The 53,648-nt window shown below is 50.3% G+C and carries 69 protein-coding genes; 10 read left to right on the forward strand and 59 right to left on the reverse strand.

Annotated elements, in window-relative coordinates; all coding sequences use genetic code 11:
- From ABD892_RS01930 to ABD892_RS01940, 3 genes are all read left to right on the forward strand, one after another.
- Nucleotides 1–311: hypothetical protein (locus tag ABD892_RS01930; RefSeq protein ID WP_345193254.1), on the forward strand; the 311-nt coding region annotated here is incomplete at its 5' end.
- Nucleotides 312–701: 390 nt separating this feature from the next.
- A complete protein-coding gene (locus ABD892_RS01935; RefSeq protein WP_345193256.1) occupies nt 702–1,529 on the forward strand; it encodes a hypothetical protein in 828 nt (275 codons plus the stop codon).
- Between the two features lie 2 nt (nt 1,530–1,531).
- Complete coding sequence (locus ABD892_RS01940; protein ID WP_345193258.1) at nt 1,532–2,392, forward strand: hypothetical protein; 861 nt, start codon at nt 1,532–1,534, stop codon at nt 2,390–2,392.
- 9 nt (nt 2,393–2,401) lie between these two features.
- On the opposite strand, the gene ABD892_RS01945 is transcribed toward ABD892_RS01940, so the two are convergent.
- From ABD892_RS01945 to ABD892_RS02090, 30 genes are all read right to left on the reverse strand, one after another.
- A complete protein-coding gene (locus ABD892_RS01945; RefSeq protein WP_345193260.1) occupies nt 2,402–2,590 on the reverse strand; it encodes a hypothetical protein in 189 nt (62 codons plus the stop codon).
- 26 nt (nt 2,591–2,616) lie between these two features.
- The gene (locus ABD892_RS01950; RefSeq protein WP_345193262.1) at nt 2,617–2,808 is read right to left on the reverse strand and encodes a hypothetical protein; all 192 of its coding nucleotides are present in this window, start codon (nt 2,806–2,808) and stop codon (nt 2,617–2,619) included.
- 80 nt (nt 2,809–2,888) lie between these two features.
- Complete coding sequence (locus ABD892_RS01955; protein WP_345193264.1) at nt 2,889–3,188, reverse strand: hypothetical protein; 300 nt, start codon at nt 3,186–3,188, stop codon at nt 2,889–2,891.
- A 547-nt stretch (nt 3,189–3,735) separates the two neighbouring features.
- The gene (locus tag ABD892_RS01960; RefSeq protein ID WP_345193266.1) at nt 3,736–4,038 is read right to left on the reverse strand and encodes a hypothetical protein; all 303 of its coding nucleotides are present in this window, start codon (nt 4,036–4,038) and stop codon (nt 3,736–3,738) included.
- A gap of 42 nt (nt 4,039–4,080) precedes the next feature.
- Complete coding sequence (locus tag ABD892_RS01965; protein WP_345193268.1) at nt 4,081–4,407, reverse strand: hypothetical protein; 327 nt, start codon at nt 4,405–4,407, stop codon at nt 4,081–4,083.
- Nucleotides 4,404–4,778, reverse strand: coding sequence for a hypothetical protein (locus tag ABD892_RS01970; RefSeq protein ID WP_345193270.1), 375 nt, complete (start codon nt 4,776–4,778; stop codon nt 4,404–4,406). Before ABD892_RS01970 ends, ABD892_RS01965 begins: the two co-directional genes overlap by 4 nt.
- Nucleotides 4,779–4,923: 145 nt before the next feature.
- Nucleotides 4,924–5,184, reverse strand: a complete 261-nt coding sequence (locus tag ABD892_RS01975; protein WP_345193272.1) for a hypothetical protein — start codon at nt 5,182–5,184, stop codon at nt 4,924–4,926.
- A 75-nt stretch (nt 5,185–5,259) separates the two neighbouring features.
- Nucleotides 5,260–5,886, reverse strand: coding sequence for a hypothetical protein (locus tag ABD892_RS01980; protein WP_345193274.1), 627 nt, complete (start codon nt 5,884–5,886; stop codon nt 5,260–5,262).
- A gap of 186 nt (nt 5,887–6,072) precedes the next feature.
- The gene (locus ABD892_RS01985; protein ID WP_345193276.1) at nt 6,073–6,969 is read right to left on the reverse strand and encodes a DUF1186 domain-containing protein; all 897 of its coding nucleotides are present in this window, start codon (nt 6,967–6,969) and stop codon (nt 6,073–6,075) included.
- Between the two features lie 95 nt (nt 6,970–7,064).
- A complete protein-coding gene (locus ABD892_RS01990; protein ID WP_345193278.1) occupies nt 7,065–7,538 on the reverse strand; it encodes a hypothetical protein in 474 nt (157 codons plus the stop codon).
- Nucleotides 7,539–7,585: 47 nt separating this feature from the next.
- A complete protein-coding gene (locus ABD892_RS01995; protein ID WP_345193280.1) occupies nt 7,586–7,897 on the reverse strand; it encodes a hypothetical protein in 312 nt (103 codons plus the stop codon).
- A 56-nt stretch (nt 7,898–7,953) separates the two neighbouring features.
- A complete protein-coding gene (locus ABD892_RS02000) occupies nt 7,954–11,109 on the reverse strand; it encodes a type I restriction endonuclease subunit R (RefSeq protein WP_345193282.1) in 3,156 nt (1,051 codons plus the stop codon).
- A gap of 70 nt (nt 11,110–11,179) precedes the next feature.
- Complete coding sequence (locus ABD892_RS02005; protein WP_345193284.1) at nt 11,180–12,871, reverse strand: AIPR family protein; 1,692 nt, start codon at nt 12,869–12,871, stop codon at nt 11,180–11,182.
- Nucleotides 12,872–13,009: 138 nt separating this feature from the next.
- Nucleotides 13,010–14,365 carry a restriction endonuclease subunit S gene (locus tag ABD892_RS02010; RefSeq protein WP_345193286.1) on the reverse strand — a complete coding sequence of 452 codons (1,356 nt, stop codon included), beginning with the start codon at nt 14,363–14,365 and terminating at the stop codon, nt 13,010–13,012.
- Nucleotides 14,349–16,058 carry a type I restriction-modification system subunit M gene (locus tag ABD892_RS02015; RefSeq protein ID WP_345193288.1) on the reverse strand — a complete coding sequence of 570 codons (1,710 nt, stop codon included), beginning with the start codon at nt 16,056–16,058 and terminating at the stop codon, nt 14,349–14,351. Before ABD892_RS02015 ends, ABD892_RS02010 begins: the two co-directional genes overlap by 17 nt.
- Nucleotides 16,059–16,158: 100 nt before the next feature.
- Nucleotides 16,159–16,818 (reverse strand): 3'-5' exonuclease, encoded by a 660-nt coding sequence (locus ABD892_RS02020; protein ID WP_345193290.1) that lies wholly within the window; start codon nt 16,816–16,818, stop codon nt 16,159–16,161.
- Between the two features lie 251 nt (nt 16,819–17,069).
- Nucleotides 17,070–17,861 (reverse strand): phage head morphogenesis protein, encoded by a 792-nt coding sequence (locus ABD892_RS02025; protein WP_345193292.1) that lies wholly within the window; start codon nt 17,859–17,861, stop codon nt 17,070–17,072.
- Between the two features lie 3 nt (nt 17,862–17,864).
- A complete protein-coding gene (locus ABD892_RS02030; RefSeq protein WP_345193294.1) occupies nt 17,865–19,352 on the reverse strand; it encodes a DUF935 domain-containing protein in 1,488 nt (495 codons plus the stop codon).
- Nucleotides 19,353–19,396: 44 nt separating this feature from the next.
- Nucleotides 19,397–20,767, reverse strand: a complete 1,371-nt coding sequence (gene terL / locus ABD892_RS02035; protein WP_345193296.1) for a phage terminase large subunit — start codon at nt 20,765–20,767, stop codon at nt 19,397–19,399.
- Entirely contained in the window at nt 20,764–21,234 is a 471-nt protein-coding gene (locus tag ABD892_RS02040) for a sigma factor-like helix-turn-helix DNA-binding protein (RefSeq protein ID WP_345193298.1), read from the reverse strand. The genes terL and ABD892_RS02040 overlap by 4 nt, the downstream gene beginning before the upstream one ends.
- Nucleotides 21,235–21,288: 54 nt before the next feature.
- On the reverse strand, nt 21,289–22,065 hold the full coding sequence (locus ABD892_RS02045) for a C2H2-type zinc finger protein (RefSeq protein ID WP_345193300.1): 777 nt from the start codon (nt 22,063–22,065) through the stop codon (nt 21,289–21,291).
- A 100-nt stretch (nt 22,066–22,165) separates the two neighbouring features.
- Entirely contained in the window at nt 22,166–23,479 is a 1,314-nt protein-coding gene (locus ABD892_RS02050; protein ID WP_345193302.1) for a DNA modification methylase, read from the reverse strand.
- Nucleotides 23,480–23,512: 33 nt separating this feature from the next.
- Nucleotides 23,513–23,992: a hypothetical protein gene (locus ABD892_RS02055; RefSeq protein WP_345193304.1), complete on the reverse strand. Its 480-nt coding sequence runs from the start codon at nt 23,990–23,992 to the stop codon at nt 23,513–23,515.
- Nucleotides 23,989–24,468, reverse strand: a complete 480-nt coding sequence (locus ABD892_RS02060) for a structural protein (protein ID WP_345193306.1) — start codon at nt 24,466–24,468, stop codon at nt 23,989–23,991. The genes ABD892_RS02055 and ABD892_RS02060 overlap by 4 nt, the downstream gene beginning before the upstream one ends.
- Nucleotides 24,386–24,646 carry a hypothetical protein gene (locus ABD892_RS02065; protein WP_345193308.1) on the reverse strand — a complete coding sequence of 87 codons (261 nt, stop codon included), beginning with the start codon at nt 24,644–24,646 and terminating at the stop codon, nt 24,386–24,388. Before ABD892_RS02065 ends, ABD892_RS02060 begins: the two co-directional genes overlap by 83 nt.
- Nucleotides 24,606–25,139 carry a Mor transcription activator family protein gene (locus tag ABD892_RS02070; protein ID WP_345193311.1) on the reverse strand — a complete coding sequence of 178 codons (534 nt, stop codon included), beginning with the start codon at nt 25,137–25,139 and terminating at the stop codon, nt 24,606–24,608. Before ABD892_RS02070 ends, ABD892_RS02065 begins: the two co-directional genes overlap by 41 nt.
- On the reverse strand, nt 25,136–25,378 hold the full coding sequence (locus tag ABD892_RS02075) for a hypothetical protein (RefSeq protein WP_345193313.1): 243 nt from the start codon (nt 25,376–25,378) through the stop codon (nt 25,136–25,138). The genes ABD892_RS02070 and ABD892_RS02075 overlap by 4 nt, the downstream gene beginning before the upstream one ends.
- An 85-nt stretch (nt 25,379–25,463) precedes the next feature.
- Complete coding sequence (gene ssb, locus ABD892_RS02080) at nt 25,464–25,928, reverse strand: single-stranded DNA-binding protein (protein WP_345193315.1); 465 nt, start codon at nt 25,926–25,928, stop codon at nt 25,464–25,466.
- Complete coding sequence (locus tag ABD892_RS02085) at nt 25,901–26,311, reverse strand: hypothetical protein (RefSeq protein ID WP_345193317.1); 411 nt, start codon at nt 26,309–26,311, stop codon at nt 25,901–25,903. The genes ssb and ABD892_RS02085 overlap by 28 nt, the downstream gene beginning before the upstream one ends.
- A 16-nt stretch (nt 26,312–26,327) precedes the next feature.
- A complete protein-coding gene (locus ABD892_RS02090) occupies nt 26,328–27,299 on the reverse strand; it encodes a hypothetical protein (RefSeq protein WP_345193319.1) in 972 nt (323 codons plus the stop codon).
- 139 nt (nt 27,300–27,438) lie between these two features.
- On the opposite strand from ABD892_RS02090, the gene ABD892_RS02095 reads away from it, so the two are divergent.
- The 6 genes from ABD892_RS02095 (at nt 27,439) to ABD892_RS02120 (ending at nt 31,766) form a co-directional block, all read left to right on the forward strand.
- Nucleotides 27,439–28,131 (forward strand): helix-turn-helix domain-containing protein, encoded by a 693-nt coding sequence (locus ABD892_RS02095; RefSeq protein ID WP_345193321.1) that lies wholly within the window; start codon nt 27,439–27,441, stop codon nt 28,129–28,131.
- Nucleotides 28,132–28,201: 70 nt separating this feature from the next.
- Nucleotides 28,202–28,447, forward strand: a complete 246-nt coding sequence (locus tag ABD892_RS02100) for a hypothetical protein (protein WP_345193323.1) — start codon at nt 28,202–28,204, stop codon at nt 28,445–28,447.
- A 100-nt stretch (nt 28,448–28,547) separates the two neighbouring features.
- Nucleotides 28,548–29,465, forward strand: a complete 918-nt coding sequence (locus ABD892_RS02105) for a PD-(D/E)XK nuclease-like domain-containing protein (protein WP_345193325.1) — start codon at nt 28,548–28,550, stop codon at nt 29,463–29,465.
- Nucleotides 29,466–29,486: 21 nt separating this feature from the next.
- Nucleotides 29,487–30,305, forward strand: coding sequence for a recombinase RecT (locus ABD892_RS02110; RefSeq protein WP_345193327.1), 819 nt, complete (start codon nt 29,487–29,489; stop codon nt 30,303–30,305).
- 34 nt (nt 30,306–30,339) lie between these two features.
- Nucleotides 30,340–30,522, forward strand: coding sequence for a hypothetical protein (locus ABD892_RS02115; protein ID WP_345193329.1), 183 nt, complete (start codon nt 30,340–30,342; stop codon nt 30,520–30,522).
- Nucleotides 30,498–31,766, forward strand: a complete 1,269-nt coding sequence (locus tag ABD892_RS02120; RefSeq protein WP_345193332.1) for a tyrosine-type recombinase/integrase — start codon at nt 30,498–30,500, stop codon at nt 31,764–31,766. Before ABD892_RS02115 ends, ABD892_RS02120 begins: the two co-directional genes overlap by 25 nt.
- Nucleotides 31,767–31,915: 149 nt before the next feature.
- Here the strand turns inward: ABD892_RS02120 and ABD892_RS02125 are convergent, their stop codons facing one another.
- The 6 genes from ABD892_RS02125 to ABD892_RS27010 all read right to left on the reverse strand — a co-directional run bounded on the left by ABD892_RS02125 (nt 31,916) and on the right by ABD892_RS27010 (nt 36,162).
- Entirely contained in the window at nt 31,916–32,842 is a 927-nt protein-coding gene (locus ABD892_RS02125) for a branched-chain amino acid transaminase (RefSeq protein ID WP_345193334.1), read from the reverse strand.
- A 256-nt stretch (nt 32,843–33,098) separates the two neighbouring features.
- Nucleotides 33,099–34,217 carry a tyrosine-type recombinase/integrase gene (locus ABD892_RS02130; protein WP_345193336.1) on the reverse strand — a complete coding sequence of 373 codons (1,119 nt, stop codon included), beginning with the start codon at nt 34,215–34,217 and terminating at the stop codon, nt 33,099–33,101.
- A 22-nt stretch (nt 34,218–34,239) separates the two neighbouring features.
- Nucleotides 34,240–34,437, reverse strand: a complete 198-nt coding sequence (locus ABD892_RS02135) for a helix-turn-helix domain-containing protein (protein WP_345193338.1) — start codon at nt 34,435–34,437, stop codon at nt 34,240–34,242.
- A 78-nt stretch (nt 34,438–34,515) separates the two neighbouring features.
- On the reverse strand, nt 34,516–35,136 hold the full coding sequence (locus ABD892_RS02140; RefSeq protein WP_345193340.1) for a helix-turn-helix domain-containing protein: 621 nt from the start codon (nt 35,134–35,136) through the stop codon (nt 34,516–34,518).
- A 244-nt stretch (nt 35,137–35,380) separates the two neighbouring features.
- Nucleotides 35,381–35,791 carry a hypothetical protein gene (locus tag ABD892_RS02145; RefSeq protein WP_345193342.1) on the reverse strand — a complete coding sequence of 137 codons (411 nt, stop codon included), beginning with the start codon at nt 35,789–35,791 and terminating at the stop codon, nt 35,381–35,383.
- Nucleotides 35,792–35,970: 179 nt separating this feature from the next.
- Nucleotides 35,971–36,162 carry a helix-turn-helix domain-containing protein gene (locus ABD892_RS27010; protein ID WP_425559150.1) on the reverse strand — a complete coding sequence of 64 codons (192 nt, stop codon included), beginning with the start codon at nt 36,160–36,162 and terminating at the stop codon, nt 35,971–35,973.
- A gap of 168 nt (nt 36,163–36,330) precedes the next feature.
- Between ABD892_RS27010 and ABD892_RS02150 the strand changes: the two genes are divergently transcribed.
- Nucleotides 36,331–37,539 carry an ankyrin repeat domain-containing protein gene (locus ABD892_RS02150; protein ID WP_345193345.1) on the forward strand — a complete coding sequence of 403 codons (1,209 nt, stop codon included), beginning with the start codon at nt 36,331–36,333 and terminating at the stop codon, nt 37,537–37,539.
- Nucleotides 37,540–37,632: 93 nt separating this feature from the next.
- On the opposite strand, the gene ABD892_RS02155 is transcribed toward ABD892_RS02150, so the two are convergent.
- From ABD892_RS02155 to ABD892_RS02265, 23 genes are all read right to left on the reverse strand, one after another.
- Entirely contained in the window at nt 37,633–38,211 is a 579-nt protein-coding gene (locus ABD892_RS02155; RefSeq protein ID WP_345193347.1) for a 3'-5' exonuclease, read from the reverse strand.
- A gap of 62 nt (nt 38,212–38,273) precedes the next feature.
- Nucleotides 38,274–38,990: a hypothetical protein gene (locus tag ABD892_RS02160; protein WP_345193349.1), complete on the reverse strand. Its 717-nt coding sequence runs from the start codon at nt 38,988–38,990 to the stop codon at nt 38,274–38,276.
- Nucleotides 38,991–39,049: 59 nt separating this feature from the next.
- Nucleotides 39,050–39,418 (reverse strand): gp33 family protein, encoded by a 369-nt coding sequence (locus tag ABD892_RS02165; protein WP_345193351.1) that lies wholly within the window; start codon nt 39,416–39,418, stop codon nt 39,050–39,052.
- Entirely contained in the window at nt 39,415–39,696 is a 282-nt protein-coding gene (locus ABD892_RS02170) for a hypothetical protein (protein ID WP_345193353.1), read from the reverse strand. The genes ABD892_RS02165 and ABD892_RS02170 overlap by 4 nt, the downstream gene beginning before the upstream one ends.
- The gene (locus tag ABD892_RS02175) at nt 39,693–41,045 is read right to left on the reverse strand and encodes an SNF2-related protein (protein ID WP_345193355.1); all 1,353 of its coding nucleotides are present in this window, start codon (nt 41,043–41,045) and stop codon (nt 39,693–39,695) included. Before ABD892_RS02175 ends, ABD892_RS02170 begins: the two co-directional genes overlap by 4 nt.
- 197 nt (nt 41,046–41,242) lie before the next feature.
- Nucleotides 41,243–41,422, reverse strand: a complete 180-nt coding sequence (locus ABD892_RS02180) for a hypothetical protein (protein WP_345193357.1) — start codon at nt 41,420–41,422, stop codon at nt 41,243–41,245.
- Complete coding sequence (locus tag ABD892_RS02185; RefSeq protein ID WP_345193359.1) at nt 41,400–41,624, reverse strand: hypothetical protein; 225 nt, start codon at nt 41,622–41,624, stop codon at nt 41,400–41,402. Before ABD892_RS02185 ends, ABD892_RS02180 begins: the two co-directional genes overlap by 23 nt.
- The gene (locus ABD892_RS02190; protein ID WP_345193361.1) at nt 41,611–41,874 is read right to left on the reverse strand and encodes a hypothetical protein; all 264 of its coding nucleotides are present in this window, start codon (nt 41,872–41,874) and stop codon (nt 41,611–41,613) included. Before ABD892_RS02190 ends, ABD892_RS02185 begins: the two co-directional genes overlap by 14 nt.
- A complete protein-coding gene (locus tag ABD892_RS02195; protein ID WP_345193363.1) occupies nt 41,867–42,076 on the reverse strand; it encodes a hypothetical protein in 210 nt (69 codons plus the stop codon). The genes ABD892_RS02190 and ABD892_RS02195 overlap by 8 nt, the downstream gene beginning before the upstream one ends.
- 11 nt (nt 42,077–42,087) lie before the next feature.
- The gene (locus tag ABD892_RS02200) at nt 42,088–42,954 is read right to left on the reverse strand and encodes a PD-(D/E)XK nuclease family protein (RefSeq protein ID WP_345193365.1); all 867 of its coding nucleotides are present in this window, start codon (nt 42,952–42,954) and stop codon (nt 42,088–42,090) included.
- An 88-nt stretch (nt 42,955–43,042) separates the two neighbouring features.
- The gene (locus ABD892_RS02205; protein WP_345193367.1) at nt 43,043–45,562 is read right to left on the reverse strand and encodes a DUF5906 domain-containing protein; all 2,520 of its coding nucleotides are present in this window, start codon (nt 45,560–45,562) and stop codon (nt 43,043–43,045) included.
- A 16-nt stretch (nt 45,563–45,578) separates the two neighbouring features.
- The gene (locus tag ABD892_RS02210; RefSeq protein ID WP_345193369.1) at nt 45,579–47,516 is read right to left on the reverse strand and encodes a bifunctional 3'-5' exonuclease/DNA polymerase family protein; all 1,938 of its coding nucleotides are present in this window, start codon (nt 47,514–47,516) and stop codon (nt 45,579–45,581) included.
- Nucleotides 47,517–47,592: 76 nt separating this feature from the next.
- Nucleotides 47,593–48,624, reverse strand: coding sequence for a hypothetical protein (locus tag ABD892_RS02215; RefSeq protein ID WP_345193372.1), 1,032 nt, complete (start codon nt 48,622–48,624; stop codon nt 47,593–47,595).
- Entirely contained in the window at nt 48,621–48,944 is a 324-nt protein-coding gene (locus ABD892_RS02220) for a hypothetical protein (protein WP_345193374.1), read from the reverse strand. The genes ABD892_RS02215 and ABD892_RS02220 overlap by 4 nt, the downstream gene beginning before the upstream one ends.
- 19 nt (nt 48,945–48,963) lie before the next feature.
- A complete protein-coding gene (locus ABD892_RS02225) occupies nt 48,964–49,506 on the reverse strand; it encodes a hypothetical protein (protein WP_345193376.1) in 543 nt (180 codons plus the stop codon).
- Entirely contained in the window at nt 49,493–49,783 is a 291-nt protein-coding gene (locus ABD892_RS02230; RefSeq protein ID WP_345193379.1) for a hypothetical protein, read from the reverse strand. Before ABD892_RS02230 ends, ABD892_RS02225 begins: the two co-directional genes overlap by 14 nt.
- A complete protein-coding gene (locus ABD892_RS02235) occupies nt 49,776–50,258 on the reverse strand; it encodes a hypothetical protein (RefSeq protein WP_345193381.1) in 483 nt (160 codons plus the stop codon). Before ABD892_RS02235 ends, ABD892_RS02230 begins: the two co-directional genes overlap by 8 nt.
- Entirely contained in the window at nt 50,255–50,620 is a 366-nt protein-coding gene (locus tag ABD892_RS02240) for a hypothetical protein (protein WP_345193383.1), read from the reverse strand. The genes ABD892_RS02235 and ABD892_RS02240 overlap by 4 nt, the downstream gene beginning before the upstream one ends.
- A 1-nt stretch (nt 50,621) precedes the next feature.
- Nucleotides 50,622–51,215, reverse strand: a complete 594-nt coding sequence (locus ABD892_RS02245; protein ID WP_345193385.1) for a hypothetical protein — start codon at nt 51,213–51,215, stop codon at nt 50,622–50,624.
- Nucleotides 51,212–52,132 (reverse strand): hypothetical protein, encoded by a 921-nt coding sequence (locus ABD892_RS02250; protein ID WP_345193388.1) that lies wholly within the window; start codon nt 52,130–52,132, stop codon nt 51,212–51,214. Before ABD892_RS02250 ends, ABD892_RS02245 begins: the two co-directional genes overlap by 4 nt.
- Nucleotides 52,129–52,524 (reverse strand): hypothetical protein, encoded by a 396-nt coding sequence (locus ABD892_RS02255; RefSeq protein ID WP_345193390.1) that lies wholly within the window; start codon nt 52,522–52,524, stop codon nt 52,129–52,131. Before ABD892_RS02255 ends, ABD892_RS02250 begins: the two co-directional genes overlap by 4 nt.
- 138 nt (nt 52,525–52,662) lie before the next feature.
- Nucleotides 52,663–53,028: a hypothetical protein gene (locus ABD892_RS02260; RefSeq protein ID WP_345193393.1), complete on the reverse strand. Its 366-nt coding sequence runs from the start codon at nt 53,026–53,028 to the stop codon at nt 52,663–52,665.
- 53 nt (nt 53,029–53,081) lie between these two features.
- Nucleotides 53,082–53,648, reverse strand: a 567-nt coding sequence (locus ABD892_RS02265) for an SPFH domain-containing protein (protein WP_345193395.1), incomplete at its 5' end; no start/stop codon positions are given.

The following is a 53,648-nucleotide window of genomic DNA, read 5'->3' on the forward strand; positions in this document are numbered from 1 at the left end:
TTTTTGTAGCGGCCTTCTTTCACCAGCGTTTCAAAGTCGGTGTCCACCTGTTGCGGTTCGGCCTGCAGACCGTTATCGCTGAACGCAAGTTGCCCGATCCAGCCATAGGCCGGGGCATTATCCGAGGGGTGTCCAACAACAATGGGAGCTTCGTGCAGGGAGGGATCGTAGGCATCGGCACAGGCGCGCACTTGCGCCTCGCTGAAGTCGGTGGTTTGACCAGCGGCATCCGTATGGGTGCCGGGCCGAAAGATGTGGATGGCTTGCATGGCAGCGTTTGTCGGGTGGACTTACCCGCATTCAAGCCATAATCCGGCAGGAGAATAATACGGAATATTGCCGGTCGTCAGACAATCACAGCCCACGCACAAGGGAAGAACAGGTTATAACCAGCTTATCCACAGGGGAGGGTGATTGTTTATGGATTCAGTCAAATAACCCACAGTATCTGTGTATAAGCGTGTGATTAATGGCAGGATGAGTTGCGAGTTACCGACGCCATCCATTGACGCAGAAAGGCTCGTCAATGTTGGTCAAAATATAGCCAGTAAAAGTCAGGCAGGGGGTTATCAACAGGTAAAGAAAGTATTTTCTCCATGACATATAGAACGATGGTCTTATAATGAGCCTCGAAAAACAGACAGGCACTGTCTTATAACAATATCTATGCTGGAGATAGTCCACGGTCCACAGGAGTGTGTATGGCCTCTGAGATCATCCCGTTGCTTTACTCGCGTCACTACCTCAATGCGTATAACCAGGTGCCGGAAGGACTGAGCGCACTGACCCACATTGCCCGGCTGCGCTGGCAGGATAACCAGGTGGGGCGTTACTTTGTAAAAATCTATCCCCGCGACTACGCGCCCCTTGGCCTGGTGAATGAAATTACCGGTTATCTGCTGGCGCTGGCTTGTGGTATTCCCCAGCCGCCACGGGCCGCCGTCGTGCATGTACCCTCGGCAGTGTTTGGCCAGTTGTACCCTCAATTTGAAGTGCCCGATGACATGATGCTGCTGGGGTGGGCCACGGAAGAATACGGTGGCAAAACCCTCAAAACCTACCTGGGCCGCAATATGCAATCTTACCGTCGTATATTGCACCAGCTGGCCAAGTGGAGCCATCTGCCGGCATTACTGGCCTTTGATGACTGGCTGGCCAATCAGGATCGTAATACCGGCAATGTGGTGGTGCGCAGCGACAAGGATTTCGGTGTGATTGACCATGGCGGTTGTCCGGTCAAACATGACTGGACCGCCGAAGACCTGGATCCCAACGGACGGTATGAAAGCAAGTTGCTGGATGAGGTGTTCAGTGCCGGGAATCCATTACAGCTGGCCAGCGGCATGGTCGATGCGTCACAACAGCATTCAGAGGCGTATACTAAGGTTGTCACAGAACTGCAATATTGGTGGCGTATTTTCAGGGAGATGACGGAACATAACCGTCAGGCGCTGGAGAACTTCCTGACAAAACGGGCGGCCAATGGTCCGGACCGAATAACAGCAACAACAGGACTTCTGAGGCTCTAGAGATGGAAACGCTGTCGCAACTACTGCAGGCGAACCCTTCCAGTGCATCGGTCACCGGGGAGTGGTTCTGTATCAGCTGGCTGCCGGACCTGGCGACCGGTGAGCGTCTTAACATCGGTGTGGCGTTCCAGACCGAAGGGCGTTTGTATTGCAAGATGCTGGATTATTTCGAGCGGCTGAAGTGTCTTTATGGTGAGGGAGCCATCTACCATGTGCAGCTCATCAGTGATGTGATTAACGAGATGGTGGGCTGTAACCAGACCGACTCACTGTTTCCCCAGGTGATGATTGAGCGAAAAGGCTTTGCCCAGGGAGAGGCGGTCACCGAAATTCTCAGCGGGCTTTATGATGACACGGTCACCCTGGCTGCCAGGGTGCGGAAGAAGCGGGAGCGCGTGTTCAACAGCATTTCGAACGCAACGCTTTACACCAGCCTGGTGGATGAGCTAAAGCAGCGCGCCGGTCTGGAGTTCGATCGCTTTGTGCCGCCAACACCGACCATTGCCATTGATGATGATACCGGTCGTCATTCCCTCTATGTACCGTTTCGCACCGAATCCAATTGCATCGGCGGGCTGGCCTCGGCGGTATACGCCAGTTCAACCACCGTGGAGCTGAACCTGCTCAAGGCGGCGCGGGATGTGGAGACGGCGCAGCGGATACGGGGCGGTGACAACCCGTCGGTGTTTATTCTCAAACCCGGCGATGAGCTCAAGCATCTCCCCCGTGAGCAGGCTGACCAGATTGAAGACAAGCTCGACAAGTTTGACTGGTACATGAGCCAGCAAGGCATCTACCTGGGTAGCCATGTGGAAGTGGGTGGTCTGGCCGAGGAAATACAGCACTGGGCCAATGCGGCCTGACCTGTGGTATTAGCGGTTCCCCAGCAAGCCTTTGATGATCCGGATTTCATGCTGGATCATCTTCATGGCCTGTTCGTAGTCGGGCTCTGACTGTTTTTCCAGCTTGAGCAGATAACGGTCAATGTTCAGCACAATCATCTCGACGGCGTTGATGCAATCGTCCTGCTGCTGGAGTTTCTGCCGCAAAATGGGATCCATGATGTCTCTGTTCCTAACTTTGGGTGTTAATGTCGTCGTTTATTCAAAACGTCCTGTCTGACCTGTTGTTCCACAAAGTCCCAGAATGACTCGCACTCCTTCTCCAGAAAAACTGCAAGTAGTGGATGCGCCTCCCGGGCCAGCCTTTCCAGCTCTCCGGTAAACCTGTCTGTTTCGCGTATTATCCGCTCGTATGTGTCATCATCCGGGTACTGCATGGTGAGCCCTCCGTGGCCACTTTGATACACCCAGTTTCTGCACCTGACACCTGGTTGTTGATACGAATTTTTGCCGCATCTTATAAGTGACGAGGGATCTCTTTTTTCATGGTGTAGAACGCGATCTGGTAGTGCTGTTCATTCTTATCCTTGTCTTTTTCGCTGAGCAGGAAATCGCCTTTTTCAAAAGTCATCCGGCCTAAAGCCTTATCGTCAATGGTCAGCGTGTTGCCGTTGTCCAGCGTGAGCGTCAGCTTCCAACCGCCAATACACTCGACACTACCATTGACGACCCGATGATTGTTCACTCGCATTTCTGCCGTTTTGGATACCAGATTCTTGAAAGCATCCGCCAATTTGGTCTGTGTTGTTTTTGCCATAGGGAACTCCTCCGTGTGTGGCCAGAAAGCCGGGAATACGTGGGCTGCGGGGCAGTGGGTACGCTATTCCCGCAGGTCATCACACATTAGACAGTGTGGGGCGACAGGCAAGGGGCATTAAGGCTTCTGATAGCGGCACTATCGGGATGGATAGTCAAATTCATGGACAGGGGAGGAAGTCAACGAAAGGAAGGGCAAAGAACAGAATGGCGGGCGTTACCCGACGTTTCAGGAAGTATCGCACTGTCGTTCAGACTCAGGCCGAAATACCCGGCGCGACGGTAACAGCAAACAGGAGGAATTGGCTTGAGCCCTTGCCTGGCGCGGGATCACCAATTTTGGTACAAAGCCTGATATAAAAAGGGCAAGGATGTGGGAAAGCGGACGGCTTCTGGATAAGCCTGGTCAGGGATGACAGCCGAGGGGCGAATAACAATACTGCCCTCGCAACCGGTGGCTGAGGCCATGGAGTGGGAATGGTTTCAGGGAGGAATCCCCGGGGCAAGGATGCCCCATCCGTTACCGGGGTAACCAGACACAAACATCCTCATGCTGATAGTTCATTGCAGGCATCTTCAAAGCACACCCTCACGTCTTTCAGCCAGAAGGTCACATCCTCATGAACATCTGTTTGATGGGCGATGTTCTCAACCAGCAACAGCGTCTGCTTCATTTTGTCAAAATCACGAACGGACTCCCAGCTCATCCCTTCGTCAATATGAAAAAGAAGCCGTCCCAGATCGGGCGGGCGGCAATGCTGTACAACGGCATTGCGAAGATTAATCCATGCCCCCTGTAGATCGGAGAGTATTGTCTTTTCGTACCCTGTTGGTTCCTGTTGAAAACTCATGAGATCAATCCCCACTCTCTGCACGGTCGCCAGCCGGAAACATTACAGCATTTTCTGTAGTCCCAGGCATATTGTGAATGCCTGAATGAGCGGCTCCGATGTTTCAATGATCATCGACATTCCCTTGTTGTAGACCTCAAATTCAGTGTTTCCGGTGTCTGACTCGATAACCACATGGTCATATTCTGTTGGGATTGCCCCTTCCCGCATGCCGTAGGTGCCTTTAAGGGCCAGAGTGGATGGCTGGGATAGTAAGTCCGCCAGATCGTCGGACAGTGAATCGGGACAAATATGATGAGTGACCAGCCGCTCCAGTTCATGGCTATTATGGATCATACCGACCTTGTATTTGATGGTTATCAGGGTCAAGTTTCAGGTTTCTCCATGATTAGGGTTAAGGCGGGAAGTTTTGTTGGCTCAATACCGTCTTCCATAACCTGATCACACACATTGCTGATATACAGTTCACGGGTGTTGACTGTGTTTGGCAGGCCCGCCATTTTACGCCATTGGTGGTAGGTGTTAGGCCTGATTCTTACCTTGATGTAGTTAAGCCCTGTTCGATGGTACAAAGCAATGTCATCAAGTGTCTGCATTTTCCACTCATCATAACTCAGTACGTCACCTGCCTTGTTGGCGTCAGGGTGAACCACAGCGTCATAGTCTTTTTTGGATGTAAACCATGCATATGTGATTAGCGGTTCGGATTTACGGCAATCGGGATATATCAGTTTGGCCAACAGCCATACCGGCAGGAACAATAAACGGATAAAAATCATCAGGTAGCGCACGTGAAACTCTACATTATGCGAGCCAGCAGAAACGGCAGACTGCCTGTTAGTGGTACACGACAGGCAGCCGGTTAGAGGCCGAAACCCTGTGGGGTTAATGAACGAATTTTCGATCTTCCGGCTTACAGATTAATGCACCGATACCTTCTTCATCGAGTGTTTTGAAGAACTCCTGAAGCGCCTCCTGCTCGGTGTTGAAAGTGTCGTCCCATACGGTTGAGTTTCCATATTCATCCTCTACTTCCAGAATCCATTTACCGTGACCGTCCGCCAGAATAATAACCTTAACGGAGGAGCCATCACGCTCAACGGCCTGGGAAAGGCTGGATTTGATTACTTCGATATCATCAGTCATGGCAGTGTTCGCTGTTCAGAGAAAATTAATAGACAAGCCATCATGGCGCAAGCGGTCTTTATTATACGAAGGCTTTTACTCTACGACGGTTCCCTCGATGGTTTTCATTGAGGCATTGGTCGCAGATGGTGATGCGTCACCGCTGAGCATTAGATCACCGGCATCCGATCCTGCTTCACCTTCCAGCACACGGTAGAGCATGGAATAGGCAACCCGCCACTGTTCATCCCGAGGATGACGGCATTGAAGTGTGACCGTCTTGTCATTCAGACGCACCACCTTGCCATGATGTTCAATGCCCCGTTTATCCCTGAAGCCAACAACATCACCGGTAGACAGGGTGTGCCTGCTAAGCCCCCGGTCAACCTCATGATGAATCTTGCTGTCCGCACCATCAAGGTTGAGCATACAGAAGTCAACATTCCAGGTTTTACCATCTGACAAATCGCGAATCGTTGCTTTTTTCTGCTTCAGCTTCAGCACCTCGCAGGGACGTACACTGTTACTGGTGCAATCAAAATAACTAAGCTGCTGACCAATGGTTAACGACCGTTTGACACGCATCATCCGTGCAGGTGAACTCAGTTCGTTGCGAATGATGTTTTCCAGACGATACAGGTCAAAGGCGCTGGCATGTTCCAAAGCTTCCAGTATCTGGCCAAAATCCAGTGAAGGCTTTGCTGGTGATGTTTGATTACTCATGGTTGAACCTTAACAGGTTGAAGACAGTGACACGCTGTGTAATCCGACTTTCCGATGATCATCAAATGACATTCTTCTGTATTACCTTGGCACCTCAAGACCCACTGGAGTCCTGCCAACGGGTATGATCAGGAAGAAACAACAATAAGGTCGGCAACTCTCAGCCAGTAACATCCGCTATCGCTATTAACGTCCACAACATTTCTTGAATTTCTTACCGCTGCCGCAGGGACACGGCTCGTTACGACCGGTCTTGGCATCCGTTCTCACGGCTGTGTGGCCATCATAGGAATAAACGCCTTCAGCATGTTGATATCGCTGTACCGGTGTGTGCGAGACCGGAACCCTGGGCATAAATGCCGCCCAGTGCTGAAGCTCGGCGACGGTATCTGTGATGTAGTACTTGTCATAGCCGATATCAGCCAGATCGTCATATTCTGACTGAATCATCTCCTCAATGTCACTCAAAGCAGCAAAGCCGGGGCTGGCCAGTCCGTCTTGATAGGCCTGTCGGATGTCCGGCAGTAACTCGGTCAATCGAAGTGATGCAGAGCACAGCACAAGGGTATTCCATATCTGGGTTGGTTCACGAACCGGGTGCTGTCGAAACAGGTTTTTGTAATAAGCCAGGATATCATCGCGGCTGAGCACCTGCTCGCTGTACAGTGTCATCAGACTATGAAGTGCCGAACTGCGAACATACTCATCTACCTGGTTGTCTTCCACCAGCTTTTTGATGGGGCCGGTATCTCCGTGGCAGACCGAGGCCAGAATACGACCCAGCCCTTCTGTTATCGCATCGCCAAGGTGATATTCAGCGCACCCCTCCCAGTCAGACACCAGCCTGACGATTAACGGGTAAGCGTTTGCCTCACGGAACTGGGCCAGCAAAAACAGCGCTGGCAAGGTCATGCGATCATTAAAATCTCTGTCAATCGCTTCCCCCATGTCGACCAGTTCCTGAAGGTAGGCCAGAAGATGTGGGGTGATGGCCTCCTTTTGTTCAATAGCAGCCTCTATCGCTGCCTTTGGGAAATAGCCGTCGTATCCGGACAGTTCGGACAGTATTTCATCAATCGTCACAGGATCATTACCTTTTAATCGCAGAGGCTAAAGGGGCGGTTCATCAAAAACCTGCCAGAGAACGCGCTGATCGTCTGCTTCACGTGCAGAACGGGTTAATGAAGTTCGCCAGCAGGCTTGTTCACCAGTATCAGGTTTTCAATTCCGTGCTCGGAAAACTCGTCGTGATAGAGCTCTCTGAGTTCATTTATTTTCAAATAGACGTCATCATTACTCATAGTTTTGGCAACTGCTTCCGGGGTCTGCTGAACAAAATCCCGATCAGCCATCCGTTCAATCAGTTCTTCCCAGAAACTGTCTTCTTCAAAAGCGTTGACGAACTTCATGTATTCCCCGTCCATCTCGGAATCTAGGGTCTCATAATATTGCTGACGTTCCTCGTTAAAGACAATGCGGTCCTCACAGCCCATCTCCCTTGCATAAGACATGATCTTCTGTCGAAGCACCTTGTAATGCGCCGTTGCTTCAAATTCCTCCTTCCCGACAGAGTGCGCATCCAGCACCCAGCCGGCTATTGAGATCATATCCAGCAGTAGCCGGTACTCTTTTTTGGTGAAATGGATTTTCATGGGTTCCTTCTCCGGCTCAGTAGAATCTGTCAAAAAGGGGGCGGTGGTTAGTCCGGCCAGCGTCCGATGTCATAGAGTGACTCAAAGGTGTCCAGGGCCTCTTCCAGATCCGGCTGGTCACCATCATCATCGATATCAAACCACATCTGAACGTAGAGTTCGCGGGCATAGTCGTAAAGCGCCTGTTGTGCCTGGCGGCGGCTCAGCGGGTCCGGCGCTGTGGAGACCATCCCCTGAATCACCGTTTTCAGGCAGGCAATATAGACGGAGTCATCCTCCGATTCCTCTTCGTTGCGCCGGTGAAACTGAAGAATCACCGCCTTGCCAAAGGTTATCGCCTGTTCTGCCCATGGGGTCATGGTGTTTACTCCTTATACTGCACTTGTTACGCCCTGCATCGGTATCAACTTGTTATTTACCCACTCCACTCACAAGCCAAAGACTCCGCCTGCTTCAAAACCAACTCAACCGCAGCCGCCGCCCCATCCGGTGGATACTTGTACTTCTGCAACGTCCGCCGAACCAGAATCTTCAACCGAGCTCGCACACTGTCCCGAACCTGCCAGTCAATAGTGGTGGATTTACGTAACTTATCGGTAATCTCAACGGCAATCTTTTTGAGAATCTCATCACCCAGTTCTAGAACGGCGCTCTCGTTATTGGCCAGCGCATCATAAAAGGCTACTTCATCCGGGTTCAGGCCAAGCTCCGCTTCCCGGCTCATTTCCGCCTGGAAGTCTTTGGCCATCTGGATCAGTTCTTCAATCACCTGCGCTGTTTCAATGGCGCGGTTATTGTATTTTCGTAGCGTGGCCTGCAACCGTTCGGAGAACTTCTTCTCCTGCACCACGTTATTACGAGTCTTGGCGCGGATATCGTCTTTCAGCAGCTTTTCCAGCAGCTCCACGGCCAGATTCCTGTGAGGCATTCGCCGCACATCATCCAGAAACTCATCGGACAACAGACCGATATTAGGTTTCTCCAGCCCACACAGGGCAAACACATCCGCCACGCCTTCCGCCACAATGGCATTATCCAGAATCTGCTTCAGGGCAGACTGCTGCTCCTCCCGGCTGCGTTTTTTATCCACCGTGGTGAATTTATTAATGGCCGCCTTCACTGCCGAGAAAAACGCCAGCTCAAGTCGCAGCTCTTTTGCTTCATCCAGAGTGCTGCACAGGGAGTATGCCTTGTTAGCCGCCAGCACCAAATCCATCAGCCGCTTCTTGCCATCTTTCAAACCCAGCACATAGTTGGCCGCAGGCACCAGCAACTCTCTGGCTCGGGTTTCAAAACCGCTGATATCCAGCCCTTCACCCTGGGGCGTTTTAGCGAATAGCCCACGCAGCGCATCCATTTTTTCGGCCAGAACGGCATAGGCTTCTTCGGATCGTAAGGTCGGCTCACCCTTGCCACGGGCATCGGTGTAATCTTTCAGCGCCACCTTCAGTTCATTGGCAATGCCGATGTAATCCACCACCAGCCCACCGGGCTTGTTTTTAAACACCCGGTTCACCCGGGCAATGGCCTGCATCAGGTTGTGGCCCTTCATGGGCTTGTCCACATACATGGTGTGGCAGCAGGGCGCATCAAAACCGGTCAGCCACATATCCCGCACAATCACCAGCTTCATCGGATCGTTCACATCCTTAAAGCGTTTCTCCAGCCGTTTCTTGGTCTTCTTGCTGTAGATATGGGGCTGCAACAGGGGCTTATCGGATGCGGAACCGGTCATCACAATCTTGATCACGCCTTTTTCCGGATCAGGGTCGTGCCATTCCGGGCGCAACTCAACAATCTCGTTATAAAGATGGGCACAGATATCCCGGCTCATGCCGACGATCATCGCCTTGCCATCCATGCTCTCATTGCGGGATTCAAAGTGCGCCACCAGATCAGCCGCCACCTGTTTCAGCCGGGGCGTAGCACCCACCAGCTTCTCTAACCGGCTCCACTCGCCCTTGGTTTTTTCCCGGAGGCTGATATCTTCCTCATCTTCCACCACCTCATCCACCTGCTCAGAAAGCTGCTGGATTTCAGCGTGGTTCAAATCCAGTTTGGCCAGGCGGGATTCATAATAGATGGGCACCGTCGCACCATCCTCAACGGCATCCTGAATATCATAAATGGAGACATACTCCCCAAACACCGAGCGGGTATCCTTGTCCTCCTGGGAGATGGGCGTACCAGTAAAGCCAATAAACGACGCATTCTTTAAAGCGTCCCGCATATGCTTGGCATAGCCAAACTTGTACTGGCCTTCTTTGGTTAATACTGCCTTCAACCCATACTGGCTGCGGTGCGCCTCATCGGAAATCACCACAATATTATGGCGACCATTCAACAGCGGATGGTGGCTCTCACCGTCCTGCAGGGCAAACTTCTGCACCGTGGTAAAGATAATGCCGCCGGATTCCCTTTCCGCCAGTAACTGACGCAACGCCTCCCGATCATTGGCCTGCACCGGTGTCTGCTTTAACAGTTCCTGGGCACCGCTGAAGGTAGTAAACAGCTGACCATCCAGATCATTCCGATCCGTCACCACCACCAGTGTCGGGTTATTCATGGCTGGTTGTTGCAGCAACATACCGGCATAGCAGCACATGGAGATACTCTTGCCCGAACCCTGGGTATGCCAGACCACACCCGCCTTTTTACTGCCGGGCAATATACGACCACCCCGACACGTCTCCGAGGCCGCTTCCCCCAGCTGTTCCTGTGCTGCCAGCACCGTTGCCCGAACCGCTTCCCGCACCGCATGGAACTGGTGATAACCGGCAATCTTCTTGATGGTGCGTTCGCCATCACTTTCAAACAGCACAAAGTAGCGAATGTAATCCAAAAACAGCGACCGGTCGAAAAAGCCCCGCACCAGCGTTTCCAGCTGCCACTCCAGCACCGGCCGGTCTTCTTCGTTCCGGATGGTGCGCCAGGGCATAAACCGTTCCTGGTCAGCGGTCAGGGAACCCACCCGGGCGGTATAACCATCACTGATCACCAGCGCCTCATTAAAAATAAACAGGTCGCTGATTTCATCCTTATAGGTTTGCAGCTGATTAAAGGCATCCCAGATATCAACATTCTCATCACCGGGGCTTTTCAGCTCCAGCACCGCAAAGGGGATGCCATTAATAAAGCAGACAATATCCGGGCGGCGAGGGTTCTTGGTGCCGGTCAGTGTGAACTGGTTTACCGCCACAAAGCGGTTATTGGCGACCGATTCAAAATCCACCAGAAAGGCATGGTCGTTTACCCACTGCTCATCTTCGCCTTTGTAATCAACCGGCACACCCTCCAGCAGCAGCTTGTGAAAGTGGCGGTTATTGGTGATCAGGTCCAGGCTCTCGGGCTTGGTCAGCGTTGCCCAAACCTGCTCAAAGCAACCTGAAGGGAGATGAGGGTTTAATTGGGTAAAGGCTTTTTCCAGGTCTGGTTTCAGCAATGCGTCCTGATAATTGCTGCGCATGGGGTTTGAGCCATCAGGAGCAATATCGGGGCCGTGGAGGACTTCCCAGCCAGCCGTGCGTAACCACTCCAAACAGAGTTGTTCAAGTTGATCTTCAGTAATCATATCCTTGACTGCATTAAAAGAATGAATAAGCGGGGTTGTGGCATGATCAGCCACAACCAGAGGGGTACGCTTACTGAATAGCCTCCCTTAGTTGGTTAGTGAAATCTCTACTACGGACTTTATCCTTATCGCTTAGTGATGATTCTTTTGAGGACGCAGCAATTATTTTACATGATTTTATAAACAATGGAATTAAATCATCTATTTTACTTACAGTTACAAGTATTTCATGGTTATTCTTTGATTGTTTCTTTATCTGAAGATAAGTTAAATAGGCAATATGGTAACGAAACTTTCTATAACTCTTGTAGATTTTATTTCTATTGAATGCACTTTCCAATCTATTGACAAGGAGGGATGAAATATAATAATTATCTAGGTTTCCACCTATATTAAATAACTTTTCTTTATTGCTTTCTAGCAACTCTCCAAAATATCGGTGTGTACTTTGAGGTTGCGCTAATATTATTGATACATATGATTTTATTTGAGCCGCAAGAGTGATAATTTGTGAAGGCTTTATACTTGGGTTTCCAAGAAACTCCTTTGACCTTCGTTCGTAGAAGATCGGAAAAGGTAGCAGTTTACTTTTAGCTTTATAGAACTCTTGCAAGTCTTTGTGGAAGGGTTTTAATGACTCAAATGCTTCATCTGTTACTTCAGTCTGCCTATTGGTGGCTCTGATAATTCTATTAATTACTTCTTGATCAGTAGTATCAATTATCTTCAGAATGATATGTGTATCTTCAGATACCAATTTTTTGTTTTCAAATAATACGTGACTTGATTGACAACCATTAACAACTTGATAGTCTGTTAGCTTAAGCTTTGATCCAATTTTATCTACTTTTTTGGCAATAATTGTAATCCCGTTGTTTAGAAGTGGGAGAAGGCATTGGCTTTTTAAAGATTTTAGTGTTTCTTGAATTTCCTTATTTACTTTATTTGTGCCTTGATAATCCCTTACGTTATCATAAAAAAGTTCTTTTGATAGTTTTCCATCACTATCAGAAATAAGTTCTAAGTACGATTTGGCGGAAACACTTCCTATAAATGATTGCCTTATATTTAGATCACCTGGAATGTCAGGCAGTGCAACATGATTATTGAAATGTATTTCCTTTACAGATTTTCTACTGATCTCTCTATACGTGTTTTTTAACCTCTCAGCATCGTAAAACTCTATACTGGCTTTATTGGAGAACAAGTGTTTATCATCAAGATCTTTCAGCTCTCTCCGTACTCTACCTTCTATTTGTTCAGGATCTTTCCATTCTCCTGTAGTTACAAAAAAAAGATTTAGCTCTGGTGCTTCCTCAAAATCAATTGAATGCTGGTATATTTTATCCTTTATTTCTCTGATTTGTTTTATTTTTTCATTCTCTTCCACCGAAGCTTCTTTATCAAAGAGGCTTTTGATGCCAAAGATAAAACTGCCTATCTTATCACCCGCAAACTTTGATGATGTTTTTGATTGAATTAATGCAAAGGAAACATCAAGCGTACCATTCTTTTGTAGGAAGTAATCAATTTCTTCAGGTGCCTTAACTATGTTTCCATTGACAATAATAGCTGCACCATCAATAGCAAGATCCTTGGTGCCGCCTGTAGATAAATCCTCAAAATCAATTTCTCTTGGATAAAGCTTTGATACAATATTTAGATTAACAAATCTTTCAAAAGCTTTATCATAATCCATTTCTGACAAATCATTTTGTTCAATGAATGTAGATACATAACTCTTAAGGATTTCGTCTCTCATTTTTTTCCTCTTTAAAAAAAATAGTTAAGCTCTGCTGATAAAAATTGGCTGCGATTGTTATTCGATAGATTCAATGAGCGTTCGATTTTTTAGAATGCCACTTCGTGTTTCGCTTTCATTGGTCGAAATTTCAATGGTTTAGGTCAGCTCTCCGGAAAGAAGTTTGGGAAGTAAGCAATCTCTCAGTGATTCCAACAGTGACACTTCTTTTCTCAGTTCTGTAATTTTATGAAAGTAGGTTTTCATTGTGGCTTTAAAAGCCATGTTAAGTTCGGGTGTAGCGATCAAGATATCCTGATCTTCCATGATCGATTTGGTGAGATGTGTAAATATTGAGCCTGTAGCACCATTCTTCATTTGCTCGGTTTTTCTGAACATGCTCAGGTATAGAAAATAGCGGCTGACAATATCTTCGTTCACATCCATTTTCCAGATGTGGTAGTGATAAATGCTTTTGGGTCCTCTCCAGATATGTGGGCCGAAGGTGGCCGACCAAGCATAAATAAAGTCTTCTTTATCGATAAGCTTATCTTTTGGCAGGTCTAAATCTGAATAAACTGTTTTGCCACCATTTGATAAATTCTGGATTCTAACAATAGGTGTGCCATGATCTTTAAATTCAGTGTTTTTATAAGCCCTGCCATTAAGCACTCGGCAAATATCCTTAAGCTTTTTGAATTCCCAGTTATGTGGAATTTCACCAAATGCTGACGATTGCATAGCAGAAGGAAACAGTGCCGCAGTTCGGGCAAGCTCGGCGTAGGCTTCGGGCTGTTCGGTTTGCAGGGTGTTCAGGCTTACCTCGTCTCGGGCGGAGATGGCGCACATGGCTGCCCGTTCGGCTTCTTCGGCACTGCCGCCTGCTGCCAATACCGATAGTTTGGCTTTTACCGGATCGAAATCGACAAACCAGCTTTTGAAGAGGGTTTGGGCAATGGCTTCGAGGGTTTGGTTTGCCTTTCTATTGTTGATTATTTTATTACTTATCGAATCCAATATTTCTACAACAATATTTTGGTAATCTATAGAAGGCAGAGCCATTTCTAATGATTTCAATGCAACAATAGTGAGTGCTTTTTGAGTCGAGCCAATAGAAATCTCATCAATTTTTTTCTTTGCAATCGGTGATGTAAGCCAGTAATACAAATACTTTGAATTCACTCTATCGCTAAACTGACGAAACCAAGTAAGGTTTCCATCTTTAAAATAAAAGTTATCACCTCTCTGTACTCTATAGGGAACACCCAGAGTACCTACAGATGTTAATAAAATATCTCCTTCTACAGGCGCACCAAATTTCCTCTGTATTTGATTAAATTGATCGACAGAGATGAATAGCTCAGTAGAAATATCATTCCCTTTATGAAGATCAATTATTTCTTTTGATCTAAAGAATGGTATCCCTTCTTTTACGTAGTCAGCTCTTTTTACTCGCTTACTTGAAGTAATATCTAAAACTTCGCCTAGCTTAGTATTGTCAAAATTTAAGTTCATAACCGAGCCCTGCAAAGTTCTTCTTAATCTCTCCTTCGAGTCGATCACTTTCTGAAAACTGCTCTTGAAGCAGCCCAGTTAATCGCATCATTTTGTCAGCAAACGGCTCACCATCATCATCCTGCTCAGCAGCACCCACATAACGCCCTGGTGTGAGGACAAAGTCGTGTTTCTGAATATCTTCAAGAGGAGCTGCAAAACAAAAGCCGGGCTTATCCTCATAACCCTTGCCTTGCTGCCATACATGGAACATATCAGCAATTTCGGCAATATCTTCCCGGGTGAAATCCCGCAGTACCCGATCTTTCATAAAGCCCATATTACGAGCATCAATAAACAGCGTCTCGCCCCGACGATCCACCTTGCCATTGCCACTCTGCTTGTTCTTCGTGAGGAACCAGATACAGGCAGGAATCTGGGTATTGGTAAACAGCTGCCCCGGCAGTGCCACCATGCACTCCACCAGATCAGCCTCAATCAGCTTACGGCGAATCACCCCTTCATTATTGGTATTGGAACTCATGGAACCATTGGCCAGCAGTAGCGCCATAGAACCGTTGTCGTTCAAATGGTGGAGCATATGCTGCATCCAGCCAAAGTTGGCATTGCCTTTGGGTGGTGTGCCGTATTGCCAGCGCACATCCTCTTCCAGCCGGGCATGCCACCAGTCCTTGATATTGAACGGCGGGTTGGCCATAACAAAATCGGCGCGCAGGTCCGGATGCTGGTCATCCAGAAAACTGTCGGCGTTCTTTTTGCCAAAGTTAAAGTCGATGCCCCGAATGGCCATATTCATGGCCGCCAGCTTCCAGGTGGTGGGGTTGCTCTCCTGACCATACACGCAGATATGCTTTTTCTGCTCGCTGGCGTCGTAATGGCGCTCTTTGGCGTGCTCCTCAATAAACTTCTCACTGGAGACAAAGAAACCACCGGAGCCCATGGCCGGGTCATACACCCGCCCCTGAAAGGGTTGCAGCATTTCCACAATCAGGGTGACGATGCTTTTCGGCGTGTAGTACTGGCCACCCTGTTTGCCTTCCGCCAGGGCGAACTGGCCGAGGAAGTATTCATAAACGTGGCCAAGGATATCCTTGCTGTGCAGCTCCAGCTTTTCGCCCTGGTATTCCGGGTTGCGGAAGCTGGTATCCGAGAAGCTGTTAATCAGGCCGATCAGTTTTTCGTTATCCAACTGATAGTTGCTGATGCGGTTCAGAATGCCTTTCAGTTTGCTGTTGGCTTTTTCAATTTCATCCAGGGCATTGTCGATCAGCCAGGAGATGGAGCGCAGCTTAACGTCTTCCCCCTGTTCGTTCTGCCAGATCACAGAACCGATGGGCAGTGTGGCGGACTCTTTCAGTGTGCTCCAGCGGGCATGCTTCGGCACCCAGAAGATGTTTTTCTCCTGATAGTAGTCGAGAATTTCCAGCTCATCGGCTATGGCCTGCTGGTACTCTTCGTCGGAATCGAAATCGTCCCGGGGCAGGTAGTAGATATTGTCATCGTCGTTTTTCTGAAAGAGCGCTTTCAGTTCTTCCTGACGCTCTCCAAAAGCATCCGACACATATTTCAGAAAGATCAAACCCAGCACAATGTGCTTGTAGTTGGCGGCATCAAGGTTACTGCGCAGTTTGTCCGCAGCTTTCCATAGCTTATCGTCCAGCGCCTTAAGGAACTGCTGTTCAGTCGTATTCATGGGTTAACCGTTGTTAGGTTCAGATTGGGATAGGGTGTAATGTAAGGCGGTTTTCTGTGGCATAGTCACAAGAAAACAGTCAGCCTGATGGTTTTAAATGTCAGCACATCTTTTTGCAGGCGCGTATCACATCAATGACCGCATAACAGTCTGCCAACGCCCGATGGCTTTCCCGGACCTCACTGCCCAGGCATCCCTTGAGAAACGACAAACTGTGGGATTCCATATGGGGTAGTACCTGTCGTGCCAGTGCCAGACTGCAGATGACAGGGTTGGGCAGGGGCATATGCACTTTCAAAAACCGGGTATCAAACGGTGCGTTGTGGATGATCAGGGTTTCATTTTGGATAAACGCACTGAGGCTGGTTATTGCCGTGGAGATATCCACACCGTCGGTTTCCAGCATGTGGTCCGTTATGCCTGTCAGCTCCTGAATGAAGGGAGGAACCTGTTCATTATCCGGTAATCGGACCAGATGGCTCATGTGGTCTACCGGCTTAAGGTTTCTGACCTTGATTGCTGCCACTTCAATGATTTTGTTCTTGTGATGGCTGAAACCGGTGGTTTCCAGATCAAGTACCACAAAAGCATGCGGTATGGTGGGTGGCTGGTAGTCTACCGTAAAGCCGGTGGTGGCTTTCCTGTTCTCCGAGCTTTCGGCTCTGCGGGTTACTGGCCGCTTATTCCCTCTTGTGTTTTGACTTTCGAACTCCCTCATCCATTTTTGATAGAGTTCAGTTCTGCCTTGCTTTGTGAGCATGTGGACAACCTGAATCGATAGCCTGGCTTGCCGGAATCGTGTCTTTGTAACCGGGCTGATTATAAGCGGTCCCGGCCAGCGGTGTGATGAACAAATCGCACCCACGCTACCGCCCGAAGGAGTCGCACGATCGTTTCACGACCGGCGGAGCGTGGGCCTCGGTAGCTCGATGTTGAATGAATGTTTAGAAATGAAGCGTCGTATGTAATCACATTTGGAGAGGGGAAACTATTGCAGTTATGGCATAAAGATTACGGTTTTTGCTGCTGACTCTCTGACCGTTTCTCACGCTCAAGTTGTCGCAGGATGGCAAAGCGTGTCTGCCCCGGGTTGTGGTCCCAGCCGGGATCGAGGTCTTCCGGCACTGTGCGGGCCTTGCCGGTGCGAGGGTTTTCCCAGAGACGGGTTTTGATCCTGGGCTCTGGTGAGGGTTTCAGACCGTAGGCTTTCAACTCTTTGCGGTCCAGCTGGATAGCACCGCAGCGGCAGTTCCAGCCGTTCGGGGGGAAGTGGGTTGTCCAGAAGGTATGGTTTACCGGATACACCCTGCCATCCCATTGTTGGTGCTCGGGGCGTACCCGGTGGTCTTCCACTGCGTCGTACATCAGGTAGGGTGCGGTAGCTGCGTTGGCCCGAATGCTTTGCCAGTGCCCCACGCTGTAGGCGCTTTGCAGGTTAGTGCGGAAAATAGTTGCCAGCCTTGATGCACTGCCCAGTTGTGCTTTGACGATTTGTCCGCTATCCGGATCCACAACATCCTGTTTGCCCCACCATCCGGCCTTTTGCAGGGTAGGTATGAGTTGCTGTGTGAACTCTGTCAGTGTCTGCCCGTCGTCTATGGCCTGCTGTGTTTTTTTGGCTATGAAGGCCAATAGATCCCGGTTCATCATCTTGGCCACGGTAAAGGCGGCATCATGTTCCTCTGCGAGCATATCCTCCCAGCGAAATGACAGCTTCAGCCCTTTGCGTTCAAAAAACCGGATAGCCTGGGCGGGTTTCAGGGTAAAAACCGCGGTGATCTCAAAGAAGTTGAGCGTAGGCATGGATCACCGCTGGCCCCGTAACAGCCCCATCAGGCGACTATAAAATGTCGCGTTTTCCACAGTGGTGGTGGCGGACTCCGGAGGTGGTTCCTCCATCAATGTCTCAACTCTTTGCCGGAAGGTTTCCAGATCGCCGGTCTCCTCTGCATAGTTCAGCAGCGACATGATCTGCTCGCCGTAAAGGTCACGGTACTTTGTGGATAAATAGTCGGCTGCGTCTGCCAGCGCCTGTTGATCCTTACGTCGGTCGGCCTTTTTCTTTGCGAGCTTTGGATGAACGGCGTCTTGCTCAGCAAAAGCAGGGTCAAGGTTATCCGTTGCAATGGGATGGGACATTGGCGCCGGTTTTTTCCGCCAGCCCGGCCCGTAAACCTCCTCAATATACTCCTCGGTGGGCTCGTATCCCAGGGAGCTGATTTTGTTATCACGCTCCGCCCGCTGGAGCAGGTCTTCCTCCGGCTCGGTATTGCGCCAGACTCTCGGTGGTTGGGCATTGGGAAAGTTCCACTCCGTTAACCAGCGCACCACCTGGTTGTTGAAACTCTCGCAGATCAGGTCCGCATCGCTTTTGATCACCGACTGCTTTACCGCCTCGTGCACCTGCGCCTGGGAGAGTGAGCTGCCGTCATCGGTGGTCATGGTTTGGCTTAGCACCACCTTGCTGATGGCCCGGTCCATGCGCTCTGCCAGCGCTTCATAGTCAGCGGTGCCATGGCGGGCGGCCTCCAGCAGCTCTACCAGAATGTTGTCCGGAACCACAATGCCGCTGTCTACCTGGATGGCGTCCAGCACCTGCAGGGCCTTTTCACGCTCGCGAGGGTCTTCCGCCTGTCCCGGTGGCAGTTTTGCCATGGCGGTGGGCTGGCCGAACTTCTCCAGAAAAATCAGCCAGAACTTGATGTCGTTGCGTTTGAAAAAGGTGGGCCAGTACAGATAGTGGCCCAGTCCCAGCCCGTAGGGGTTGTCGCTGTGGTTAGCGCCAGTGCTGAACACCCAGAACTTCTGGTCAGGGAGTTTCACCGGATGGGGTTCACCGGCCTTGATCAACCGCAGATTGCCGTCCACATCAAACACAAACCGGCTGCGGTCGCGGACTTTGATATCGTCCAGCACTATTTGGCTGCCATCGTAGCCCCACAGGCACTCGCCCACGGCATAGCCGTAAAAAAGACCGTAGAGCATTTTGTCGGTGATGCCGTCAAAGCGGATATGGGTCAGCTGCTCCTTGATGAACTCCGCAGCCGCTTTATCTTGCGCCGACTCGCTGGCAGGCTCCACCGTCCACTCACTCTGGATAACCGCCAGGCGTCGTTGCTGAAAGGTAGGTTTGACCTGATCGTCCCGCAGGATTTCGTCGTAGATCTTCATATCCCGACCGCGCTCCCGGAGCACGCTGTCGGGGTTGTCCATCAGGGTGGCGGTGTAGGCTGACGCCAGCCGGACGCCGTGATCCGCCTTTGCCAGCTCTCCCAGTTTTGGCTTGCCTGCCATGGTGTTGTCCTGTCTAGTCCCTGTGTCGGTTAAAATATGAGCACTCAATAACCCCTGAAATCATTGCGGCCCTTTACCACACCATAACCCTTATTCTCATCAATACTGTGCGGGTTTTCGCCGTAGGCCTCGACGCCGGCTCTTGTGTTCCCTGTGGATGCAAAGCTGAAATTGGCCCGGTGCTCATGCGCCCATTTCAGAAACTGGCTGGTGGAGTCCACCTGGTCATCGTTACCCGCCAGCGGGAAAATGGTCAGCTCCAGCTCGTAGTCGATCAGCCAGGGAGCCGCCTCCGGTAGATGCACCAGCCCGGCCTCAAACAGGCTGCTGACCTCCACTAACCGGTCTATCTTGTTCACGCCCTTGGGGTCGCAGGGGATCACCGGCACATGAATCTTTTTATTGCCAGCGTTCACGCCTTCACGTAGCTCCTGAATCAGTGAGGTACCGCTACCCTTGTCCTCGATCAGGACCGCCTGCGGGTTCCAGGCCAGATACAGGCTGGCAGCCGCACGTTTCAGTCGTGGGTACTCCAGCTTGTCACGGAACACATCCAGCAGGTACCAACCCCGTCGGGTTTCGCCCCATGTGGTGCAGACGCTGGGATCGTTGATCTCCTCCGGTTTATAGGCGGTATCCCAGCTCTGGATAATGCGTAAAAACTCCGCCGGTGGCGTGCTGTAGCGCTGGAACCAGCGGGCCTTGATAAGTCCGCCCTCCGGCGTGGCGTTCCAGTCCCCCATCAGCCATGCCTGCACCAGCCACGGTGGCCCGGACTTTTTCAGCCGGTTGATGTACTTGGGATCGTTGCTGAGCAGGAGCTCGTTGTCCTCAAGCCGGCTGGGAATATAGATTCGCTCGTCACCGGTGTTGGCATCGCAGATCAGCTGCATGCCTTTAGGGGCGGCATCGATGTAGCGCTTCTTGATCCACTCATGTCCCGGCCCGCCCGGGTTAGCAGAGAGGTTAAAGCTGGCAGGAATCCCATAGGGGTTTCGCAGGGTGGCCTGGAGCTTGTCGATGGGGTCAGGGGTGGGAAAGTTACCCGCCTCGTCAATGTACACATCGGTGTAAGAGTGGCCCTGATATTTGCCGGCGTCAGCGTCCCGCTCAAGGCTTCGAAGCCGAAGCAGCGCGCCGTTGGGCATAATCCAGGTACTTTTCTGGGCTCGGTAGAGCGCGCCAATAGGGAGATAAATCTCATGAGAGCGGGCAATCACCTCATCCAGCTCCGGCATGCTGCGCCGAACGAATAAACCTTTGCTGTGGCCACCGTACTTGGTGCTGCGCTGCAGCCATTTACCCAGAAACCCATCGGTCTTGCCGCCACCCCGGGCACCGCCGTAAAGGATATCCTCCACCGGACAGGTGACCAGCGCTGTTTGCGGTCCCGGTTGGGGAGACCAGGTGATCATGGGCTGTCGGTGTCATCCCGACCGTATTGTTTCAGCCACTCCTCACGGCTCATCGGCTCGGGGATCAATACCACGCCTGTAGGTGGTGCGACCTCAGTACCGTCCGGTGTGGTGTGCGCTACCTTCTGCGGCGCATTGAAGCCGTAAATACGTGCACGACGGTCGATAGCCTTCATAATCCTGTCCATAGCCTGCAGATCCCCTTTAAGGCTTTGCTTCATGGCCTCGCGGATAATCCAGTCCAGCCGCTCAAGATCCAGACGACGGTTCACCTTGGCATCCTCGCGGCTGTCGTTTTCCAGGGTTTCGATGGCCTTGACGACATGGCGGTAGGCAGCGGTCTTGCTGATGCCCAGCTGGTCGGCAATCTGCCGGTAGGACAGCCCCAGGGTACGAAGCTCCAGCGCCTTTTTGCGTAACTCTGCCGTTTTGGCCCGCTGGGTACGTCCCGGATTCTGGATAGCCATCGTTCACCCCTTATGCGTTCACCTTTTGCCGGGTAAAGGTGGGTTAAACAGCGGTTATTCGGTCTTTGGTTTTTTTGCGGGTGGTTGGTCGTCCTTGGGTGTCGTTGGTTGTGATGGATGCTTGGTTCTCATGTGATAGTTAAGGCCGTTTAGCTGTGTAGCAGCATAGTTGCAAAGCTTGCATTTATAGGGCTTCTCGCCGGTGTGGGTACGCTCATGTGCAACCTTTGCTGGTTTTTGACTAAAAGATTTTGGGCAGTGCTGGCACTTAAAGGGCTTCTCGCCGGTGTGGGTACGCTCATGTGCAACCTTTGCTGGTTTTTGACTAAAAGATTTTGGGCAGTGCTGGCACTTAAAGGGCTTCTCGCCGGTGTGTGTGCGTAGATGAAACACCATGTGCTGTTTGGTTTTTGTCAACTGTTGACATGTGTTGCACTGGAATCGCTTATCTTCCAGCCGACTGTATCCCGATTGAACGCCCGAGGTTCCAACTACAGCGACGGATTGAGGGACTGGCGATGTAGATTGTTGTGTTGAGCTTGAGGCTGTTGGTTGTGTTGAAGTGCTAGCTACAGATTCTGGCTGAGAGACTTGTGTTGGTGCTTGTGGTGTCGAAATCGTTGATCCGGATTGTAATATAGGTGTAGAGGTAGTTGTTGAAACAGCCCTCGAATGATGTTGTGTTTCAGCAACGCACCTATTGAGTTGATGAGTGGGTGAGTTCATAGAAAGATCAAGAGGTTTTTCCTCACCATCAGGAGGGGTTGCATTTGGTGGCAGGGCTGACGATGAAGTATGTAATGGTGATATAGGAGGACTGGCACGTTCCATCAGATTTAATCCTTGTTTTGCGAAATATGCTTTTATAGACAGACAGACAGACAGACGGTTCCTTGATGTTTGTCCAGTAGACAAGTCTGTTAGCCATTCTCTACAGCCCGAAGGTTTGACCGCTACTCTCGAGTACTACGTCCTGACCTGTGAATTTCTGCCAACGCCGGATAATGACATCGCAGTAGTGCGGGTCCAGCTCCATAACCCGGCTGTAACGTCCCAGCTTTTCACAGGCAATCAAGGTGCTGCCGCTACCGCCACAGAGATCCAGCACACTATCACTTCGTTTGCTGCTGTTTCGCACCATGGAAACAATCAGCTCCACCGGTTTCATAGTGGGATGCTCTCGGGAGGCATTGGGCTTGTCCTCGCGGATAACCGTCCCGCACAGGCGGTTACGCAGCTCTTTCACCTCTTTGGCCAGCGCGTTCTTGTCGAGGTCTTTGGTTTTGGGTTCCTCGTCGATAACGGTCTTTTTGTTGCGCTCGCCATACCAGGCATGAGCGGCGCCGGGTTTCCAGCCGTAGAGGATGGGCTCGTGCTGCCAGTGGTAGTCCTGCCGCCCCATAACGCTGGAGCTCTTTACCCAGATCAGCACCTGCTTCAGGTAAAAGCCTGCCTCCTGCAATGCCAGCCGGAAGTTCACGCCCTCGGTGTCAGCGTGTGCCACATAGATCGGACCGCCTTCTTTGGTGACTGTGAAGGCCGAGGTAAACAGATCCCGCAGGAATTGCCGGAACTGGCTGTCGCCCATGCTGTCGTTATCAATTTTGAGTGAGTCTTTGGTTTTGCCTGCGTAGTCCACGTTGTAGGGCGGATCGGTCCAGACCATATCGACAAGCTGGTTATCCACAAGACGCTCGACGTGTTCCAGGTTGGTGCTGTCGCCACACATGAGGCGGTGGTCGCCTAACAGCCAGATATCCCCCTCACGGCTAACAGTTTCGTTTTGCACGTCCGGCACATCGTCATCATCGGTGAGGCCTTCTGTAGGCTCATCCAGCAACTCAAGGGTGGACAGGCTGTTGAGCAGTTCGTTGAGCTGCTCGTTATCGGTATCAATATCCGCAATCAGCTGATCCAGCATGGCCTGATCGGTTTCCGCCAGCGCAGACAATGGATCGATGGTAGCCAGCGCCAGCTTTTCCTCTTCCTCGGTGAGATCCACATAGATTACCGGTACCTCGGTTTCCCCCTCACGCTGGGACAGCTCCACCCGAAGATGCCCGTCGATCAGGTGGCCGGTAGTCTGGTTGACGATCACCTGCTGTATCCAGCCGATGTCCTCCAATACACCCTTGAGCGCTTCCTGTTGATGTTTCGGATGCTTGCGCCAGTTGTTGGGGTTAGCCAGCAGTTGATCCGGGGACTCTTTACCCTGTCCGGTGATGCGGTCTTTCCAGTGACTCACGATGCTTTCCCTGTCTGTGGTGTTCCGTGGCGGTCAGGACTTTCTGAACAGCTGGCTGATCAGCGGGGTCAGGTTCCGGATAGCCCGTTCGCCAAACAGGAAACCCAGCACCAGAACATTCACTACGATCAGCGCAGCCTGTTGTTTTTCGGACAGCGTCCACTCGGAGAACCAGCACCAGTCCAGGTACATGGTGAAGAACCCCCACACCGGTCGCTGGCAGCCACGGGCAAACAGCATCAGTCGTCCCACGACAGGCAGGCTTTTGAGATCCGATGCGGTACCCTCCAGCTTGCTGATCCGCTCGGTCAGCATCTGCTCGGCCTCCAGCAACGCGTTGTCGGTCTGCTGTCGCTTGTCCTGCTCAATACGCTCCAGCTCAAGCCTTAGTCTGGCCTGCTGCTCCGGTGTCATATCCGGCGGGAAGTAGGTCTTGATACCGTCGAAGATGGTCTGGGCCAGATTGCCGGTGAGCAGGTTACCCAGGCCGGTGGCAAAGGACTCAAAGCTCATAGGGTGTTCCCCGGTATGCCGTCGCGATCCCAGCGGATACCCTCGTCGATCAGCCACTCACTGTAGGGCTGGCAACCCAGTTCGTGGTGGATGATGGCGCGGATCAGCCCGGGCAGGCAGAGCTCAATGCCGTTGTCGATACTGAAGTCCGGCGGCAGGCCAAGACGGGCGGCGACAGCCTCCACATAGGCTTCGGTATTGTTTTCATTGGGCGGTGCCCAGCGGTTGATGAACTCGCGAACCGTACGCAGCTCATGGCGGTGGTAGTAGGTGCGAAGCGTCCGGCTCATGGCGCGGATGCCGAACTCGTGGCTGATGAACTGGCAGAAGTCAGGGTCGGCCTGAACATCGGCCAGCCCCAGCCAGCTGGTTCCCCGGCGAAGGTTGCCCGGATTACAGTTCCGAAAGCCCCGGATTTGTGCGAGCGGCATGGTTGACGTCCTGTGTCTTCTGGTTGATGGCAAGCCAGGTGTCATACAGCGACACCAGTGCGGCTGCCGCGGAGATCAGGGTGACCACAACCACGCCGATGGTGAACAGCCGTTTCACGTCATCGCGCAGGTTGAGTACCTGCCGGTGGGTGTCCTTCCCCTCGGTCTTGATCTCGGCGATGTCAGAGCTGATGCTTTCCACTCGCACCTGCAGATGGGTCACGGTGTTCTCCAGTGTGTTGATGCGAGGCGGCGTGGCTTCCAGCTCCCGAAGCCGGTGGTGCATGACCGCCTGTTCCTGTTCCATCCGGCTCATCCGGTCTGCCATATCGTTCATGGGGTTCCTGGGTCATGATGCGGAGACGTCGGCACAGCAGACCTGCCCGGGGCCGGTCCAGCCCCTGACAGATCCAGCGGACACTGCGTGGTACAAGCCCGTAACGCTCGGCCACCGTCTGCTTGCTGTGGCCTTGCAGCACTTCCTGCAGAATGGCCCGGTTCCGTTCGATCAAGGCCAGCGTCCTCGGGATGTAGGCCTGTAGTCCACCCCAGGCTCGTCCCAGTGTCAGGGCGGCGTTCATACCGATAACCCTGACTATGTCAGACTCCGGCTTCGGGCGTCCTGCAAAATATTTCCGCCGGCCACCGAAGGCGCGCTCCAGCGCCAGGGTTTTGTCCCGGCCGATCAGCCGTACCAGATCCTGCTCAATACTCATGAGGTTGTCTCCATCTCCGCCAAAACCGGCCACCAGGTGATGGCGAGGCTCTCCCGAACCGAGCAGTCACGGGGCAGTCCACTGCGAACCTGTCCGCTGCACAGGGCGGTGTTGAGCATCCGGCAAACCAGCGCCGGATCCATGGTCTCCGCCTCGGCAATCTCGGCACTGGTGCAGCCCGGATGGCGGCGGGTGAGATCGGTAGCAGTCTTGCGGCGTATGTCGTACAGGGTTTTCATCGTGTTACCTTTCAGGATTGTGGTTTGTTTGTCGCCATTACGATCAAGCTAACGGCAATAGCGTTAATTCAGGCCAAGGTCCGGATCAGCACACCTGCCGGTGATCCCTCGGCAGGAACGGGATATCGTCATCATCAAAACCGGATCCTGCCTGTGTGGCCGTTGCCGGCTGTGGCGGCGTTGACGTGGATTGTGTCGCTGCCGGTTTCTGGCCTGTGGCCCTGTCCAGCAGCTGCCAGTCAAACACCAGGATCTCGGTGATTCGCATCTCGGAGCCATCCCGGCGTTTGGCCATCCGGCTGCGAATGCTCCCCCGGACATACAACGACCGTCCCTTGCCGACTTGGGCTGCGGCGGTTTCTGCCGACTTGCCACGCCAGACCAGGTTGTGCCATTCGGTACGCTCCATGGGCTTGCCGTTCTGCTTGTCGGTCCAGTGTTCATGGGTGGCCAGTGAGCCCAGGGCGATACAGCCGCCGTTGTCGAAATAGCGCAGCTCAGCGGCCTTGCCTGTTGTGCCGATCAGGGTGACTTCGTTGACGCCTCGCATGGTGACTCTCCTGTCGCGGGTTTTTCCGTGTCTGTGGTGTCGAGCAGTTGCCGTACGCTGCTCAGCGCTTCCTGTCCGGTTCGCATCCGTCGTTCACGCAGGCTTCGGGTGACGTTTTCCCGTTTCGGTACCCGGAACGGCTCGTGGGACGGAATACGATGACCGCCACCTGCCAGCGCGATGAACTCAGGCAGGGTGGGAGGTTTGGCTACCCGGTCCTCGCAGTGATCCAGCGCACGTCCGATACACTCTGCACTCAAACCGTTACGCTCGAAGGCCAGCAGCCACTCGTTACGGGCAACGGTCGCCTGGTCTTCACTGCGGAACCGGCTGGTCCACAGGTGACCGTAAATGTTCGCCATTCGCACGAAGAAACGGGTCATCAGCCGTTCCCGGAACTCAGGCGTCGCTGTCGAAAGGTTTTGGTTTGCCAAGGGCCTCGGCGGTGAGGTTGGCAAAGATTTCACTGCTGCTGAGTGGTCGTTGTCGTCCATGAGAGCCTCCCTGGCGTTGTTGGCGTTCCCGCTCCCAGCGGTTCTGGTTTTTCATGCCGTTGCGCCAGGCCGCCTGCCAGTCCACGTACTGGAATCCCTTGGCAAGCATGGCGTCACGCCACTGGCCGGTGGCGTCGTCAACGGTCAACAGGAAATCGGGGTGTTGCGCATACCACTGGCGCATGGCCTCGGTGAGGCTGAAGTCATCAGGCAGAGGGTGTTTGCGAGTTTGTCGACGAGAAGAATTTTCCTGTTTCCTGACAGAGCGAGCGCGAGGAGCCGGAGGCGACGTGGTTGTTTTCCCCTCACACTCCCCTTTCTCTCGTGTTGTTTGAGAGAAAGGAGTATTTATAGTTTTTATATTGTTTTTATTTATATATTTATATTTATATATATTACTTCTACGCGCGCGAGGGTGTAGCCCAGTGCTACAACCTTGGCCGATAGAGTAGTCCACGGCTACAATCTGATCATTCGGGGTGTAGTCCTGCGCTACAACGTTGACGGGCAGGTTGTAGCCCTGTGCTACATCGTCTTTATCAAGGTTGTAGTGTGTCGCTACAACTTGCGTCGACAACGGTTGTTTGCTGCTACCGTTTTCCGGCCTGATTTCGACAACGCTGTAACGCATTTTTCGGTTCTGTCCCTCGCCGTCTTCAGACATGGCATACAGCCTGTTCCGAGTCACCAGGCCACGCAATTTTCTGACCACCGTAATCCGGTGAACACCTGCCAACCTGGCAATATCGCCATGACTGACAAGACACTTGCCGTTCAGTGTTTCAAGACAGGCAATCAGCAAAAGCAGGTGTCTGGATAGCGTGTCTTCGTCATCGTATTGCATCGCCACTGTGATACGATCAAGGAAATCATCCATTTAAAATCCTTTTTGTTTTCATAAATAACGCTATGGCGTTACATAATGAAAATAATGGAATGTAATAATTTTTAATCTACGAGCCTTGCGAATATTTTGTCAATACGTTAGCGTGATTACATAAACCGAGGAAAAGGACATGTCGACATCCACCCTGGGAGAGCGGTTGCGCACCGCACGAAAACAACGGGGACTGACCCAGACGGCGCTGGCTAGGCAGGTGGGCACCACCCAATCAACGATCAACGACATCGAAACCGGACGACACAAGTCGACCACCTACATGCTGGCACTGGCAGACAGCCTGCAGGTTGACCCCCGGTGGCTGGAACGCGGCACGGGTGTGATCAAGGGCGTCAGTGTTGAGATCGTGAACCAGGGCGCGCCACTGCCTCTCTACACCTGGGATATCGTCGCCCAGCTGGCAAAAACGCCCGGCGATCCTCTGCCGATGGTGGATGCGGTCTACCGTTGTCCGGTGGACCACTCCTCAAACGCCTACACCCTGTATGTACCGTCCAGCGACTACGAACATTACCTGCAGAAAAACGATGTGCTGTTTGTTGACCCGGTGGGCGTTTACAGCAATGGCGATCCCGTCATCTGTGTCATTGCCAACAGTGGTATTGTCGATATCCGGCAGCTGGTCAGTGACGGGGTGAACACCTATCTCAAGGCCATGAACCGTAATATTCCGGACGAGCGACGTTTGCTCCTGGCGAATCTGGAGCCGGTGATGGGCGGAGAGTTACAGCTACCCCACACAGTCGGTGACAGTGAGCCCATTGTCTATCTGGCCGGACGGATTATTTTCCGGGGTGGGACACTCTGAAGGAACGGCGGTCGTGCAGCAGTCGCCGAACCATTCCTATTGTTTGATTGAACGACATGGAGTCATACCGATGAATGCTGCACAACCCTGCAAGTACTGGGTCAACCTTGGTCACCGTCGTCTGCTTATTGACGGTCGGCGTGAGCCTGAATGTGGTCAGGCCATCGCCGTGTTCAGCCCCAGCGATGACCCGGTACGGGTGGTGTGTTACTCGCCGGGTATGGAGCCGGGCCTGATCCTCGGTTGCGTGGAGTTGGAAGAACGGCCCGTGCCTGCCCTGAATGCCGGCCGTTACCTGGAAGAGACCGTAAGATAGCCTGGCTGTCTTTTTTATATCCAAACAGTAACGTTTTAGCGTTGCTTAATCCATGAACAACGGTAATCTCAACATAACGGCTGAATAACAGGGAGGCGTTATGAAACCAGGCATTTATGATGGCTGTCCGGATACCGACTATCACAGTGCACCGGGGGTGTCATCAAGCATCCTGAAGGAAATGGGGCGCTCACCGGCACACTGCCGGGCAAAGCGGGATGGTGATCGGGACAAACGAACGAAGGCGCTGGATACCGGCATCATACTTCACTGTGCAGTATTGGAGCCCGAGCGCTTTGCCCGGGACTATGCCCTGCCGCCAATGCGGATCAACTACCCCAATGCACTGGCGACAGTGGAGGAATTGAAAAGCCGCTGTGAAACCGAGGGTCTGCCGAAGACCGGCAAAAAAGACGATCTCATAACAAGGCTCAGGGAGCACGACAAAGACATCGAGTTATGGGATGACATCCTTGCTGAATACCGTGAGAACAAAATCCTGCTGTCTGAATCTGACATGGAATTGTGTCAGGGCGTGATGGCCTCGGTAGCGGCGCACGGTAAAGCGATGAAAGCGTTTCAAGGCGGTGTGGCGGAACGCACGCTGGTCTGGGAGGACGAGGCAACCGGTGAACTCTGTCGTGCAAGGATGGATTATTACCGGGAAGACCTTGGCATGATTTTCGATCTCAAGTCGTGCCGCGATGCCCGGCATGATCCCTTCCAGCGCGACATACCCAGGTACGGTTATCACATCAGCGCCGCCATGTACCTCGAAGGTGCCAGGGCTTGTGGCCTCAAGGCTACAGGCTTTGCATGGCTGGCGATTGAAAAAGAACCGCCTTATGCCATCGGCCTGTACATGGCCAGCGCCGAGATGCTGATGGAGGGCGATGACCGGTTTCGGGAGTATCTGGATCTTTATCATGCCTGTCGCGAGACCGGTAGCTGGCCCGCTTATGCCGAGGAGTTTCGCACCATTGAACTGCCCGCCTGGGCAACCGGTCAGCAGGACTAACCACGGTTACAGGGAGGAACCATGGCCAACATTAACACCATTCCCGCCAAGGCCACAGGCATCAAGGCATTGCTGGTCAGCCGGAAAAACACCATTGCCCAGGCACTGGAACAAACAGGACTTACGCCTGAACGACTGCTTTCTGTTGTCATGAATGAAGTCAGGAAAACCCCGAAACTGAAAGAGTGTACCGATGCTTCGTTGTTAGGCTCGGTCATTCAATCCGCCCAGCTGGGGCTGGTACCCGGTGGTGCCCTGGGCCACTGCTACCTGATCCCTTATTTCAATCGCAAACTGAATAAACTGGAATGCCAGTTCATGCTGGGTTATCGCGGCATGCTGGAGCTGGCGCGGCGTTCCGGAGCCATCAAGCACATCGACGCCCGGTGTGTGTATGAACACGAAGAGTTTGAGATTCTCTATGGCACCCAGACGACCGTTACCCACAAACCGTCGCTGACCCGCGATGCCACTGACAGGATGATTGGTGTCTATGCGGTAGGTCATCTCAGCTCGGGAGGGTGGCAGGTGGAATACATGTCCATGGCGGAGATTCAGGCAATACGTGACGGCTCCAAAGCCGGCGGTGACGGCCCCTGGAAAACTCACTTTGATGAGATGGCCAAGAAAACCGTCATTCGTCGTTTGTTCAAATACCTGCCGGTATCTATTGAGGCCCAGACAGCGGTTGGTCTGGATGAGCGGGCTGAGGCAGGCATTTCACAACAAAACGACACCGTGCTGCAGGAAGGCGAGGGTGGTGTCACGGTTGATATGCAAACGGGCGAGATTATCGCAGGTGATGTCAGGAGTGCAGATGATTTGAATCGGGCGTTGTAGATCGACGATAACGCAAATAGAAAGGGATGCTTTTATGACGCGTTTTGTTCTGATCAAAAAATTCTGTGAATTGACCGGTTATACCCCCAAGGCGGTAGAGCGGAAAATCGAAAACGGTGTATGGCTAAAGGGCAGGGTATGGGTAAAAGCGCCAGACGGACGTCGTTTGGTTAATATGGAGGAGTACGATAAGTGGGTCGAGGAAAATCAGCGATAAAATCCCTTGAGGAGTTGTTGTCTGAGTCCCCCGGTATAGAGCTGCATGGAAAGAATCTGCGATTATGTTTTCGGTATCGCAGAATTTTATGCCGCGAGACCCTCGGGATACCGTTGACCCGTGAAAACCTCCAGTATGCTAAAAGGCGACGGGAGGCCATTCTTTATGAAATCCAGAGAAATACGTTCGACTACGCGAAGGAGTTCCCGGACAGCGTAAAGCTCAGGCAGTTCGGCATAGCCTCCAGGCGCAAGGCTACGATGGCTGAACTGGTGGCCAAAGCAAAGAAGTTCAAAGCGGCGGAAATTGCTGCGACAACGGCCCGAAATCAGGCTTACTCCTTTAACAGGATTATTGACTATTTTGGCAGTGATACGGATGTGCGATCCATCATGCCGGAAGATGTCGAGTTTTACCGGGCCACATTAATAGAGAATTATGCTGCTAACACCGTGAACAATTATATGAGTCGTTTACGGGATATTTTCAGTATTGCACAACGCAACCATTACACCGATCACGACCTTGTCTCCTGCTGTTGTATGTTTTCTGTTGATCGCGAGGATCCTGATCCACTTAGCAAGGAAGAGTATCAACGTATCCTGTCGGTGGCTCCCCTGCTTTTCAGGCATCTGATTACCTTTGCTGTTTATACCGGAATGCGTATAGGAGAAATCTGTGCATTGGCCTGGGAGGATGTGGACTTCATATCAGGTACTGTCACAGTACAGCGTAACAAGACTGCACTTGGCTACAAATTACCGAAGTCTGGAAAGAGCCGTCAAATTCAGTTGTTTCCGCCTGCGCTTGAATCCTTGCGTGCGATGAAACAAATGACATTCATGTACCCGGAGGAAAAAATTTCTGTGAGCCTGAAACAGAAAAAAGTCATACAGCGGGTGCGATTTGTTTTCAATAAAAACTGCTACTACAAGCATGAAACGGGGTCGTTATCTCCTCATAAGGTGTTGGCTCGATGGCGTACTTTGCTCAAGCGTGCCGGGGTGCGTTACAGACGCCTTCATCAAACACGGCATACATTCGCGTGCTGGACGCTGACAGCGACAGGGAATATCAGTTTTATTGCCGATCAGCTGGGTCATGTAGACTTCACCATGCTGCAAAAAGTCTACGGGAAATGGATACCTTCGCAATCGCGGAATGAGTCATCCAGGGTCTGGGGAGAGATGTGTCGTATATTCGGAGACGAGAATAACCGCGACAGCAACGAGGGCTGTCTTTAGTAGGTATTTTCCAATGAGCCCATTTTGATCCCATGGCTATGTGGGGGGTGAAAAAAGCTTTGAGATTTCAAAGGGATAAACAAAAGTGGCGCAATTATACGCCACTTTTTCAGGGTTTATAGTCGGAATTGCCCAGTGGGCAGAGGTGTTCAGCGAACAGAGGTCAGCCACTCTGGGTATTCAGACCGTTTTCCTGTGACCTGATCGAAGTACATTCTTTGCAATTTTTCGGTAATCGGGCCTCGGCGGCCATCACCAATAATCCTGCCATCATGTTCGCGGATGGGCAGAACTTCTGCGGCAGAACCGGTGAAGAAGGCTTCCCGGGCAACATACACTTCATCACGTGTCATGCGTTTTTCACGAACTTCCAGGCCGAGATCGCGGGCAAAATGAATGATAGTGTCCCGGGTGATCCCTTCCAGACAGGAGGTGAGTTCGGGGGTGTAAATAATGCCATCCTCTTTGACGATGAAGATATTCTCGCCACTGCCTTCTGCAACGTAGCCTTCATTATCCAGCAGGAGTGCTTCTTCACACCCGGAGTCGAGTGCTTCCTTGAGAGCCAGCATGGAGTTGATGTAGTTACCGTTTGCCTTGGCCTTGCACATGGTGATGTTGACATGGTGGCGAGTGTAGGAGGACGTGCAGATTTTGATACCTTTTTCCTTGGCCTCGGGATCCATATAGGACGGCCACTCCCAGGCTGCAACAATGCAGTGGACTTTCAGGTTGTCAGCGCGCAGTCCCATGCCTTCGGAACCGTAAAAGCACATGGTGCGCAGATAGGCGGAATCGAGGCCGTTTTCCCGTACCACGGTGCGTTGTGCTTCAATAAGCTCGTCGTATGCGTGGGGAATGTGCATCCTCAGGATGTGGGCGCTGCGGAACAGACGCTTTGTGTGCTCATGGAGTCGGAAAATGCAGGGGCCATTGTCGGTGTTATAGGCGCGAATACCTTCGAAAACGCCCATTCCATAGTGCAGGGTATGGGTTAGAACGTGGGTTTTGGCCTCACGCCAGGGTACCAGTTCGCCGTCATACCAGATTACGCCATCGCGGTCGGCAAAAGACATCAGTGCTGCTCCTGTCGAAGTATTCTTTTTGGTGATCAAGTCGGGTTCGTTGTTACCGCAGCGGTTGCCGCTGTCGCGATTCCGGTCAGGAACCTGCGTTTCCGGCAGCCAGGTCTGATGATAGTTTACTCAGCAAAAACCTTCACTTTTCAAAAAATCATCGTATTTTTGATAAAAGTCCTTTTAAATCAATATGTTAGGTGTCTTGTAAAGCCCTACGTTTTGTGTGTGCTAGCAAAAAAATATCAAAAAAATGTCAAAACTCATCTAGTATTGCGTAGCTTTCTATCTTCTCATCTTCGTGCCCTTTTAGGTACACTTTTGTTGTTTGCAGGTCTGAATGGCCCAGCAATTTCTGTATTTCTTCGATCTTGACACCTTGTTTCATAAGGCGGAAAGCAGCCAGTGCCCGGATTGAATGCCATCCAGGTTGCTCGTTTGTTGGCACTCCGGTGAAGCAGCCTGATTGTGATTTCGCTTTGTTCAGTGCTCTGCGTAATTGTTGCGCGGTCCACTGGGTGTGATGGGTGCGTTCTTTTGACTGCCTGCTTTTCTTCTGAATATTTTTGGGTTTTTTATGCAGTACATAGGGAGACTTGACCCCAGTGTTTCGGCAATTTTCAATGACCTTTAACAAACCGTCTCCCATGTTGATATGTTGTTGCACCCCTGTCTTTCTTCGGATTTTTTCAATGGCATTCCCAGAGAGTTCATCCCACTTTAAGGAAACAAGCTCACTCATACCAAAGGCGGTATAAAGAGCTAAATCCATAGCATTTTTCAATTCATTGGATGCTACAGCGTAGGTGGCTTTGTACGTTTCAGGTGTCCACCGTCCCTTAACTCTTTTTTCTGGGAGTATTTCACAGGGGTTCACTATATTGTCTTGTTGGGGTATGTACCCTTGGGTGAGGGCGTAGTTAAAAATTTTTATCAGGTTTGCCCGGAGGTCGTTATGCCAACTTGGTCTGTCTTTGAACTGTTTGAGGAAGGATGCTATATCTGCTGTGGATAGGTCGTGTAATAAGTAGGGACCCAGATGTTTTTTGATTACATCCAATGCGACTCGGTAGCTTTTCTTTGTTGCTTGTTTGAGCGAAGTGTTTTCAATTTTCTCGGCGTAATATTCTTTGCATAATTTCTCGACTGTTATTTGGTCACGGCCTAGTAATTTGTCTATCAATGCTCGTTGTTGTGTCAGTTCGGCATTTGCGAGGTTTGCTGCTTCTATTGCTTGGCGGCGAGTGGTTCCCACTGGGAGGTAAATGGGTTTGGAATAAGTGGAGTGTTTGTATTTGTATAGACCTGTATCTTTATCGCGGTACAGATATGTTGGCAACCCTTCTGTTGTTTTTGATCCTCTTTTCCTACCCATATTGATACTCCTTTAATATGGTTTATCTGCCTTTGACCAGCATATCAGCGAGAGGGTTCCCCGTTTCTTCCAGTACCCGTGCATTTATAAGCCATGTTCCCCCCTGTTTTTTGGCTGGGAGGTCGCCATTCTTGCACCAGCGCCAAATGGTGTTCAGGTGGGGCGGTTTACCGACAAAAGCCAAGCGTTGGTATTCTTGAGCTGTGATCCATCGTGTCATTTTGTTGCTCCTTGTTGGTTTTGGTTATGATTAGCCATGCTAATATAAATGCCCAAAGAGAAGCAATAGCTTCTCCCCTTATTCCGGTTCAATCACCGACACGACACGCGCCAGAAAACTGAGGTCCTTTTTCAGAATCAGTTCATCCTCCGTTGTACGAAATGAGTCGTTTGTCGCCCGTTCGCAGACAGCAATGTGTAGCTTGGGGCTTTTGAGTGTGCGGTAGGCGATCTTGCTTTTTGCTCTGGGGGGCTTGTTGGTATCCACAAGAAGGATACTGCCCTCGGTACAAAAAGGTTCTATGTCAGTGTCGATGAAGTAGGCAACTTCTGTCGGGCTTTTTTTATTATTGGTTGGGACCTCAACCATGTTCATGTCCGGCAACCTCCCCGTAGCCGAGCCTATTACTGGCACTAATGTGCGAACTACAGCATTTGACTGTAATAGGGATGCTGTACGTTTGTCCAGTGTCAGCGGGTCTTCTTTTAAAATATGTGCAAACTTGATAACAGTGGCCGGAGAGAGGGAAACATGCTGGTTGAAACACTGGCTGATGTAACCCTGGGTTTTACCCATGGCTTCGGCCAACTTCTCTTGGTTCAGGCCGAGGTCAGCTTTTTTTGCGTTATACAACGCTTTGAGTTTTTTCGCGGTCTTGCGATCTTCCTCGGTAATGACGCGGGTAGCTTCACCTGACATACGACGGTTCCTTTTGGACATGCAGAACAATCCCATGGACTGGCGACCAATGGGAATGGTTTTATTATTGTTCTGGCGTGGTAAATACAACGGAGGGTAAGCACCACTAAATAAAAAACACGCTACCGCCCGGAGAGTTTGGCTAGTCCGTGTACCGACTTAGCGAGGGCTGGTCCTCAATACCCTTAGCGTAGCTTATATATTTAGCAGTGCTTATATTCTCACCCAAAAGTACAACTTTCCGTTACTGGTGATTTATACAGTATTGTTGAATTTGCTGAATTATGGCTTTCTGGGGGAGGCATAGGGAGATAAAATCACTGGCTGTTATGGGGGGTTGCCAGCTTAAACCACGGAAAATAACGCCCCCGTGTTCACTCCCTGCGATGACCCAGGCGTCCTGCCTTTTCTCATGTCGTCGTTGCAGCCAACGTTGCTGCATGGGTGACAGGTATTTTTTGTTTGTCAGGTCGATCAGTGTGTCCGGTCGTTTTGGGAATGGGTTGATGTACTTGTATTCAACCCACAGGTCATTAGCGGCCCCTTCGTAGAAGCTGTCGGGTACCCCACCGGCATAGTTGTCGTTGATCTTCCAGTAATACAGGTCTTTTGTCTTGTGTCGATTGACTGACCGGATATAGGAGTGTTCGTTCATTGGTTATCTGTCTTCTCCTAGTTTGAATCCTGTAGTGAAGGCAAGTACGCTTAGAAAACACCCAGTAAACCACGCAAACAAAAAACTCACATGGAAAAAGGAATTTATGCAATAATGATAGGTGATGTTGCTGTTTTTATTAGTATGTGGGGTTGAGCTTACCTCTATCGTAGGACTGCTCAGGATTTGCTGTTTAAGCAGGCAGTATTCCTGTCAACGTTGAAGAGTCGGCTGATATCGGTAACCGCAAAACCTTCCAGACTGCTCAGAATGGCATGAGCCCTTCTTCTGACCTGGTGTTTCGGATGATTTCTGTACAGTTCGTTAAGGTTGGCTCTCTCAACATCAGAGACTGGCTGAACAAATTTCAGCTTAACTGAAGCTTCCTGAAAATTATCAGGTCATATAATACGCAAACAGTAGATGTACCTTGGTGCAATTTGTCCTTATAAAATGACAGAATATTTATGGCCGGGTACTTAAATTATAGAAACAATTGTTATTTCATTTTTAATATGAAAAACAGAAGGAGATAATTAATGGACTCTTTTCAACATTATGACAGGGGGCTAAGGGCCTCTATAGCAGCCTACCATCAAGAACGTTTAAATAATCAAGGAGTAATTAAAGCTTTCTTAAGAGCTTTTGTGGCATTTTTTTGTGGTTATGATGTTAAAACATGTCCTGATGTTGAGGCTTATATGCCAGATGTCTCTAGCCAACAACGGCTAAAGAGAGATATCGATAAAAGGTCTTCTACTGTTACCGATCCCACTAACGATCAACATGGCCCTGTTACAACTAATTCGGTCTTGAATACCAGGCATCGTGATTCGTCGGAGGATAAGAGAGCAGAAAATAGTAACAGGGAGAAAGCTCCTCTGGCACCGCCAATTCCTCCCGTTCATCTGTCTAACACTCTGGTAAAAGAAAGGGATTCAATCAGAGAGCCAAGGGTGCGTGATGGCTCTCCGATTGCAATGATTGAGCGGTTGTGTTTTTTCAAGAAGTTCCCTGATAAAAAAGATGAGATAGCAGACAGGCTTAATGGCATCAGAAAAATCCTGGATGAAAACCTGGGTGTTTCGATCAATGACACGATGAACTGGGATTGGGGTGGAGTCACTCCAATGATGGGGGTAGCTGCTAATGGTTGTTCTGAAATGTGTGTGGCTTTGATACAAGAGCTTGGAGCCAGTCCTTTTGTTCAGGATGAGACTGGAAAGCACCTACTTCACCTTCTGATAGCCAAAAGACACAAAGAGCATTTGTCGAAAGTGGATCATGAGAATCAAATGCCACTGTTTGAGGCCGCTTTAAAACATCTGGAAATAACAGAAAATATCAATAAACCGGATATTTTTGGTTTAACGCCTCTTCATTATGCCTGTGCACGCCGTGATCCGGATTATATTAAATTACTGATTGCTGCAGGAGCAGACCCTAAGCTTAAAGACAAAAATGGAAATGACTGCTTTGATGTTCTTGCTCTGGATGAGCAAACACGAGTCAATATTGTTGCACTGGCGGTATCGGGTAGTGTTCTAGAATATGATAGATCGCGACTGTCTCCTGATTATTTGGTTGGTGATGATAAATCCATATATACAATAAGGAGGATGGATTTTGGCATCGGTGATGGTGAAAGCAGAAATGGTGAGGTAATAGATCTATCATACTTCTGTTCGATAGAAAACAGTCATAACTTTAATCGTGATATGAACCCCCTTCGGAAAATGATGGAATAGAACTTGGCTTTAGTTAAAACGAGAATACTCGTGCTGTGAGTGTTTCGATTGCTTTTTCTGCTGCCTGCCTCGTGGAGATTTCAGGATGTAGGCTCATTTCTGTTCTCCTTTGATGTGGGCCATGATCGCTTTGCAGTATTTCACCTGATGCAGCGAGTCATCGACAGCATTGTGGTGGACACCTTCACGGGGGATGTCTTTCTTGGGGTTAATTCCTAGACGATCGCCGATGTTGACCAGTGTTCTTACTGACCGGCTTTCCCAATAATTCCAAGGGCAGGGCAGGTTGCATACCCGGAAGCCGTGTTCAGAGATGGTCAAATCGAAGGTGTTGTCATTACCCCAGATACCCAGTTCCATTTTGTGGGCACCTTTGCGGATTTTCACAACCCATTCACTGAACAGCTTCAGGGCTTCTTTCAGGGGGATAGCGTCTTCAGCATTCAGTACAGCTTTCGCCGCGTCTGATTGTCGGTTCCACCAGTCCAGTGTGCCCTGGTCAACAGTGCATCCATTAGCAATAGACGACCATTTATCCACATTGGTGTAAAAAGTATCCAGCTCCTCACTTTCAAAGTTGAAAGCTGCTGCACCGATGGCGACGATGGCTGACGTAGGTTTATTGTCGAGGGTTTCCAGATCAAGCATGATCTCGTTCGGGGCTGTGCTCATTATCCTGTCCTTGTTCAGCAGAAAAAATGCCCCCATTGCGGGGGCAATCTCAGGAGATAGCCTTATGCGGCTTCAGCTTTCTGGTTGATGGACAGGTAGAGCTTCTTGGCAGCGTCGTACAACTCGGCACCTGCCAACCCTTTGAAGTCGAACTTCGGCACATGCCAGGAACCCTTGGAGTTGCTGCGCTTTTCCGTGCTCATTTCCCAGACACCGGCAAAGCGTGGTGCGCCGTCAGGCAGGGACATCTGGATTTGGGAGTTGAACGAGTTGGAGACACCCAACTGCGTGTTGGTGAAGTGCATGATCACCGGGCAGCTTGGTACGGCTTTACCATCTTTGACTTCCAGTACCAGGAATACCTGCTTGCCGGACTCAGTGATGTCGTAACCTGCGCTTCCACCCTGAAGGGTTTCAACGTGGTCGCTGGCTTCTTTCATGCTCTCAAACGCGCCCTGGAAGCCACCGCCCAGATCACGCTTCTTGAACACGCTGTATTCTTTCTGGTAATCCACCGGAATGATGTACAGTGATTCGTGCATCTCGTCCGTGATGGTGTTGTGGAACAGGCCGGGGCGAGCGCCTTCCAGACCATCCTGAACTACTTTTGACAGCGCCTGAAGCAGCATGATCCGTGGGATCGCCATGTCTTCGGAGCTGACGTTGGTATTACCCAGACCAGCATCCTGTTCGTAAGTCGCAGGAGGCAGGGCATCAGCCTGACCGCCAAAAATAGCCAGATCAGTGTTTTCGGTTTTTTCTTCAGCTTTCTTAGCCATAAGTCGTTTATCCTTAATCGTTAATGATTAGCAGCGCTAATGTGTGCGGGCGCAGTGAATCACCGCTTCCGCACGTTGAGTGACACCTTCTCAAAAGGTTCGGTGCCAGGTATTTCACCGTCCAGCTCCAACTGTTCCCTGTACGGACCAGAGTTCAATTGTTTCCTGAGAAGGTAAAATGCGTCGTGTTCACGGATGTAGTCGTACACCTGATCCCAGTTCGTGACATTTGGAACGACCTGCTTGCTGACAGACATGCTGGCGTGTTCTGTCCGGGCGGATTCACTGCCGGTTTCATCAAGGTGTTCAAGTACCTCAAGACTCAGGGCGTCGAATTCTTCCTTGAGTGCTTTGTCCTGGGCAGCAATCTCAGAGCGTTCGTTCCGGATTTCAACAAGGCGCTGCGAGAGCGCGTTGAGGTCTGTCATGCTGTAGCCGCTGCGAGCAGGCCGTCATGCTCTGCTTTCAGCGCCTCCATGCGTTCGTCGAAATAACCCACTTCATCGACGATGTTCTGTTTTTCCTTTTCCAGCAGTTCAATCTTCTTCTGAACAGCGTCCAGCTTGGCATCGACCTTGGCGCTACCCTTCAGCAGCTTGTCCATGTCACGGGCAACGTCCAGCAGGGTACGGGCAGGTGCAGTTTTCTTTTCAGTCACAGGGGTTTCCTTCTTGGTTTCTTTTGCGGCGGTAGTTTTTGTGCTCATTGTTTTCTCCTGAGTTGGCACATGAGGTTGAGAAGGTCTTGCATCCGCTCAACCTTCCCATCCAATTTGTCGTAGACATCAATTTCCGCTGTGTCTCTTGCCGCAATCCGTATGGTTTCGGTTTTGCGGGTCTGACCGGCGCGATAAATACGACGATTGAATTGGATGAAATGTTCCGCGTTATAAGTCGGTGACGCCCAGATAGTGCTGGTGCCACGGGTGAGGGTCAGTCCATGACCCGCTGATTGTGGGTGGGCCATAATCAGCTTCAGTTTTCCGTCCTGAAATTCGTTGACCATTCGGGTGCGGTCACTGGTCGCTACTGATCCGTCGATAAAGCCATAGGTGAAACCGTACTTCTCAGCCCACCGAGTCAAGGCTTCACGCTCGTGTCGCCAATTGAAGGCAACGACGCATTGCTCACGTTCAGCCGCAAGCTGCATCACCAGCTCGTAACGGTTGTCGTGGACTTTGACGATTTCACCGTCTTCGTCATATACGGCACCCGACAAGAGTTGGAGGAGTTTCTTTATGCGGCTTCCGGCATGTACTGCTGATATTTCGCCGTTCTGGGTTTCGAGGAAACTTGCCTCCAGCAGCTCGTTGTACTGACGCATGACCTGTGACGGCATATCTACGAAATAGGTGTGGATGCTGTGTTCAGGAACATCCAGGCAATCATCAAACTGGTAGCGGACTGTGATGTCAGACAGCAGATGCGCCACCATTTCACGGGCACCTTCTTTCTCGACCCACTGACGCATTTCAGGGCGTGGCCCTACTTGTACAGGGGTGCAGACCTGATCGCGGAAATGGAAGAAGTTGCGGCCCAATCGATCGCCACCGTCGATCATGTATGCCGGGTACCAGATGTCGGTGATATGGTTGCTGTTGGGTGTACCGGACAACATGACCACGTATTCGATTTTCTTTAGTAGCTCTGCTAATGCTTTGCTGCGCTGGGTTTGCTTGTTCTTGAATGCGGTAAACTCATCTACGACGCAGTGGCTGATGTTTTCCAGCAGGTGCAGGTTTTTAGCGAGCCATTTAACACCGTCATGGTTCATAATGATGATGTCAGCATCGCTCTGGAATGCAGCGGTGCGCTTCTTCTCGCTGCCGTGTGCGACTGCCCATTTGAAGCCATTCAGGAATTTGGTGGTGTCGTCACCCCAGCTCGGTTCGAGAATTGATAAGGGGGCAATAACCAGCAAACGGCCTTGGATTGAGCGGCGGTATCCTTCAAGACTGGCGATTGTTTTACCAGTGCCTGGGTCGCTTGTGTTGAATATTCGTTTGTGGTCTGACCAGAACTGAGCGCAGTGTTCCTGATGGTTAAACAATTCCATGTAGTGGTGTCCTCGGTGTATTGTTATTGGCCCTGTGACGGGGGCCAGTCGTCATGGTCACTGGCGAGGAGGTGGTCAAGGAACCAACCAGCCCATGATGCCGATGTTTTTCCATATCCGCCCACCGTCGGCTGGGGCAGTCTCGCTACTAGCGCCGCGAGCTGGCGCGTTTAACCTTTAGATAAATAATAGCAGTGCTAATACTCATGGGCAACTGGTTCCACATCCCAATCCGGATTGTCCGGGTCTTGTGGGTGGGGGTGGTTGATCTTCTGCCGAATGTACTGTTTCTTTCGTCGATCCATAAACTGTAATTCACGAACATCAGGATCATCATCAGGGAACAGGTCGAAATTACTCTCTGGCGTCCACTTCACTTTTCACCCTCCTGGCGACACTCATAGCCATTGTGTTGATGACAACGGCCATGGCGTATTCGATTTCATGTTCTGCGTTTCCACCGCAGCGTTTGGCGATCTTGGAGACAAATTCCTTGGCGTCATCCAGTGAGTCACGATGGATGGCTTTGTCGTCATAACCGAGCTGCTTGGCGATGGTCAGGAGTTCAGTGTCTTTCATCTCTGGCTTCCTCGATCATTGCCTCTGCTTTGGGTGTCAGGAATAACTTCTTGCTGCCTTCTTTTATGTAATGGCTTGAGGCATTGCTGAAGCACATGGCAAACACCCTCCGCCAGCGACGGTGATACTTCAGCATGTAGGGGCTTTTGATGTTGGCCCCATAACCGTCTTCATCGTGACCGGTGTAACCCTCGTTATCCACTTTGGCGGCTTCGACGTAATAATCTTTTACGTATTCAACTTCACTCATCGGTAGTCTCCGCAATAAAGAAATCCGCAGGGTTTTCATGCAACACGCCATTTATGTCCGTCAGGCCGGTTGTGTAATGGTTGTCAGTGCAGACAATCAAATACCGGCCAAGAGGGTCTTTTCTGACTTCGTAAAGTTCACTCATCCAGCAGACTTTTTTACCTGCATCTACAGCAGCTTTTATTTCATCGAGATTCTTCATCCTTTGGCCTCCTAGCCTATGGCGTCACCGAATTCACAATCGCCAGAAGTTCTGTAATGGCACCACCGACACGCGACATCTGACGGTTTCGCTGGGAACTTGGTGGCACTCGTGAGTTTGATGGCTCGCTCAGTAAGCCGAGGGAGCATTGTCATTACGTCATCGCGGGTATACTGACGGCGCATGTCCTGACCCTGATCCAGATACCAGAACTCAGCGGTTACATGCTCCAGCTCGGGGTATTTCATAAAGGCTGAAATGGCATACTCCAGTGCCTGGGCACCGTGTTTTACTTCATTGCCCCACTTTTTGCCGGTCTTGTGGTCGATGATCAGTGCGCTGGTATCGCTCTCACGCACAAAGACATCCAGTTTGGTGATACACCAGAGGTCTTTGTTCTTGTACAACGCACCATCGTCTTCCAGCGGGTTCCAGTCGATATCGAAACCCCAGTTTTCTTCCAGTTGCACCTGACCTTCATTGAACAGGGTGCGGAGCAGGTCAAACCGTGATTTGAATTCGATGGTCTTTTTGCCATTAGGCATCTCGTCCCGCAACCCACGTACATAGGCTTCGCATTCATCATGGATCAGCGACCCGCGTTCAGCGGCTTCACCCGAGGGTTCCTTGATCTTCTTCACACGTCGTAGGAACAGGCGGTAGGGGCACTGCCCAAACTGCTGAAGGCTGGAATGTGACCAGAAGCGGATTGGCCCACCTTGGGGATCATTGCCGCCATCGGTGGCGATCAGTCGGGCGACTTCCAGGTCACTCCGGTTGGGGTCAAACTCGAATTCCGGTACCTTGGGTTTTTCTACCTTGACCGGCTTCGCAGGTTCCAGGTTAAAGTCACTGTCCGATGGTGGTGTGTAGCTCATTCTTTAGCCCTGCTAATGATTAGGTTCTCAAGGTAAGTGATGTAGTGCCATACCTTTTCTCTTGTGCAGAGGGTTTGGCAGCAGCACCCTAGTTCTTCTTTTGCTTGGGAGCGCAGAAGTCTTCCCTTGGCGCAGATGGCAGGAAGTCTGTCGCCAGCTTGATCTGGTAAGTGTCCATCAGTTCCTTGCGCCGTATGTCGTCCATCTTCCATTCGACTTTTACTCCTCTGACAGTCTTTCTATTTACTTTGTGTGTAGTAGGTGTTATACCAACGTGTGACAGTAACTTTCCGAACTTTGCTGTGTGGTCCTGTCTGCTGATCAACACGCTATACACTTCACGAAGCTGGGCTGTTGAGGCGACCAAAACACCATCTGCACTGTCCCGTATCCATGTCTTTACAGCCGTTTTTGCCATATTTGCGCTGCCATCAGGGGTGTTCACATTCAACACATCTATAAAAAATTCCAGATTCCCTGTTTTTATGGCTTCGGCAAATTCTTCCTGTGATGTGCGTGATTCTACCCGCATAATTTCCTTGGCTTCGTTCTCTGTAGGAGTGGTAGCTTTGTACCAATCCACATCAAATTCCTGAAGGAAACAACTGAATGCAGGTAATTCTTTAGGTAAATCCTTTTCGACTCTTTTGGGCCAGTCAGGATACTGTGTGGCTATTTTTATCTCTTGTCGTGGGCAGACGTTGAATCGACGGTCGGATGAACTGATACGTACAGCGCCTTTTTCGTTCGATGCAAATATGAAATTACAATGGGTTTTTTTTGTATCCCAGTTCTTTCGCATTGAGCGGATAGGTGTCATGGGTTCAGTGATAAGCCCCTTTATTTTGCTGTATTGCTTACCTACGTTTTTTGAGTCGCCAAGTTTGAACTCATCGAAGAAAATAATTAACTTATTTTCAAGAAAGTTATTGAATTCTTCATCGAGCATTGAACCCGTGCCTTCAAACGCCGCGTTGCCGAGGATGGGTATCAGTACTTGGTTGATAAGGTTTCCTTTGCCTGTACCCTGAACCCCATGAATAACCCAGGCCAGCCCCAACTTGTCTCTGCGTTGGAATATTGCGGCCAACCAGTTGATAAACAATTTGGTTTCTTCATAGCCATTTGTTACGTGCCTGATTAGGTCGTAGACAGTAGGGCAAAGACCTTTGAGTGCGTCAGCGTTATCGAGGGATACTCCCTTGAATTCTTTTTTTATGTTGACTGGATTGAAAAAATAATCAGCCGGTTCAAAGGTGTTGATGAACTCCTTTTTTAGATTGAGTTTTTCGTCACTATGGGGATCAAAGTGTCTGGTCATGTACCCCAGTCTTTCAGGTTTAACGGCTCCCCTTGATTCAAACCAGCCGTCGAGCGCGTGTATCATAGTGGTTTTATACATATCCACGAGTTCATTTTTCTCGTGGTCGTACATTCCATACCACACCTCGTCTTCTGATCGTTCAATGAAAGCAATCGGTCTTAGGGGGTTGGTATTGCTCCCATCTTCGGGCTTTTTTTCAGCCAGGTACTCCTCGGTGAACCACTTGAATGTGTCAGGGTCGCATTCTTCAAACAGGAAATAGTCTTCGCCTTTCAGGTTTCTGACAACACCAGGTTCATTTTTGTTGACCAGATAGGCGTGGCTGTCACCGCCGTCCAGATTGAATGAGCAGTAGTCCCCATGGTCAGCGTACAGCGTCATTACTCCAGCGCCGGGATTTGATATTACTTGGGTGTTGCCACTCTGGAGACTGAGTTTCTTGTAATTCGGCTGCTTGTAGGGCATTCCCAGCTTCTTATGGATTTTCTTGATCTGGCTTGTTTGGGCAGCACGGTTTTTCTCTGCATCTACATCCAACAGAGGGATAGTCAGGTTGACGCAAGACTCCTTCTTTTCGATCAGCGTGATACGGTGGTCGTCATTGGCGAAAGGGTTCTGCCCAGGCTTTTCAAATGTTGGGGGTGCCAGATAGACAATCCGTGAGTTATCAGCAAGGCATATATCAAGCGGGTAGCTCAGCGTCCGCTTGTTGCCCGATAACTTCAGTCGCTCGACCAGTGTTTCTTGGGTCAGATTCAAGTGCAGCAGGAATTCTTTCAGTTGTCTTGGGTTGATGGCTTCTTGCAGCCAGAACTCAAGGTGCATACTGATTTTGTTGCCCTTCATACCAAACGATGAGCTGGCAGTAGCGATGTAACTGACGCCACGGAAGCACTCGGGCAGGATAGCGACCAGCCGTTCTGCGACATCAATCACGGTGGATTCGGTGCATACGTCAGGGATGATTACACCCGGCAGTTCGATCTTGTCGAAATCAAGGATTATGGTCTGGGTGGTTCTGTTGGTATCAGTCAGTCCTTTCCTGCTTTCCCCCTCCAATGGCCGTGTGAAATGGCCTTTGTACATCGCATGGCCTTTTGAGGCGAATAACTGCAAGAGGCGGTATTTTTTCCGTAAACCTTCTGCATCCAGGGTCACTTCTTTTTCAACGGAGTTGATTTTCCAGCTATTCGGGTAGTCGGTCTTACTACCGTCGGCACAGAAGTGTTTCGCCAGTCGTTTGCCTGTCGCGTCCGTAATAAAGGTTATCTTATCCTTTAGCATTGCTAATACCTTTGGTCTATTTTGAATAGCAGTCGTCTATACCGCCGTCGGTTGCCAGTACAAGTCGGCTGTCGCACCATGCGGGTGTTTTGGACATCTCTGTGTCCATCATCTGGTTGCACCACTCGGCATCTTTTTCGTCCACGATTGCTACGTTCTCATCGTGCACGGTAAGCGCCAACATACCGGCGTCGTGTTCTTTGAGTTGTGCGTCGATACGGACCATGGCTTCACTCATCACGATCCGTGACAATGCCTGTATGCAATTTTCAAGGATGAGGCCCCCCCATAACTTTTTACGGTACTTGCCTTGCCAATAGTCGTATTCGTTGTAGGCATCGGGATGTTCGATAGGTTGTAAGTCGGGGTAAACCAGGCTCAGACCGTTGGGCATTACCAGACGCTGGTATTCGACGCGAAGGCAGACAAACTCATAAGGTTCAAGGTTCGGGTTCGCCATATCAGCGATGACGCCTTGTAACCTCCGCCACATGCCGGAGATCATGTTGTTCTTTTTGCGGTAGGTGTAGACAACATCGCGGCATTCTTCTTCTGTCAGGTCTACCACCATACCCATCGCACCGGAAAGCAGGGTGTGTCTGAATTTGGCTGCACCCATCCCGAAGCCGAGGCCCAATTCTGCTACTTTACCTACAAATCCTTCGGTTGCATGTTCTGGGTTTTTTCGGAAAACAGGGTATCCATAAATCGCTGTGGCCATCTCGTTGTATATATCGCCGCCTGATGCGATCAATTCCAGCTTGTCGTCTTGTCCACAAAACCATGCGGACATACGACCTTCGATATTTGACAGGTCACGGACGACAACCTTTTTGCCTTTAGGTGCTCTCAGGGCAAGCCGTAGTTTCGATTTCCGCCCCAGATTTTGTGGGTTTTGTTTGTTGGTGCCCCCCCAACGACCAGTGTGCGCCGCATAATAGTTCAGCGGTTGCGCCAGATGCCCCTCGGGGTTGATAGGGCTGACCATGCCATGGTTCAGGAAACGATCAATTCTGGTCCTTTCACTGTTACTGGTGGCTGCAAGACGGCCTTGCCAGATATGGTCTAGTTCAGGATGTGCGCTACGAAGCTCCAGAAATTCAAGGTCGTCTTTTGCCAGTGGCAGTTTCATGTTGTCGGGATTTTTCTCAGTGGGTGAGGGCACTTCCTCAATAACGATCCCGTGTTCTTTCTTGAGTCTGGCGGCAAATTGCTTGTTACTCGCAAGAGTCGTGCGTCCCCAATTAGAGGCCGCTATGATCCGGTCTTTCTCTGCGTTATAGGTTTCGCGGTGGTCGAGAAGTAACTTATGGTCCATCTCGAATGGGCGCTCAATAAACATCCGGAGCGTAATGTCATTAATCTTCAGTTCTTCTTGTGGAAAACCCATCGACCACATCTTTGCGAAGGCGTTGAAGGTAATATCAGTGTCCTGAATACAGTAATCAGCAGTGATCTTTTCCTGTTCTGGCGACAGGTCCCAGTAGCCATCAGAGACTTCCAGGGCATCCTTGTCTTTCCACAGGGACTTGTCATCAGGGAACAGGCGTCGTGTGAGGGCGTCCAGTGAAGCTGATTCAGTGGGCCATAACGCCTGACTCATGCCTTTTGTGTCGTACCATGTCTCGGCGCTGACGCCGTAGACCCAGCGCATAATAGCCCCGTCAAACATGGTGTTGTGGGCTACTACGGTGTGTTTGTTCCCCTTTGGGAAATGGTGTTTCAGCGCGTATTCAAGGTCGCTGTGTGTGACCCAGAAAGTGTCCTCGCGGTCAATTTTGATACCGACCCCATGTGCCTTGAAGGGTACCTTGATTTCTTCGCCGTTACGGACCCATGAGCCGCGCAGGTATTCTTCGTATGTCAGGTTTTTGAGCGACACAGCAGGACCCGGAGTGCCTTTGTTTTTTCTGGTTCGATAGGCTGTTTCAAAGTCGAGGGTGAAGAAGGCCATGGTGTCTCCTGAAGAAAAAAGAGGGGCAGAAGCCCCACTATTTATTATTAGCCATGCTAATGCTTAAAGTCAAACGTCAAGGATCGTTCTTGATTTCATAGGTCAGTGCATCAAGTGCGTTTGATATGGCGTCTTTCCGTCCTTCATCACCGAGGAATCCTCCGCAACCATCAATTTCTTCATCGTCATGTATCCGTGTGACGGTGAATCCGTAGACGTTGCCGTTGTGATAATCGTCCAGCAGTTGTATCTGGTCCTCGAAGAATTTTTCCGCCAGCCCTTCCAGCTCCTTGGTGGTCATGGTTTCACGGGCGCTGTATATGCCATGTTCGAGAAGTTCTTTTTTGCTGATGAAGGTGATACCGCAGCAGCCGGAATCCCACGGGCAGTTTATCACCGGGCTACCTGTACTGAATGCGTCCATGCCATGGCTGTAGACGTAGACAGGTGTCCAGTAATATTCGTTCTCGAAATCGAAGAAGGTGCTGAGTTCATCGTCGTAGATTTCGGACTTGTAGGGGTTAATAGCTGAGGTGCTACGTCCTTCCCTGTCACATTCCGGGCAGTATTCAACATAACCTTCTTTATCCTGATTCTCTATTTCCCACTCATGGCCGCAGGTTGCAGGTTTGGTGCAGCGATATTGATGGATGTAATTCAGGGGTCGCCCATCATTTACCCAGTACAGGAAATCTGCGACATCAACTGGCGATTTCTGGCAATGATTTCTGAACCGGTGTGAGAGGGATATACCGAATGTATCCGGTTGGTCCCAGTCGGCAAAAGGATCAGAAGGGCATGTATCGTACTTGATGTCGATAAGGAAACCCTTGAATTCAACGGATTCTTCACCATAGGTGTCCAGTTTTTCAGTGAGTTCTTTTTTCTCCTCCTCACTGATGGTGACGGTTTCAGTTTCAATCAGCAGTCCATTACATGAAGCACTGGATACGGATTCAGCATTGATGATAGTGTTTTCAATATCACCATAGGACACATAACGCTCGCCTTTGAATGGGCAGAGGTCATCACGAATCAGATCAAGCAATTGTTCGGGACAGTACGACTGCCATTCTTTGTCTTTAAATTTCGCCTTGAATAGTTTCATCGTCTCCCACCCATGTCTTTGATGATTAGTTCTCTGATGTACCGGACTTCTTCGGTGTAATCCTGTCCGACGCAATACTGGCATTCGTCATTTTCATCCCAGTACACACGGCGGTAGATACCGTAACTGGGGTGGATGCTCGGGTTAGCAATAAACCGTCGGAGTGTCCGACAGGTTCTTGCTTGGCACCGATAACCGAATAGTTCAACGAACGAATTTTTCTGCTTGTCGTTGAGTTCGATTTCGATGTCCTTCCAGCCTTCACCCTCGATATATTTGCGAGAGCAAACGACCTCCTCCAGAGTGAGTTTCATTGACATCGCAATAGCTCCGCTAATATTAATCTTCAGGGTAACGCCAGTTACCTTCGTCATCGTGGAATCTGTCGTAGATGTCGCAAATGATCCGGTCGAGGAGGATTGCTTGCCCTGTTGTGGTCCTGCACCAGATGTCCAGTCCCATGAGTTCGACAACGTGCCCACCGGCATCTTTGAGCCACCCGGCAAGAAGATCATCCACTAACCAGTGCTCGTAGACTTCGGAGCCATCTATGCCGTTGTTGCATACACAGGCTTCAACAGCTTCTTCGTGGGTGTTGTAGAAGTCACCGTTGTGGTGGCCTTCTTCATCCACGTAGTAGTAGCCTTCTTCCAGGTGGTGTTTGATCTCAAACCCGCGATACAAACAATCGTCTTCATCTGGAGGGCAGCAGTTGATGTCAAATACTTCTTCTTCGGTGAGGTCGCCAATACCATCAGGACAAGTCCAATAGGCTTTGGTGATGTCAGACACCAACGTGCTGACGCAGTAGAGCACATGCTTCCTGACAAATTCGCCTACCCGGTGTTGATAATCACCGTCGCTGTATTTATCTCTGCTCATCATCGTCTCCAAAAATCCGTTTATAGATGGTGGTTGTAGGTACCTTCTGGCCTTTACGTTCTTTCAGGCGCGGGGCTGTATAGCTATTGGCATCCCTGCACACCCAGTAATGGAAGGCGTTGCAGGCCAGTTTTTCTTTTTTGCACAGTGTCTCGTGCTGACATCCGTCGCAGGGCCGTATTCCCACTGGTGGGGGTGTGTAGGGCTTTTTCCTGTCGGGTCGGACAGGCGTCTCTTTCCAGTTGGGTTCTTGGTAGATGATGTCAGCTTCAAACATCTTCAGCTCTCCATGCGTCGGGCACGTTGTAGGACGTGACATCACCATCAAGAGTGTCGAGAATACCGGCGTTGGGTACGCAAGGGCTGGCACGGTTTGCTTTGTGGGTGATGATGGGTGATTCAAAGATGAAGAAGCAGAGGCATCCTCCCATCCAGCTTGAGGCGTATTTCACACCGTCGTATTCGCCTTCAACCATTAACTCATCAGGGTTATATGAGTCATCAAAGGACATTTCCCAGTTGGGGTCGAGTTCATTCAATTTGTCGTCATATTCTTCGGTGTCTAATTCGTCAAATTCCTCAGAGGTTAAGAGTTCTGTCAGCCGGTCATGCTGGAATTCGTACCGTGCCTCGCCATAATTAACGTCGGCACCATATTCATACATCAAGGCATGAACCACATCCTGATCCATGACATTACTGGAGATGTAACCGTAGGCGATGCCTGTTTCCGGGTTTATGTTGGCTGTCATGTGTGGCTCCCCCATGTCCCTGATGTTTCGGAGTAGACAATTGCCCCTACAATTTCAGCGCCGTTTGTATAAACAGTACGGAAACCGATTTCACGGTCATCAACAGGGCGGAGAAAAATACCTTGTATGTTGTGCCCGATATTCAACCAGCGGGATAATGTTTCTACTACGCCATGCTTGTTCTTATTCAGCAGGTGGAGCATTTTGATGGGTTCATCAATCAACAACATATCTTTGTCGTGGTTGTATAAAAACTTGGGGGCGTCGTAGGAGTAATAACCAAAGGCTTTGTCCTCCAGGGTGACAGCATCAATGTTGTTTTCGAGGAAATCCCTGAAGGTTTTTATTTGTACTTTCAGCATGTCACTCTCCATGTATCAGATTGTCATCGCCTATATACAAGTCATAGGTGCCATAGTTTTTGCTGTTTATGTCCAGTTGATCACTGACATCTTTAGGCCAGTCACCATCCCAGAAACCAGCACCGTGCCCGTTTCTTGTGAGCCAGAAATCATGTCCTGCTTGCTCGGGGCCAAGATTGTTGTCGATGGCCTCACGGTTGATGGCGTAGAAATCAACACAATCAGCTCGCATCTGGAGCAGCGTGTCGAAATGGATGTCTTCAAGGTCGTACTTATCATCCATAGGTGCTTCGTTTTCGTAGTCGATACTTGACCACAAAGCAGTGACCAGGTATTGCTTGATGAATACTTCCAGCGGACTATCCGGCTCTGCCCAAGGCGCGTTAGTTTTTAGCTCTGCTAATACTGCGACGTAAGAATCAAGATATTCGATGTTTTGTTTAGTCCACGGCCCTTCTGTATGGTCGGGTCGGAGGTGGAAAATCTCACCACGGAGCAGATCATGGTTTGTAATGATACCACTGGAAGCAAAGGCGTAGAGTTCGCTTGATTGCCCTCCATGCCATTCATAGGCTGTTTTTCTTGGGTTGATCATTTCTTGTCCCTCAACGTCTTCGCCTTGATCTTGTCGCCAACGTAAGTGTCTCGGACAAACACTATCCGTGACCCAGGCTCCATGCCTTCGTACTCACCCTTGTAATACCTGTCGTCTGTTAGTTGGCGGAAGTGCCAGCTACGGTAGTGGGCGTGTGGGTTTTTCTTGTTGGTTGCGAGGCTTTTCAGCGTGACCTTCTTGGCGGTCTTTTGTTGCATGTCTGGGAAGTTTACTTGTCCCGGCTTTGTGACAGGCATCCCATCAACTAATACTTCGTTGCCTCCTGCTTGTATGTATAAACACATTCCTATGTATAGCTTTAATGTAGCTAATTGGAGTTTTGCAGCAGTAAAATGTGCGGGGGAATCGTAGTCGATTTCCCCTAAATCCAGTTTCCCTAACACATCAATAAAATCATCTTCATTCTTTGCTGTAAGACATTCATTGAGCTTGCTTTCTGGTATGCAGGCACTGGAATAATGAGTACCTAAATCCATTATCATGGTTAGCATTCGTTCATCCCCATTAATGTTTTGGGGGTGTTCGATGGATACCTTGTTGTGATAAAGCGATTCTACGTTTTTTTGGTAGGGCCTCCTGTCTTTGTATTTCAGATAGGTAAATAGGACTGCATGTACTTCTTTTTCTGCGATTATGAAACCTTTCGGCAAACAGAATATGAATGCTGCTGATAGGGGGCTTATGGCTTCTGGTTGAGAAATGCTCCGTTTGCTACTTAACAATTTGTTAAGTAATTCCTCTGATTCAGGGAATACCATTAATTTATTGTGTTCCCAGATATTAAGATTTACTTCGAGTAATAACAGAGGGTTGATTGCTTCCCGTGATATATCTCCTGACGCAACAGCATCACGGAATTCCTGATTCATGTGCTGGTTGAATGTGTTGTATTTCACCACCAATCCTCCTCTGATGGAAATTCTTCTTCGAGAACACCCCAGCAACAAAGGAGGTACTCACCTTCTTCTTTGTCATAACAGATGGTTGTTGTGTAGGGGTCACCGAGGTTGATGTAGTCGAAACGATGTCCTTTTCTCATATTTAAATAAGTGCCACATTGCTCAACACCATAACCTTTGATTTCTTCATTAATGCAATGAATTTCTACTTCATACCAGCCGGGTTTAGTAAAGCAGTCCTGATACCATGCGGCGGTATTAGGGTATTGATCCAGTACTGCATAAATATCACCGTGTTCATAATCCAGAGCCATGAGCTTCAGGATATTTTTTGCTTGTTCTTCAGAGATATTTAATTGCCTGATCAGCTCATCCTTGTTGATCGTCATTGTTAATACCCCAGAAAAAGAAAACAGAGCTTGTTGTGTACAACAACAAACCGACCATAAATAATGCCGGGGATTTGGCTAACATCCCAAGCATGGATAAAATACTTGCACCTAAAAAGAGACTATTCCCCCATTTGATTAATGCCCTTTGCATAAAAGCCTCACGACATCCATTGCTTTATCGCCGCAGTATTCTTTTGGGTCGTGTGCCTGTGGACAGAGTTCTGGTTGGGGTTCTTCTTGTGTTAAATCAGCGTCCGTAGTGGGTGAAACGGTGGCAGTTTCTTTTTGTGGGGAAATGTGCTCGATATGGTCGTAGCTTAACCAGAAACACAGCTTGGGGTCATATTGATTGATTACGTAATAATGCCAGGCATTTGCATCCATATCACGGATATGGAAATGACCTGCGTATGCAAACATACCACAGCGTTTTAAATAACCTTTCCCTTTAGTGCTTAGCTTAACTAAATCGCCTTTTTTGAAAACAGGTTCATTGTCCATTTCTATCATCCCCAGATTTAAGACACCCGCCGAATGACGGGTGTCACCGGCAGTTATTTATTGAACATTCGGTTGCTCAGACCGGGTTCACCCAATGCCTGATAAGGAACAAACACGGCGCTGTTGTTCTTCGCCAGTGCTTGCTGGACTTCCAGGGTTTTCAGGGCAATCAGCTCGGGCGTAATACCCTCCGCGATGGTTTTGTTGACATCGCGGAGCGACCGGGCTTTGATCATTTCGATCTTGTAATCCATTTCAGCCAGCTTCTGTTGCCCCTGCTTTTCTTTCATTTCGATCTGCACCTGGGCTTCCTGAGTAGCGATAGCCACACGGCGTTCTTCAGCAGCCTCAACAGCTTTGGTGATCAGGTCGGGGTACTGGATACGCCCCAGCGCCACATCTGAGATCGTTAATGGGATACCCTTTGATGCTTCAGTGACAGCCTGGAAGATTTCGCCGCTGATCCGGGCATAGTTCTTATGCACATCTTCGACACTGTATTTGCTCATCACTTCCCGTGCCTTATTACGCACGATCATCCGGCCATAGGTCTGGTAAACAGTTTCCAGCCCCAGCACCCTGTTTGAGCCAATTGATGGTTCAGGCAGTACGATGTCGTT

Source organism: Kistimonas scapharcae (assembly GCF_039540975.1).
Taxonomy (GTDB): domain Bacteria; phylum Pseudomonadota; class Gammaproteobacteria; order Pseudomonadales; family Endozoicomonadaceae; genus Kistimonas; species Kistimonas scapharcae.

Bases quoted from the DNA above. Each gene is read 5' to 3' on its own strand.
- ABD892_RS02240 (WP_345193383.1), bottom strand. From the start codon at position 50,620: ATGCTGAAAGTACAAATAAAAACCTTCAGGGATTTCCTCGAAAACAAC.
- ABD892_RS02130 (WP_345193336.1), bottom strand. From the start codon at position 34,217: ATGGGTAGGAAAAGAGGATCAAAAACAACAGAAGGGTTGCCAACATAT.
- ABD892_RS02110 (WP_345193327.1), top strand. From the start codon at position 29,487: ATGGCCAACATTAACACCATTCCCGCCAAGGCCACAGGCATCAAGGCA.
- ABD892_RS02160 (WP_345193349.1), bottom strand. From the start codon at position 38,990: ATGGCTAAGAAAGCTGAAGAAAAAACCGAAAACACTGATCTGGCTATT.
- ABD892_RS02115 (WP_345193329.1), top strand. From the start codon at position 30,340: ATGACGCGTTTTGTTCTGATCAAAAAATTCTGTGAATTGACCGGTTAT.
- ABD892_RS02230 (WP_345193379.1), bottom strand. From the start codon at position 49,783: ATGTTTGAAGCTGACATCATCTACCAAGAACCCAACTGGAAAGAGACG.
- ABD892_RS02175 (WP_345193355.1), bottom strand. From the start codon at position 41,045: ATGGAATTGTTTAACCATCAGGAACACTGCGCTCAGTTCTGGTCAGAC.
- ABD892_RS02040 (WP_345193298.1), bottom strand. From the start codon at position 21,234: ATGGCTATCCAGAATCCGGGACGTACCCAGCGGGCCAAAACGGCAGAG.
- ABD892_RS02085 (WP_345193317.1), bottom strand. From the start codon at position 26,311: ATGACCCGTTTCTTCGTGCGAATGGCGAACATTTACGGTCACCTGTGG.
- ABD892_RS02210 (WP_345193369.1), bottom strand. From the start codon at position 47,516: ATGGCCTTCTTCACCCTCGACTTTGAAACAGCCTATCGAACCAGAAAA.
- ABD892_RS01955 (WP_345193264.1), bottom strand. From the start codon at position 3,188: ATGGCAAAAACAACACAGACCAAATTGGCGGATGCTTTCAAGAATCTG.
- ABD892_RS01935 (WP_345193256.1), top strand. From the start codon at position 702: ATGGCCTCTGAGATCATCCCGTTGCTTTACTCGCGTCACTACCTCAAT.
- ABD892_RS01990 (WP_345193278.1), bottom strand. From the start codon at position 7,538: ATGAAAATCCATTTCACCAAAAAAGAGTACCGGCTACTGCTGGATATG.
- ABD892_RS02100 (WP_345193323.1), top strand. From the start codon at position 28,202: ATGAATGCTGCACAACCCTGCAAGTACTGGGTCAACCTTGGTCACCGT.
- ABD892_RS01960 (WP_345193266.1), bottom strand. From the start codon at position 4,038: ATGAGTTTTCAACAGGAACCAACAGGGTACGAAAAGACAATACTCTCC.
- ABD892_RS02220 (WP_345193374.1), bottom strand. From the start codon at position 48,944: ATGTCAATGAAACTCACTCTGGAGGAGGTCGTTTGCTCTCGCAAATAT.
- ABD892_RS02055 (WP_345193304.1), bottom strand. From the start codon at position 23,992: ATGAGCTTTGAGTCCTTTGCCACCGGCCTGGGTAACCTGCTCACCGGC.
- ABD892_RS01980 (WP_345193274.1), bottom strand. From the start codon at position 5,886: ATGAGTAATCAAACATCACCAGCAAAGCCTTCACTGGATTTTGGCCAG.
- ABD892_RS02010 (WP_345193286.1), bottom strand. From the start codon at position 14,365: ATGAACTTAAATTTTGACAATACTAAGCTAGGCGAAGTTTTAGATATT.
- ABD892_RS02205 (WP_345193367.1), bottom strand. From the start codon at position 45,562: ATGCTAAAGGATAAGATAACCTTTATTACGGACGCGACAGGCAAACGA.
- ABD892_RS02215 (WP_345193372.1), bottom strand. From the start codon at position 48,624: ATGAAACTATTCAAGGCGAAATTTAAAGACAAAGAATGGCAGTCGTAC.
- ABD892_RS02145 (WP_345193342.1), bottom strand. From the start codon at position 35,791: ATGAACGAACACTCCTATATCCGGTCAGTCAATCGACACAAGACAAAA.
- ABD892_RS02060 (WP_345193306.1), bottom strand. From the start codon at position 24,468: ATGACACCTGGCTTGCCATCAACCAGAAGACACAGGACGTCAACCATG.
- ABD892_RS02195 (WP_345193363.1), bottom strand. From the start codon at position 42,076: ATGAAGAATCTCGATGAAATAAAAGCTGCTGTAGATGCAGGTAAAAAA.
- ABD892_RS02005 (WP_345193284.1), bottom strand. From the start codon at position 12,871: ATGAGAGACGAAATCCTTAAGAGTTATGTATCTACATTCATTGAACAA.
- ABD892_RS02045 (WP_345193300.1), bottom strand. From the start codon at position 22,065: ATGGAACGTGCCAGTCCTCCTATATCACCATTACATACTTCATCGTCA.
- ABD892_RS02000 (WP_345193282.1), bottom strand. From the start codon at position 11,109: ATGATTACTGAAGATCAACTTGAACAACTCTGTTTGGAGTGGTTACGC.
- ABD892_RS02200 (WP_345193365.1), bottom strand. From the start codon at position 42,954: ATGAGCTACACACCACCATCGGACAGTGACTTTAACCTGGAACCTGCG.
- ABD892_RS02225 (WP_345193376.1), bottom strand. From the start codon at position 49,506: ATGAGCAGAGATAAATACAGCGACGGTGATTATCAACACCGGGTAGGC.
- ABD892_RS02030 (WP_345193294.1), bottom strand. From the start codon at position 19,352: ATGGCAGGCAAGCCAAAACTGGGAGAGCTGGCAAAGGCGGATCACGGC.
- ABD892_RS02190 (WP_345193361.1), bottom strand. From the start codon at position 41,874: ATGAGTGAAGTTGAATACGTAAAAGATTATTACGTCGAAGCCGCCAAA.
- ABD892_RS02155 (WP_345193347.1), bottom strand. From the start codon at position 38,211: ATGAGCACAGCCCCGAACGAGATCATGCTTGATCTGGAAACCCTCGAC.
- ABD892_RS02075 (WP_345193313.1), bottom strand. From the start codon at position 25,378: ATGAAAACCCTGTACGACATACGCCGCAAGACTGCTACCGATCTCACC.
- terL (WP_345193296.1), bottom strand. From the start codon at position 20,767: ATGATCACCTGGTCTCCCCAACCGGGACCGCAAACAGCGCTGGTCACC.
- ABD892_RS02090 (WP_345193319.1), bottom strand. From the start codon at position 27,299: ATGGATGATTTCCTTGATCGTATCACAGTGGCGATGCAATACGATGAC.
- ABD892_RS02170 (WP_345193353.1), bottom strand. From the start codon at position 39,696: ATGAGCACAAAAACTACCGCCGCAAAAGAAACCAAGAAGGAAACCCCT.
- ssb (WP_345193315.1), bottom strand. From the start codon at position 25,928: ATGCGAGGCGTCAACGAAGTCACCCTGATCGGCACAACAGGCAAGGCC.
- ABD892_RS02235 (WP_345193381.1), bottom strand. From the start codon at position 50,258: ATGACAGCCAACATAAACCCGGAAACAGGCATCGCCTACGGTTACATC.
- ABD892_RS02135 (WP_345193338.1), bottom strand. From the start codon at position 34,437: ATGACACGATGGATCACAGCTCAAGAATACCAACGCTTGGCTTTTGTC.
- ABD892_RS02150 (WP_345193345.1), top strand. From the start codon at position 36,331: ATGGACTCTTTTCAACATTATGACAGGGGGCTAAGGGCCTCTATAGCA.
- ABD892_RS02245 (WP_345193385.1), bottom strand. From the start codon at position 51,215: ATGATCAACCCAAGAAAAACAGCCTATGAATGGCATGGAGGGCAATCA.
- ABD892_RS02125 (WP_345193334.1), bottom strand. From the start codon at position 32,842: ATGTCTTTTGCCGACCGCGATGGCGTAATCTGGTATGACGGCGAACTG.
- ABD892_RS02025 (WP_345193292.1), bottom strand. From the start codon at position 17,861: ATGCCTACGCTCAACTTCTTTGAGATCACCGCGGTTTTTACCCTGAAA.
- ABD892_RS02140 (WP_345193340.1), bottom strand. From the start codon at position 35,136: ATGTCAGGTGAAGCTACCCGCGTCATTACCGAGGAAGATCGCAAGACC.
- ABD892_RS02070 (WP_345193311.1), bottom strand. From the start codon at position 25,139: ATGAGTATTGAGCAGGATCTGGTACGGCTGATCGGCCGGGACAAAACC.
- ABD892_RS01940 (WP_345193258.1), top strand. From the start codon at position 1,532: ATGGAAACGCTGTCGCAACTACTGCAGGCGAACCCTTCCAGTGCATCG.
- ABD892_RS01945 (WP_345193260.1), bottom strand. From the start codon at position 2,590: ATGGATCCCATTTTGCGGCAGAAACTCCAGCAGCAGGACGATTGCATC.
- ABD892_RS02105 (WP_345193325.1), top strand. From the start codon at position 28,548: ATGAAACCAGGCATTTATGATGGCTGTCCGGATACCGACTATCACAGT.
- ABD892_RS02015 (WP_345193288.1), bottom strand. From the start codon at position 16,058: ATGAATACGACTGAACAGCAGTTCCTTAAGGCGCTGGACGATAAGCTA.
- ABD892_RS02165 (WP_345193351.1), bottom strand. From the start codon at position 39,418: ATGACAGACCTCAACGCGCTCTCGCAGCGCCTTGTTGAAATCCGGAAC.
- ABD892_RS01950 (WP_345193262.1), bottom strand. From the start codon at position 2,808: ATGCAGTACCCGGATGATGACACATACGAGCGGATAATACGCGAAACA.
- ABD892_RS02260 (WP_345193393.1), bottom strand. From the start codon at position 53,028: ATGGACAATGAACCTGTTTTCAAAAAAGGCGATTTAGTTAAGCTAAGC.
- ABD892_RS02255 (WP_345193390.1), bottom strand. From the start codon at position 52,524: ATGACGATCAACAAGGATGAGCTGATCAGGCAATTAAATATCTCTGAA.
- ABD892_RS02185 (WP_345193359.1), bottom strand. From the start codon at position 41,624: ATGAAAGACACTGAACTCCTGACCATCGCCAAGCAGCTCGGTTATGAC.
- ABD892_RS01995 (WP_345193280.1), bottom strand. From the start codon at position 7,897: ATGACCCCATGGGCAGAACAGGCGATAACCTTTGGCAAGGCGGTGATT.
- ABD892_RS02095 (WP_345193321.1), top strand. From the start codon at position 27,439: ATGTCGACATCCACCCTGGGAGAGCGGTTGCGCACCGCACGAAAACAA.
- ABD892_RS01975 (WP_345193272.1), bottom strand. From the start codon at position 5,184: ATGACTGATGATATCGAAGTAATCAAATCCAGCCTTTCCCAGGCCGTT.
- ABD892_RS02020 (WP_345193290.1), bottom strand. From the start codon at position 16,818: ATGCTCACAAAGCAAGGCAGAACTGAACTCTATCAAAAATGGATGAGG.